The organism is Myxococcus sp. SDU36, from assembly GCF_030168875.1.
GTDB lineage: Bacteria > Myxococcota > Myxococcia > Myxococcales > Myxococcaceae > Myxococcus > Myxococcus vastator.
In genome coordinates this window covers 8,855,699-8,910,949 of the sequence record NZ_CP077414.1, presented here as the reverse complement: position 1 = coordinate 8,910,949, position 55,251 = coordinate 8,855,699, and the positions used below count along the sequence as shown (strand labels likewise).

At 70.2% G+C, this 55,251-nt stretch carries 51 protein-coding genes (1 of these 51 running past the window's edge); 19 read left to right on the top strand and 32 right to left on the bottom strand.

Annotated features, from left to right (window positions below; all coding sequences use genetic code 11):
* Positions 1-630, bottom strand: the 5' portion of a protein-coding gene (locus tag KGD87_RS36320) for a zinc ribbon domain-containing protein (RefSeq protein WP_284665468.1). It extends 315 nt beyond the left edge of the window; 630 of the gene's 945 nt are visible here — the first part of the coding sequence; the start codon lies at positions 628-630; its stop codon lies off the left edge, out of view.
* 527 nt (positions 631-1,157) lie between these two features.
* On the opposite strand from KGD87_RS36320, the gene KGD87_RS36315 reads away from it, so the two are divergent.
* Positions 1,158-1,400, top strand: a complete 243-nt coding sequence (locus KGD87_RS36315; RefSeq protein ID WP_240358844.1) for a hypothetical protein — start codon at positions 1,158-1,160, stop codon at positions 1,398-1,400.
* Positions 1,401-1,462: 62 nt separating this feature from the next.
* On the opposite strand, the gene KGD87_RS36310 is transcribed toward KGD87_RS36315, so the two are convergent.
* Together KGD87_RS36310 and KGD87_RS36305 are read right to left on the bottom strand one after the other, a co-directional pair.
* Positions 1,463-1,663, bottom strand: coding sequence for a hypothetical protein (locus KGD87_RS36310; RefSeq protein ID WP_284665467.1), 201 nt, complete (start codon positions 1,661-1,663; stop codon positions 1,463-1,465).
* A 172-nt stretch (positions 1,664-1,835) separates the two neighbouring features.
* The gene (locus tag KGD87_RS36305) at positions 1,836-3,323 is read right to left on the bottom strand and encodes a TolB family protein (protein ID WP_284665466.1); all 1,488 of its coding nucleotides are present in this window, start codon (positions 3,321-3,323) and stop codon (positions 1,836-1,838) included.
* Between the two features lie 120 nt (positions 3,324-3,443).
* Between KGD87_RS36305 and KGD87_RS36300 the strand changes: the two genes are divergently transcribed.
* Both KGD87_RS36300 and KGD87_RS36295 read left to right on the top strand, forming a co-directional pair.
* The gene (locus KGD87_RS36300) at positions 3,444-4,241 is read left to right on the top strand and encodes a TatD family hydrolase (protein ID WP_284665465.1); all 798 of its coding nucleotides are present in this window, start codon (positions 3,444-3,446) and stop codon (positions 4,239-4,241) included.
* Between the two features lie 28 nt (positions 4,242-4,269).
* A complete protein-coding gene (locus KGD87_RS36295; protein ID WP_284665464.1) occupies positions 4,270-5,130 on the top strand; it encodes a tRNA threonylcarbamoyladenosine dehydratase in 861 nt (286 codons plus the stop codon).
* Here the strand turns inward: KGD87_RS36295 and KGD87_RS36290 are convergent.
* On the bottom strand, positions 5,127-6,110 hold the full coding sequence (locus tag KGD87_RS36290) for a RecB family exonuclease (RefSeq protein WP_502887987.1): 984 nt from the start codon (positions 6,108-6,110) through the stop codon (positions 5,127-5,129). The two genes, KGD87_RS36295 and KGD87_RS36290, sit on opposite strands and share 4 nt — an antisense overlap.
* Before the next feature lie 96 nt (positions 6,111-6,206).
* On the opposite strand from KGD87_RS36290, the gene KGD87_RS36285 reads away from it, so the two are divergent.
* The 3 genes from KGD87_RS36285 to KGD87_RS36275 all read left to right on the top strand — a co-directional run bounded on the left by KGD87_RS36285 (position 6,207) and on the right by KGD87_RS36275 (position 8,534).
* On the top strand, positions 6,207-7,034 hold the full coding sequence (locus tag KGD87_RS36285; RefSeq protein WP_350101022.1) for an SDR family oxidoreductase: 828 nt from the start codon (positions 6,207-6,209) through the stop codon (positions 7,032-7,034).
* Positions 7,031-8,155 carry an A/G-specific adenine glycosylase gene (mutY, locus tag KGD87_RS36280; RefSeq protein ID WP_284665461.1) on the top strand — a complete coding sequence of 375 codons (1,125 nt, stop codon included), beginning with the start codon at positions 7,031-7,033 and terminating at the stop codon, positions 8,153-8,155. The genes KGD87_RS36285 and mutY overlap by 4 nt, the downstream gene beginning before the upstream one ends.
* Positions 8,156-8,309: 154 nt before the next feature.
* Positions 8,310-8,534, top strand: coding sequence for a DUF2934 domain-containing protein (locus KGD87_RS36275; protein WP_284665460.1), 225 nt, complete (start codon positions 8,310-8,312; stop codon positions 8,532-8,534).
* Between the two features lie 63 nt (positions 8,535-8,597).
* On the opposite strand, the gene KGD87_RS36270 is transcribed toward KGD87_RS36275, so the two are convergent.
* On the bottom strand, positions 8,598-9,437 hold the full coding sequence (locus KGD87_RS36270; protein ID WP_284665459.1) for an FRG domain-containing protein: 840 nt from the start codon (positions 9,435-9,437) through the stop codon (positions 8,598-8,600).
* Between the two features lie 76 nt (positions 9,438-9,513).
* Entirely contained in the window at positions 9,514-10,605 is a 1,092-nt protein-coding gene (locus KGD87_RS36265; protein ID WP_284665458.1) for a uroporphyrinogen decarboxylase/cobalamine-independent methonine synthase family protein, read from the bottom strand.
* Positions 10,606-10,744: 139 nt separating this feature from the next.
* On the opposite strand from KGD87_RS36265, the gene KGD87_RS36260 reads away from it, so the two are divergent.
* The gene (locus tag KGD87_RS36260) at positions 10,745-11,341 is read left to right on the top strand and encodes a hypothetical protein (protein ID WP_284665457.1); all 597 of its coding nucleotides are present in this window, start codon (positions 10,745-10,747) and stop codon (positions 11,339-11,341) included.
* Between the two features lie 68 nt (positions 11,342-11,409).
* Here KGD87_RS36260 and KGD87_RS36255 read toward each other — a convergent pair whose 3' ends face one another.
* A complete protein-coding gene (locus KGD87_RS36255; protein ID WP_284665456.1) occupies positions 11,410-13,176 on the bottom strand; it encodes a HEAT repeat domain-containing protein in 1,767 nt (588 codons plus the stop codon).
* A 412-nt stretch (positions 13,177-13,588) separates the two neighbouring features.
* On the opposite strand from KGD87_RS36255, the gene KGD87_RS36250 reads away from it, so the two are divergent.
* Positions 13,589-14,770, top strand: coding sequence for a hypothetical protein (locus tag KGD87_RS36250; protein WP_284665455.1), 1,182 nt, complete (start codon positions 13,589-13,591; stop codon positions 14,768-14,770).
* Between the two features lie 70 nt (positions 14,771-14,840).
* On the opposite strand, the gene KGD87_RS36245 is transcribed toward KGD87_RS36250, so the two are convergent.
* The 10 genes from KGD87_RS36245 to KGD87_RS36200 all read right to left on the bottom strand — a co-directional run bounded on the left by KGD87_RS36245 (position 14,841) and on the right by KGD87_RS36200 (position 29,119).
* Positions 14,841-15,911: a Hint domain-containing protein gene (locus KGD87_RS36245; protein WP_284665454.1), complete on the bottom strand. Its 1,071-nt coding sequence runs from the start codon at positions 15,909-15,911 to the stop codon at positions 14,841-14,843.
* A 146-nt stretch (positions 15,912-16,057) separates the two neighbouring features.
* Complete coding sequence (locus KGD87_RS36240; protein ID WP_284665453.1) at positions 16,058-17,002, bottom strand: Hint domain-containing protein; 945 nt, start codon at positions 17,000-17,002, stop codon at positions 16,058-16,060.
* Between the two features lie 36 nt (positions 17,003-17,038).
* Positions 17,039-18,376, bottom strand: coding sequence for an SBBP repeat-containing protein (locus KGD87_RS36235; RefSeq protein ID WP_284665452.1), 1,338 nt, complete (start codon positions 18,374-18,376; stop codon positions 17,039-17,041).
* 12 nt (positions 18,377-18,388) lie between these two features.
* Positions 18,389-19,180, bottom strand: coding sequence for a hypothetical protein (locus KGD87_RS36230; protein ID WP_284665451.1), 792 nt, complete (start codon positions 19,178-19,180; stop codon positions 18,389-18,391).
* Between the two features lie 125 nt (positions 19,181-19,305).
* Entirely contained in the window at positions 19,306-20,886 is a 1,581-nt protein-coding gene (locus KGD87_RS36225) for a S8 family peptidase (RefSeq protein ID WP_284665450.1), read from the bottom strand.
* A gap of 19 nt (positions 20,887-20,905) precedes the next feature.
* A complete protein-coding gene (locus KGD87_RS36220) occupies positions 20,906-22,237 on the bottom strand; it encodes an SBBP repeat-containing protein (RefSeq protein WP_284665449.1) in 1,332 nt (443 codons plus the stop codon).
* 29 nt (positions 22,238-22,266) lie between these two features.
* A complete protein-coding gene (locus KGD87_RS36215; RefSeq protein WP_284665448.1) occupies positions 22,267-23,037 on the bottom strand; it encodes a hypothetical protein in 771 nt (256 codons plus the stop codon).
* A 118-nt stretch (positions 23,038-23,155) separates the two neighbouring features.
* The gene (locus KGD87_RS36210; protein ID WP_284665447.1) at positions 23,156-24,088 is read right to left on the bottom strand and encodes a Hint domain-containing protein; all 933 of its coding nucleotides are present in this window, start codon (positions 24,086-24,088) and stop codon (positions 23,156-23,158) included.
* 622 nt (positions 24,089-24,710) lie between these two features.
* Positions 24,711-28,226 (bottom strand): methionine synthase, encoded by a 3,516-nt coding sequence (gene metH / locus KGD87_RS36205; RefSeq protein WP_284665446.1) that lies wholly within the window; start codon positions 28,224-28,226, stop codon positions 24,711-24,713.
* Positions 28,223-29,119, bottom strand: coding sequence for an ArsR/SmtB family transcription factor (locus tag KGD87_RS36200; protein ID WP_284665445.1), 897 nt, complete (start codon positions 29,117-29,119; stop codon positions 28,223-28,225). Before KGD87_RS36200 ends, metH begins: the two co-directional genes overlap by 4 nt.
* Before the next feature lie 97 nt (positions 29,120-29,216).
* Between KGD87_RS36200 and KGD87_RS36195 the strand changes: the two genes are divergently transcribed.
* On the top strand, positions 29,217-30,107 hold the full coding sequence (locus tag KGD87_RS36195; RefSeq protein WP_284665444.1) for a patatin-like phospholipase family protein: 891 nt from the start codon (positions 29,217-29,219) through the stop codon (positions 30,105-30,107).
* Positions 30,108-30,110: 3 nt separating this feature from the next.
* Here the strand turns inward: KGD87_RS36195 and KGD87_RS36190 are convergent, their stop codons facing one another.
* Positions 30,111-30,821, bottom strand: coding sequence for a hypothetical protein (locus KGD87_RS36190; RefSeq protein WP_284665443.1), 711 nt, complete (start codon positions 30,819-30,821; stop codon positions 30,111-30,113).
* 296 nt (positions 30,822-31,117) lie between these two features.
* Between KGD87_RS36190 and KGD87_RS36185 the strand changes: the two genes are divergently transcribed.
* Complete coding sequence (locus tag KGD87_RS36185) at positions 31,118-32,731, top strand: S8 family peptidase (RefSeq protein WP_284665442.1); 1,614 nt, start codon at positions 31,118-31,120, stop codon at positions 32,729-32,731.
* A gap of 73 nt (positions 32,732-32,804) precedes the next feature.
* On the opposite strand, the gene KGD87_RS36180 is transcribed toward KGD87_RS36185, so the two are convergent.
* From KGD87_RS36180 to KGD87_RS36170, 3 genes are all read right to left on the bottom strand, one after another.
* Complete coding sequence (locus tag KGD87_RS36180; protein ID WP_284665441.1) at positions 32,805-33,248, bottom strand: CoA-binding protein; 444 nt, start codon at positions 33,246-33,248, stop codon at positions 32,805-32,807.
* Positions 33,245-34,150 carry a hypothetical protein gene (locus KGD87_RS36175; protein WP_284665440.1) on the bottom strand — a complete coding sequence of 302 codons (906 nt, stop codon included), beginning with the start codon at positions 34,148-34,150 and terminating at the stop codon, positions 33,245-33,247. Before KGD87_RS36175 ends, KGD87_RS36180 begins: the two co-directional genes overlap by 4 nt.
* A gap of 79 nt (positions 34,151-34,229) precedes the next feature.
* Positions 34,230-34,550, bottom strand: coding sequence for a DUF2795 domain-containing protein (locus KGD87_RS36170; RefSeq protein WP_284665439.1), 321 nt, complete (start codon positions 34,548-34,550; stop codon positions 34,230-34,232).
* A gap of 204 nt (positions 34,551-34,754) precedes the next feature.
* On the opposite strand from KGD87_RS36170, the gene KGD87_RS36165 reads away from it, so the two are divergent.
* The 4 genes from KGD87_RS36165 to KGD87_RS36150 all read left to right on the top strand — a co-directional run bounded on the left by KGD87_RS36165 (position 34,755) and on the right by KGD87_RS36150 (position 38,092).
* Positions 34,755-36,329 carry a YiiX/YebB-like N1pC/P60 family cysteine hydrolase gene (locus KGD87_RS36165; RefSeq protein ID WP_284665438.1) on the top strand — a complete coding sequence of 525 codons (1,575 nt, stop codon included), beginning with the start codon at positions 34,755-34,757 and terminating at the stop codon, positions 36,327-36,329.
* 7 nt (positions 36,330-36,336) lie between these two features.
* A complete protein-coding gene (locus KGD87_RS36160; RefSeq protein ID WP_090491927.1) occupies positions 36,337-36,612 on the top strand; it encodes a hypothetical protein in 276 nt (91 codons plus the stop codon).
* A gap of 84 nt (positions 36,613-36,696) precedes the next feature.
* On the top strand, positions 36,697-37,521 hold the full coding sequence (locus tag KGD87_RS36155; protein WP_163786145.1) for a SirB1 family protein: 825 nt from the start codon (positions 36,697-36,699) through the stop codon (positions 37,519-37,521).
* A 16-nt stretch (positions 37,522-37,537) separates the two neighbouring features.
* A complete protein-coding gene (locus KGD87_RS36150) occupies positions 37,538-38,092 on the top strand; it encodes an NUDIX hydrolase (protein ID WP_284665437.1) in 555 nt (184 codons plus the stop codon).
* Between the two features lie 9 nt (positions 38,093-38,101).
* On the opposite strand, the gene KGD87_RS36145 is transcribed toward KGD87_RS36150, so the two are convergent.
* The 4 genes from KGD87_RS36145 to trxB all read right to left on the bottom strand — a co-directional run bounded on the left by KGD87_RS36145 (position 38,102) and on the right by trxB (position 41,307).
* Positions 38,102-38,353 (bottom strand): hypothetical protein, encoded by a 252-nt coding sequence (locus KGD87_RS36145; protein ID WP_284665436.1) that lies wholly within the window; start codon positions 38,351-38,353, stop codon positions 38,102-38,104.
* Positions 38,354-38,571: 218 nt separating this feature from the next.
* Positions 38,572-39,066 carry a cyclic pyranopterin monophosphate synthase MoaC gene (moaC, locus tag KGD87_RS36140; protein WP_284665435.1) on the bottom strand — a complete coding sequence of 165 codons (495 nt, stop codon included), beginning with the start codon at positions 39,064-39,066 and terminating at the stop codon, positions 38,572-38,574.
* Positions 39,063-40,247, bottom strand: a complete 1,185-nt coding sequence (locus KGD87_RS36135) for a trans-sulfuration enzyme family protein (RefSeq protein WP_284665434.1) — start codon at positions 40,245-40,247, stop codon at positions 39,063-39,065. Before KGD87_RS36135 ends, moaC begins: the two co-directional genes overlap by 4 nt.
* Before the next feature lie 97 nt (positions 40,248-40,344).
* The gene (gene trxB, locus KGD87_RS36130) at positions 40,345-41,307 is read right to left on the bottom strand and encodes a thioredoxin-disulfide reductase (protein ID WP_011552047.1); all 963 of its coding nucleotides are present in this window, start codon (positions 41,305-41,307) and stop codon (positions 40,345-40,347) included.
* 72 nt (positions 41,308-41,379) lie between these two features.
* On the opposite strand from trxB, the gene KGD87_RS36125 reads away from it, so the two are divergent.
* The 4 genes from KGD87_RS36125 to KGD87_RS36110 all read left to right on the top strand — a co-directional run bounded on the left by KGD87_RS36125 (position 41,380) and on the right by KGD87_RS36110 (position 45,148).
* A complete protein-coding gene (locus KGD87_RS36125) occupies positions 41,380-41,838 on the top strand; it encodes a Crp/Fnr family transcriptional regulator (protein WP_163786144.1) in 459 nt (152 codons plus the stop codon).
* Between the two features lie 157 nt (positions 41,839-41,995).
* A complete protein-coding gene (gene radC / locus KGD87_RS36120; protein WP_284665433.1) occupies positions 41,996-42,763 on the top strand; it encodes a RadC family protein in 768 nt (255 codons plus the stop codon).
* Positions 42,763-43,014 carry a DUF3006 domain-containing protein gene (locus tag KGD87_RS36115; protein ID WP_284668738.1) on the top strand — a complete coding sequence of 84 codons (252 nt, stop codon included), beginning with the start codon at positions 42,763-42,765 and terminating at the stop codon, positions 43,012-43,014. The genes radC and KGD87_RS36115 overlap by 1 nt, the downstream gene beginning before the upstream one ends.
* A gap of 46 nt (positions 43,015-43,060) precedes the next feature.
* Positions 43,061-45,148 carry a RecQ family ATP-dependent DNA helicase gene (locus tag KGD87_RS36110; protein ID WP_284665432.1) on the top strand — a complete coding sequence of 696 codons (2,088 nt, stop codon included), beginning with the start codon at positions 43,061-43,063 and terminating at the stop codon, positions 45,146-45,148.
* A gap of 13 nt (positions 45,149-45,161) precedes the next feature.
* On the opposite strand, the gene KGD87_RS36105 is transcribed toward KGD87_RS36110, so the two are convergent.
* Both KGD87_RS36105 and KGD87_RS36100 read right to left on the bottom strand, forming a co-directional pair.
* Positions 45,162-45,545, bottom strand: a complete 384-nt coding sequence (locus KGD87_RS36105; protein WP_284665431.1) for a hypothetical protein — start codon at positions 45,543-45,545, stop codon at positions 45,162-45,164.
* Between the two features lies 1 nt (position 45,546).
* Positions 45,547-49,260, bottom strand: coding sequence for a tetratricopeptide repeat protein (locus KGD87_RS36100; RefSeq protein ID WP_284665430.1), 3,714 nt, complete (start codon positions 49,258-49,260; stop codon positions 45,547-45,549).
* A 90-nt stretch (positions 49,261-49,350) separates the two neighbouring features.
* Between KGD87_RS36100 and KGD87_RS36095 the strand changes: the two genes are divergently transcribed.
* Positions 49,351-49,803 carry a hypothetical protein gene (locus KGD87_RS36095; protein WP_284665429.1) on the top strand — a complete coding sequence of 151 codons (453 nt, stop codon included), beginning with the start codon at positions 49,351-49,353 and terminating at the stop codon, positions 49,801-49,803.
* A 397-nt stretch (positions 49,804-50,200) separates the two neighbouring features.
* On the opposite strand, the gene KGD87_RS36090 is transcribed toward KGD87_RS36095, so the two are convergent.
* The 5 genes from KGD87_RS36090 to KGD87_RS36070 all read right to left on the bottom strand — a co-directional run bounded on the left by KGD87_RS36090 (position 50,201) and on the right by KGD87_RS36070 (position 55,140).
* Entirely contained in the window at positions 50,201-51,124 is a 924-nt protein-coding gene (locus KGD87_RS36090) for an SDR family oxidoreductase (RefSeq protein ID WP_284665428.1), read from the bottom strand.
* A 35-nt stretch (positions 51,125-51,159) separates the two neighbouring features.
* On the bottom strand, positions 51,160-52,014 hold the full coding sequence (locus KGD87_RS36085) for a lysophospholipid acyltransferase family protein (RefSeq protein ID WP_163786293.1): 855 nt from the start codon (positions 52,012-52,014) through the stop codon (positions 51,160-51,162).
* 57 nt (positions 52,015-52,071) lie between these two features.
* Positions 52,072-53,025, bottom strand: coding sequence for a polysaccharide deacetylase family protein (locus KGD87_RS36080; protein WP_284665427.1), 954 nt, complete (start codon positions 53,023-53,025; stop codon positions 52,072-52,074).
* A 17-nt stretch (positions 53,026-53,042) separates the two neighbouring features.
* Positions 53,043-53,753, bottom strand: a complete 711-nt coding sequence (locus KGD87_RS36075; RefSeq protein ID WP_284665426.1) for a glycosyltransferase family 2 protein — start codon at positions 53,751-53,753, stop codon at positions 53,043-53,045.
* A 73-nt stretch (positions 53,754-53,826) separates the two neighbouring features.
* A complete protein-coding gene (locus KGD87_RS36070; protein ID WP_284665425.1) occupies positions 53,827-55,140 on the bottom strand; it encodes a protoporphyrinogen/coproporphyrinogen oxidase in 1,314 nt (437 codons plus the stop codon).
* Positions 55,141-55,251: the final 111 nt, after the last annotated feature.

Below are 55,251 nucleotides of genomic sequence, written 5' to 3'. Positions count from 1 at the left end.
GTCGCCGAAGCCCACGCCGCCGCCCTGCAGGGTGGACGCGGGCAGCACCAGGTGCGGCGCGAGCTGCTCGCGCGTCAGCTGCCCCCACCCCGCCGGCAGCTCCAGCCGATACCCCAGCTCGCTGCCCACCAGGGACTGCCGCACGCCCGCGTCCGACAGCCCCGAAATGGGAAGCGCCAGCAACCCCGCGGAGGCGACCGCCGCCCCCAGTCCCAACCCCAGGCCCAGGTAGCGCCGCATGGGCCCCGGCTCGCCCACCACCATCACCAGCGCGAGCACCCCGAGGATGAAGTAGGCCACGTGGACCGGAGCCAGGGGTGCCTCGCGCGCCAGCCAGCCCGTGGCCAGCAGTTGCAGCACCAGGCCCACCTGCGCCACCCCCTTCGCGGGGCCCCGGTTGAGCACCAGCACCAGCGCGAGCACCGCGTCCAGGCACACCAGGCCGTACGTCCACGCTGGGTCCTCCAGCGAGCCCAACAGGCCCGCGGCGCGGACGAACCAGGCCGCGGCGCTCGCCAGCAACACCCCCGCCGCCGGACCCGGATGGGCGGACACCGCGCTGGTGACGAGGTCCCCGCCGAACACCGTGGCGTCGTCGTCCGCCTCCACCAGGGGCCGGTCCAACCGCATCCGGCCGACCTTCTTGTGGGACTGGAGATGGTCGAACGGCTCCCCGCACGAGGGGCACGCACTGGCACCGCGCGGAATGGGGCTGTGGCCACAATTCGGGCAGAGAGTCTGAGGCATGGCCCCCGGCGTATACCGCACTGCCCGCGCCGCCCACGAGGCCGCGACATTCATGTCAGGAGATTCGGGCTTTCCGCCCGGAAAGACAGACTTCTGAGGGAAGGCTCGACTCTGACATTGAGGTCAGATTGGACCTGGGTGCCAAGAATTGTAAGCCACGTGACGAAACGGGGCCGTTGAACGAAACGTCGAGATTGCGCTCGGAGTGAACGAAAACGCTCGATGAAACGATTCATACCCGGGCAGCGCCGTGAACCCAGCGAGCTGACTGTCTGCTTAACCCCGCTTTCTGCCTGGGAAATGAGGGGCATTGTCCCACCGGACAGGTAGTCAGGCGGCTGGCACCTCAACTGCATGTGTCAGACCCACGGTGTACTCACCCGCGTAGCACGGTGCGGTGGGAGGAACCCATGGGCAAGCGGACGACTCGTAGAAGTGGCGCGGTTCCCAGGCAGGGCCGGCGGGTGATGCCCGCGCTCCGGCGAACGGCCCAGCGGGCCCGGGCGGCGGCGGACAAGGTCCACCTGACGGTGGGCGAGGTCATCGCGGCGGCCTTCGAGACCTCCGGTGGGGAGCTGGTGGATGTGCTGGCCCAGCTCACCTCGCCACAGATGACCCGGGCGCTGGGGCGCCGCATCGTCGTAGAGGGCTGAGCCCCTCCGCCCCTGCCCCTGTCGACGTGCCGCGTGCCGCTGCCCGCGCGCCGGCGTGGACGTCAGTCTCCCGCCAGCAGGATGCCGGCGGTGTAGCGCTGCCGCGCGGGCTCTCCCGCGAGCAGCTTCTCGAAGTCTTCCGCGTTGTTCGGGTGCACCAGGAAGCTGCCGGAGCGTGTCTCCAGGCGCACAGGTGCGGCCAGCGTCCGTGGCTCCTCGGCCACGGTGCCACCACTGCCCACGTCCAGGGGGTGAGCCGGCACGGTGGCGCAGGCGGTGAAGAGCAGGAAGCCAGGAACAAGAAAGCGCCTCGTGCGGATCCTCCGGTGGACGGGCCCAGGGAAAGGCGCCGCGCGCCAGGCCGGAAACGACGAAGGCCCGCGTCCCCATTGAAGAGACGCGGGCCTGGGACTTCACGCCGTCAGCGGCCCGGGGCTACCGGGGCTGCCAGCGCGGGCGGTGGTCATCGCCGCGCGACGTCTGGAGGGTGTAGTCCCCCACCGGGTGGATGATGGGGTCACCCACCTTGGCGCCCGCCGCCGGGTCAATCTGCTGGACGTAGAGCTGCCCGCCCTGGACGTAGGCCACGTAGTGGGCATCCGGAGAGAACGACGGGAGCGTGGCGCCCTCGGCGAAGCTGACCTCATCCCCCTCCGGGGTGCCGTCCGCCGGGTTGATGCGGCGCAGGAAGACGATGTTGCCCGGGTCGCCGGCGCAGGGCGAGGTGCCGGCGCCGCAGAGCACCGGCTCACCCGTGGTGGGGTTGAAGAAGTAGGCGCGCACGTACGCCACCCAGCTGCCATCCGGCGCCCAGGCGGGGTTGGCGATGTAGGAATCCACCGAGCCCCCCTCGACGGCCGTCGTGCTGAACTCGGCAATCGTCTGCACGGCGGCGCCGCCCACGGGGACGATGTAGAGCGCGGCGTTCAGCCCCACCGGCCGCGTGTCATCCGGACGGAGGAACAGGAGCTGGTCATTGACGCGGTTGTAGTGCGGCTGCTCCGCCGTGGCGCCCGCGATGGCCAGCGGCGTGGGCGCGCCGCCCACGGTGGCCGTGGAGAGGCCGACGGTGGAGGTGCTGAACGCGAACGTGTCGCCGTTGCGCCAGTCCGGGAAGGTGCCCGCGGCCGTGGCCTCCTCCACCGTGCCGCCCTCGGCCGGGACGCGGGAGATGCCGGAGATGCTGTCGCCCGCGCGGCGCACGTACAGGAGCGAGTCACCCGGCTCCCACTCCAGGTAGAGGAAGCCCTCGGTGCTGCCCGTGGTGCCGTTGGCGAGCACCGTCGGCTCAACCTCCACGAAAGGCACGTCGCGCGCCACCAGCTCACCGGCCAGGTTCCCCGTCGAGGTGCCCGTCTCGGTGGCGCCCTGGACGAAGGCAATCCGGTTGCCGGCAGGGTTCCAGCGCGGGTAGCGGCTGTCCACCGCGGCGTCCGACAGACGGGTGGGCTCCGGCTCGTCGAAGCGCGTCACCACCGCCGCCATGGCGTCGGTGTCGTCCATGGCCGTGAAGGCCACGTGCAGCGACTGACACGTCATGGCCTCGGCCGCGCCCTCACAGCGCAGGCCCGCGGCGCAGTCGGCGGACGAGGTGCACGCCTCACCCTTGGCCCCGGTGCCGATGACGACCACGCCGCCGCCCGTGCCCGCGTCCGTGCCGGCGTCCTCCTCGGTGCCCGCGTCCTCTTCGGTGCCCGCGTCTTCCTCGGTGCCCGCGTCCTCTTCGGTCCCCGCGTCCTCCTCGGGTGGCGGCTGGACATCGCGCAGCTCGCAGTTGCCAGAGCGGCACGTCCACTCCTGCCCCTCCGGGGGTGGCCCGTTGTCGCTCCGGCAGTCGAAAGCATCGACACACTCGTCACCGCACCCCGTCGACAGCACCAGCAGCGCGCCACACAGCGCGCTGAAAACGACACGCATGGTCATGGAAACCCTCCGAAGAACAGAGGGCGCGTATACCGTCAGGCCTTCCAGGCGTGCGTACCCTGAGGTGCAGGAGCGCGCAGCGTGTTCCTGAATGAACGGCCACAAGGAGTGCCCTGCTCAATGATAGACACCCACTGCCACCTGGATGCGGCGCGCTTTGATGAGGATAGGAATGAAGTCCTCGCACGCGCATGGGCCGCGGGGCTTCACGGCATCGTCATTCCTGGCGTGGGTCCGCATGACTGGGAGCCCCTGCGGGAGCTGTCCCGTCAGGATGCCCGCCTCCAGGTGGGCCTGGGCATCCACCCGCAGCTCCTCCCCGACATGCCGCCCGAAGAGGACGACGCCGTGCTCGAGCACCTGGACGCGTTGCTCGCGAAGGGCGGCGCGGCGGCCGTGGGCGAGTGCGGGTTGGACGGCCCCAGCCTGCCGGGCGCGCCGCTGGAGCGGCAGGTGATGGTGCTGAAGCGGCACCTCGCGCTGGCGCGCAAGCACGGCCTGCCCGTGCTGATGCACTGCCACCGGCTGCACCCGGCCCTCATCGAGCTGCTCAAGGAAGAGCCGCTCCCGGAAGCGGGCCTGCTCATGCACAGCTACAGCGGCGGCGTGGAGCTGGCGCGCTTCTACTTGCAGAAGGGCTGCCACTTCTCCTTCGCGGGCCCCGTCACCTGGGCGGAGGCCCGCAAGCCGCTGGACGCGCTCCGGGCCATCCCCCTGGAGCGGCTGATGGCGGAGACGGACGCCCCGGACCAGGCCCCCACGCCCCACCGGGGGACGCGCTCCGAGCCCGGCTACCTTCCCCACATCCTGGAGGGCATGGCCCGCGTCCGGGGGGAGCCCGTCGAGGAGGTCGCCCGGCAGACGACCGAGAATGCCCGCCGCTTCTTCCGGGAAGCTTTCCCTGCGCCTTCGCGGTAGGCGAGCGGTCGCGTTATAGAGGACCGCCATGAACCCGCAGCCGCTCCCCGCCCCCGAGACTCCGCCCACCCCCACGGACTCGCTCGCCCGTCCCTTCAAGCTCTCCCGGCGCTTCGACCGGACCGGCCGCCTGCTGGGCGACTCCGCGATGGAGCGGCTGGCCAACGCGCGCGTGGTGGTGTTCGGCCTGGGCGGCGTGGGCAGCTTCGCCGCGGAGGGCCTGGTGCGCAGCGGCGTTGGCCACCTGACGCTGGTGGACCACGACGACGTGTGCGTCACCAACACCAACCGCCAGCTCCACGCGACGGTGAAGGCCGTGGGCAAGCCCAAGGCGGAGCTGATGGCGCAGCGCTGCCAGGAAATCAACCCGGCGGCGAAGGTGGAGGCGGTGCGCGAGTTCTACCGCGCGGACGTGGCCGAGCAGATGCTCCAGCCGGGCCAGTACGACTTCGTGGTGGACGCCATCGACAACGTGAAGGCGAAGCTGCACCTCTTGCACCGCTGCGTGACGCTGGGCGTGCCGGTGGTCAGCTCCATGGGCGCGGCGGGCCGGTTGGACCCCACCGCCATCCGCGTGGAGGACCTGTCCGAGACGCACATGGACCCCTTCGCCAAGGACATCCGCAAGCTGCTCAAGCGCAAGTACGCGGTGGAGACGGACAAGCACACGGGCATCACCGCCGTGTACTCAATCGAAGCGCGGCGGCTGCCGGTGACGCTCCAGTACGACGACGCCACCGACGGCTTCCTGTGCGTGTGCCCGCAGGACAACGAGTTCCACACCTGCGACCACCGCACGCAGATTGACGGCAGCGTGGCCTTCGTCACGTCCTGCTTCGGGATGAACGCGGCGGGCGTGGTGGTGCGGCGGCTCGCGTCGGCGCGTTAGGCCCTCACGCCACCTGCTGCGGCCTGGGCGACGGCGCCCTCGCGCCCGCAGGGACGGCGGAAGACACACCGCGCGCACGCCGTCAGCGACTCCGTGGGCGGAAACGCGGACGCGTCCAGCGGCGTGTTGGTGGCCGGGTCCTTCAGCAGCGCGCGCATCTTCGCCACGCTCTGCTCGAAGTGCCGGTGGAAGGAGGCCATGGCGTCCGGGTCCACCGTGACGTCCTGCTCCTTGCCCTCGTTGAGGTACACGAGCGAGGCGCGCACCTTCTCCACCGGGAAGCGGTAGCGCTGCGCCACGTAGAGCGCGTAGCCGAGCACCTGCTCGTCATACCCTTCGCGCGACTTGCCCGTCTTCCAGTCCACCACCACCGGCGTGCCGTCCGCGTCCACGAAGGCGAAGTCGGGAATCGCGAAGACCTTGAGGCCGTCCAGCGTGAAGTGGGCGAAGTCGAAGCCCGCGTCCACCTCCAGCCACTGCTCGGGCTTGAGGCTGTGCGCCAGGTCCTTCCAGCGCGAGGAGAAGAACCACGACAGCGCGGAGCGCACCGTCTCCCAGTTCTGCTTCCACGCTTCGTCCGGCACGGCTTCGGCGTACTCGTGCTCCACCAGGCCGGTGAACTGCTTGCGGTACTTCTGCGACCAGTAGTTCTTCGAGCGCGAGTGCCGGAAGTCGTCCTGCATCAGCTTGCGCGTGCGCGCCTCCACCGCCGCCGGGTCCACCTGGCGGCCCGCGCGCCAGTCCAGCAGCACGTCCTTGATGCTCTCGTGCACCACGCTGCCGGCCCACGTGTAGCGGTTGCCCAGCTTCTTCAGCACGTAGAGCTCGCGCACGTCCTTGGGCGCGCTCGCCTCCCAGCCGCCCCAGGAGCGGTAGTAGTAGAGGTAGTACGCGCGAAGGCACTCGGAGAACTTCTCGTGGCGGCTCTTGGACCAGGAGAAGTCGTTGCTGAGAGGGGGGCGCGGCATGAGGGCGCGCATCCTAGGCGTTCGCCCGCTCCACCAGAAGGGGAACAGGCGAGGAAACAGGCCCCCGCTGGTCGCTGAAAGACAGTCCCCCCAGGCAACCGGGAAGGTATGGTGCGCGCCAGCATGAAGACCCAACCCTTCAAGGGCCGGGTGGTCCTCGTCACGGGGGCTTCCGGAGGTATTGGCAGGGCGGCGGCGAAGGCCTACGCGGCGGCGGGCGCGGATGTCGTCCTGGCCGCGCGCAGGCTGCCCGCGCTCGAAGACGCGGCCCGCGAAGTGGCGTCACTGGGCGTGAGGGCACTGCCGGTGCGGTGCGACGTCACGGTGGGCGACGACGTGACGCGGCTGATGCGCGAGACGGACGCCGCCTTCGGCGGGCTGGATGTGCTCGTCAACAACGCGGGCCAGGGGCTCTACGGACCGCTGGAGGGCGTGGGTGAGGCGCAGCTCCGGCAGGTCTTCGAGCTGAACGTCTTCGGGCTGTGGCGGATGACACGCGAGGCCCTGCCGCTGCTGCGCAAGCGGCGTGGCGCGCAGGTGGTCAACGTCAGCTCCGTGCTGGGCCACCGGGGACTGCCCCTGCTGGGCGGCTACTGCGCGTCCAAGGCCGCCGTGAATGTGATGACGGAGTCGCTGCGCGCGGAGCTGGCCGCCGAGGGCATCCGGGTGCTGCTCGTGTCGCCCGGCTTCACCGAGAGCGACTTCCGGGAGAACCGCCTCCATGCGGAGGGCTGGCGACAGGACGCCATCCCCCTGAAGGCCATGTCCGCGGAAGAGGTCGCCGATGCCATGGTCCGTGCGAGCCGGAGTGGACGGCGCGATACCGTGCTCACGCTGCCCGGCCGGGTGATGGTGGTGGCCAACCGGTGGGTGCCTTCCCTGTTCGACCGGGTCGCCCGCCGCATGGCGGTGGCGCCGAAGAAGAAGGACGCATGACCTCCCGCCGTCCGCTCGCGGCCACTGTCTCCCCTGCCCCCGCGCACCTGGCCAGCGTGCGTGGGCCACTGCTGGACTGGTATGACAGGAACAAGCGGGACCTGCCCTGGCGCCGCACCCGGGACCCGTATGCCATCTGGCTGAGCGAGGTCATGCTCCAGCAGACCCAGGTGTCGACGGTGATTCCCTACTGGGAGCGGTTCCTCGCGCGCTTCCCCACCGCGCGCGCGCTGGCCTCGGCGCCGCTGGATGACGTGCTCGCGGGCTGGAAGGGCCTGGGCTACTACAGCCGCGCCCGCAACCTGCACCGCGCCGCGCAGGAAGTCGTCGCGCGCTTCGGCGGCACCCTGCCGTCCACCGCCGCGGAGCTGCTCGAGCTGCCCGGCTTCGGCCGCTACACCGCCGGCGCGGTGGCCTCCATCGCCTTTGGTGAAGAAGCGCCCCTGGTGGACGGCAACGTCGCGCGCGTCTTCGCGCGCCTCTTCGAGGTCGAAGGCCTTCCGGGAGACCGGCAGCGCGAAGCCACCCTGTGGGCGCTCGCCACCGCGCTGGTGAAGGGCGAGCGGCCCGGTGACTTCAACCAGGCCCTCATGGAGCACGGCGCCACCACGTGCCGGCCAGAGAACCCGCTGTGCCTGCTGTGCCCCGTGCGCGCGGCCTGCGTCGCCTTCCGCAAGGGTCGCGTGGACGAGCTGCCCCCCGCCAAGGTGCGCGCCACGCCCAAGAAGCTGACGCTGGCCGTCGCCGTGTGGCCCCATGCCGGCACCCTCCTCTTCGCCCGCCGCGCGGACGCCGGCCTCTTCGGCGGCCTGTGGGAGCTGCCGGCCGCCGAAATCGCCGACGACGCACCCGACAGCGAAGCCCGCGCCCGGCTCGCCGCCGCGCTGGGCGTCGACGTGACACTGCAAGGCGCACTGGGCACCGTGAAGCGGCAGCTCACCCACCGGGACCTCTCGCTGCGGCTGCTGCGCGTCTCCGGTCCTCGCCGGCCCACGCGCACGCCCGCCTTCCAGGAGCTTCGCTGGTGTTCCCCGACCGACGCGGGGGACCTCGGCATGAGCACCGCGATGCAGCGAGCGCTCGACGTCGCGCTCGGCGTGGGCGTGCTGTCAGGCGACTGAGGGCCTCCACGCCGGCCTCGCACGTTCCGCCTGTGCGCCGTCCGACACAGAGGCAGTCCTCCTGTCGCACTGGCAACCCCGGCCCTGGCATGCCGGTTTCGTTTGGACTCGACGCGCCTCAAGCTCCGCGGACTCTTTCCGGAGGAATCCGAGCATGGCACGCCACACCGCCAACAAGCCGACGGAGCCGTCTTCGAGCAAGCCGCCAGCCACGTCCGCCCGGTCCAAGCCTCGGGCTCCGGAACCGCGTCCCGGCCCCACCAACGAGCAGATTGCCCGTCGGGCCTACGAAATCTTCCTGGCCCGTGGCGGCACGCACGGCAGCTCCGAGCAGGACTGGTTCCAGGCCGAGCGCGAGCTCCGGCTCGGCCGTCAGTGACAGTCCGCCGTCGCAGCGCCGGGTGCCATCGCCAGGGGGGAGCTGGCGTGCCGCCTGGCCCACTCACTTCGCCACGCGCCGCCGCTTGCGCACCGCCGGAGCGCCCGTGGCGCACGCGGAGGCACGGGGGCTGTAGTAACGCCGGAGCCAGCGGCTGAGCCCGTCGAAGCCTGGGAAGAGCACGCGCTCGGTGATGTTGCTCTGGTCCAGCTTGTCGCGCACCTCCCACTTGAGCGCGGCGGGAATGATGAGCTTGCGCACGCCCTCCGCCTGGGCTTCGAGGAAGGTGTCCAGGCAGAGCTCGGGCCCGTTCATCACCGAGAAGAGCGCGAACTGATTCACGATGCGGGCATCCAACGACGGTGGCTCCAGGAAGAGCACGAACGGGTGCCTCGCGAGCTGGTCGAGCGTCGAGAGGTCCGATGCCACCGTGGCCAGCATCTCCCCCGTGAAGACGTCCGCGCCTTCTCGCTGGAGCAGCGTCTTCAGCCTCCTGGGAAGGTGGCGGTTCGTCTGGCGGTAGTCCACGCACCACACCACGCCGTCCTCCCCATACCGCTCAGCGTTCTCGGTGAGGAAGTGGAGCGCCACATAGGGGCTGAAGGTCCAATCCAGCAGCCGCGTGGGCAGCCCATGATGCTGGGCCAGGGCGAGCCAGTCCCAGAGTGACTCCACGGGCTGCGGGCTGTAGCCCCGCGCGTACTTACGGAAGGCCCTCAGCAGGTCCTTCTCCTTGCGCACGAACAGCCCCTTGCGGTTGAGCGCCGTGGACAAGTCATTGGCCACCTGGGGCATGCCACGGAAGACGAAGGTGGAGCGGTGACGCCCCAACACCTCGCTCCACGACCCGGCGAAGAGCGCGTCCTGCAGCTCCAACCATGTCCCGATACGCTGTTCCAACATGGGTGCATGAACCCCCGCGGCAAAATAAGCATCGCGGCGGGGCGGGCCCGCGCGGGGGGCCGGGCCTTACGGCCGCTCAGTGGGGGTTCACGGTGTCAACGGAGGGGCGCTCGGCGGAGAGCGCGCCCCGGAGCCGCCGCTGCGCCGCCTTGAGCTCCTCCAGGATGCGCTCCGCGTCGATGACCGAGCGCATCGCCAGCCCGCACGCGGGCGTCAGCACCACCGTGGACACCACCTGCGCGAAGGTGAAGCCGCCGGGCAGCGCCGCCTTCAGCGTGGCCTCCACCGAGTCCACCAGCTCCCCCACCTCATAGGTGGACGCCAGGTCCGTGGGGATGATGCCCAGGCTCAGCGTCGCGCCCGCGCCAAGGAAGCGTTCCAGCGCGGCGTCCGCCTCCACCATGGCGTCCAATGACAGCCGCACATCCAGGGAGAGCAGGTCCGGCTGGACGTCCAGCAACGCGGCCCAGTCCGTGTTGCCGCAGCAGTGCAGTCCCACCAGCGCGCCTTCACGCTGCAAGGCCACCACCAGCAGCTTCAGCTCCTGCATGGCAATCAGGTGCCGGGGATTTGTCCGCTGGAGCGCATAGAGCCCGGGCTCGTCCAGGTAGAACAGCGGCGTGGTGCCCGCGCGGCGAAGCGCCTTCACCATGGCCAGTGCGCGCGCCAACGTCAGCCGGTACATCGCTTCATCCAGGCCCGGCACCTCCAGCGCGGGCTGTCCGTCGGTGGTGCGCGCCACCGAGCGCACCGTGAAGGGGCCCGCGAGCTGCGCCTTCGCGAAGGCCAGCTTCCGCGTCTCCACCTCCCACAGGAAGGGTCGCCACGCCCGGCACGCCTCGGGGGAGGGCTCGAAGGACTCGAACTGGCCGGACTGGAACGCCGCCTCCAGCCGCGCCTCGAAGGCCGCGCGCCCCGCCTGCCAGGCCGCGAGGTCCACGGTGCACAGGCCCTCCTCATCAAAGGACAGGCCCGGCAGCCCCTCCAGCGCCGCGGGAATCATCAACTCCGAGGGCTTGCCCACCGGAAGCTGCGGCAGGAACGGGATGTCCAGAGCCAACGCGGCCTGGAGCCCCAGCTCCACTTGCGTGTGCGGCAGGCTCCCGATTCCGGTGGTGGCGCAGGCAGGCAGCAACTGGACGGCTCGGCGGATGTTCGGCGCGCTCATGGCGCGGACTGTATCCCCTCCCCGGCCTTCCGGTGTGGCTGCCCATCCCCGATGCGCCGGGTTCCCGACCTCCCTGTCCGGCAACAACGTTCCACCCGAGAACCGGGAAGCACCCCGGCGGACAAGGGAGGGGGCACTCATGAACAGGCGAGGTGGATGGGGGACGGGCACCCTGGCGGCGGCATTGCTCGCCAGTCCCGCCGTCGCTGAGACGCCCCGCGTCAAAACGCAGCCCGCCCCGGGCTTCGGGGCCTCCGGCCTGACGGTGCGCAGCGGCGTGACGACCTGGTCGGGCAACGTGGGCAGGCAGACGGGCGTGGGCGCGCTCCTGGCCCTGCTGGGAGAAGTCCCCGTCGTCTCCGGAGTGGGCCTGGAGTTGGGCTACGAGGGCTCCGCCAACGGCTACGCGGAGCCTCGGCGCGGCACCCTGTGGCGGCACAACGGCGGCCTGCTGGCCAAGGTGGGCCCCACGCTCTTCTCGCAGTGGAAGCCCTTCGTCGGCGCGGGCGCCGGCCTCAGCTACTTCCACCCCACGCCCATGGACGTGGGCACCGCCTTCGAGAAGGGCTGGGGCGTGGAGGTGCCACTCGCCGCCGGGCTCGAGTACCGGTACAGCGGCGTCACCGCCGGCCTGCGCGCCACCTACCGCGTGCTCGTGGCGCGAGACTTCGCCCCGGACGGCGCCGACGCCGGCAACCTCTTCAGCGCCGACCTGGGCCTGGGCATGCGCTTCTGAGCCGCCCTTCACCGGGTTGTATGGGGCGCGCGGGTACGGCGACTCGCCGCCGGAAGGTGGCGGGGAGCTCAGGGGACGGTGTTGGCGGACACCGCGTTGAGGAACCCCAGCGCCGCCTGCCGGATGCTGGCATTGGCGTCGTTCTGACTGGCCCAGGCCAGCAGCGGGCGCACTTCGGGAGTCGTGGTGACCCTGGAGCCCAGGAACTGGACGAGCTCCGCTCGCAACCCATCCGAAGGGTCCCCCCGCAGCGCCTGGTCGAGCACGGACAGGAGCGGGCCCAGCGGACGGAAGCTGACGGCGAAGAGCACGGCCTTCCGGACCTCCGGCGAGGGGTCCCCCAGCAGCCGCTGCGCGAGGAGTGGATCCACCGCCGGGTCGGAAAGCAGCCGCAGCGCCTCCACCGCGGCCTGCCGCACCTGGGGGGCCGCCTCACGGAGCCCCTCTTCGATATAGGCGAGCGCGCGGGGGTCCCGTGTGTTCCCCAGCGCGCGCATCATCAGGGCCTTCTCCTCCACCGAGTTCGACGAACGAAAACGCGCGCCCAGTTCCTCGACGAGCGTCTGCGCGCCCCGTGCGTCCTGGGACCCGGCCCCCATCCGCATGGCCGCGTTGCCCAGCGCCAGGGTCGCGGTGTCCCGCAGCTCCGGCTGCGTGTCGCGCGCGCGCGCCCGGAGCGCCTCCACGCCCTCCGGAGTGGGAGCCTCCGCCATGCCCAGGGCCGCGACCGCGTCCGTCCGGACCGGGATGGACACGTCGCCATCCTCGAGGATGCGGGAGAGGGCCTGAATCGACTCCGTCGTACTGGCCGCTGACAGCGCGCCCAACATCGGGCTGGCGGCGAGCGGCTCCAACCCCTCGTGCAGCACCCCTGGCACCTTCAGGGCCTCCGCGGGCTCCAGCACGAACAGCGCGCGCAGGCGCTCCATCGCCAGGGTCCTCGCGTCGTCCCGAGCCTGCGCGTCCTTGGGCAGCGCGCGCAGGTCCTCGAGCATGTCCTCGAAGCGGCGCCCCCCCAGAATCTGGCGGTGGTGGGCCTGCGGGTCCTGCGCGTGGCCCTGGATGCTGGCCAGCGGGATGGTGGTCAACCCGTCTCGCAGCGCGGCCAGCGCGCCGGGCAACGAGGTGTCCCGGCTCCGCTCCAACAACAGCAGCCGCAGCCGCAGCTCGTGACTGGCCCGGGGCATGCCATCTCCCGCGTCCACTTCGAACTGCTCGCTGGCCACCAGCGACTCCGGCCACAGGTCCGCGCCCAACTGGAACTGGGAATCGGTGCGCACATCAATACGGAGCTTGTCCTTCGCGAGCGGCTGGAGGCCCTGCGCCGTCGCCACGTGGGTATAGGCCAGCTTCGACTTGGAGAAGCGCAGCGGCTCCTCGGCGCGCCGGTACGCGGCGTTGTACTGGCCCGTGGCATCGTGCTCCTCGCTCTGCCAGCCCGCGCCAGGGACGCCCTGCACCACGAACTGCGTCGCCGCCACCACCGAGCGGAGCAGGCCCTGCGCCAGCACGTCCGTGCCCGTCTCCATGTGGACGAGCCGCGCGGCCCCCGTGCGCTCCAGCGTCACGAAGAAGGGGAGGGAGAGGCTCCCCATCAGCAGCTGCCGCTGCTCCGGGGACAGGGCATCATGGCCCTCGATGTCGACGGAGACGCTCTCTGGCAACAGGCTCACCCGCGCATCGACCCGCGCATCGTTCGCGCTGACGATGCCCACACGCCACTCGCCCTGGAGGTGAAAGCGCATCGATGGCGGCGCATCCCCTTGCGGCTGCGGCTGCTTGAACGCCACCTGCTGCGTCACGTCCAGCGAATACCGGTACTCCGAGCCTGGCACCCAGGCCCGCCTTCCATCCACGCTGGCGCGCACGGGCTCAGGCCCGGAGCGCGGCGGGGGAGGATGGAGCGCCGCCGTCGTGCGCGAAGGCTCCGGCGCCGGTGTGGGGATGGCCGCTTCCGTCCGGCTCCACCACCACGCAGCGGAGAGACCCACGGCGAGAAGGACTGCCAACGACAAGGCTTGATGACGCTTCGGTGCGGAGCGCATGGCGCCAATCGCTAGCATGCATCAGGGGGGCGCGCCTAGTGCCAGCCACCTCAAAACATACAGCAGCGGCACCCCTCCAGCGCCTGGCCACCACAAAAAACTATCCTCTGGCAGTATGCCACGATTGACACTCGCAGTGACATGCCTGTACGAGCTTCCTTGATTTCGGGCTCTGTTTGACTGCCCCGAAAGGACACCGCACATGCAAAAGCCGAGAGCAGCATTGGGTTTCGCAGCGCTGTTGTTCGCAGTGGTGGCTCCGCAGGCCGCGCGGGCACAGGTGCCTGCGTATGTCGACCCGGTCATCTACACGGTCAACCCGGCGAGCTTCCCTGCCACGACCTATCCACCGGGCTATCAGCTCAACAACAACTACCCCTGGGAGTCGACGTATCCGTTCTCGCCTTCGTATTCGGCGACCGAGCGGCAAATCATCATCAATGACGAGCTCGCGCGCACGGGCGGCGTGCTGGGGACAGACCCGGTCGACGGCAGCCCGAACATCACCATCAACCAGGGCATCATTCCCGAGGCACACGTCGAGAATGTGCAGCCCGCAGTCGTGGTGGCGACGGAAGTCACGCCTCCGTCCAATGGCACCACCCCTTTCAGCCGCAGCTACTACCGGAAGAATGACTTCGGCAACAGCCTCTTCGGTGCGGGCTACATCATCGATGCGGCGATGACGGCGTCTCCGTCAACGGGCGTCGCGGAGAAGAAGGTGGAGGCCTATGCCGACGGCAAGGTCTTCGCCGTGGCGTTTGGCACGGAGCGGGAGATTGTCCGGGGCCGCGCGGAGCTCACCGGCCAGCAGGGCGGAAACAACAGCGGCACCGCCCGCCTTTACGCCATGGGTCAGCAAATCTGGTCCGGAAACCTGTACACCAGCTTTGAAATCACGCCCATCAACTGGAGCCGCACGTTCTTCTCCGTCTCCAAGCGGTTCATGGTGGGACCGGTTCCCGTCTCAGTCGCGGCGTCCATCGGTGGCGGCGTGAAGCTGACGGTCTCCGGGCAGATCGGGCCGACCATCGCCAAGCTGACTGCCGCCGCGGGCGGCTGGGCCAACGCCACCGCGTCCGCGGGGGTCGACATCATCATCGCGGGGGTCGGCGTCGAGGGCAGTCTGGTCCTCGTCAATGTCAGCCTGCCCGCCTTCGCCGAGCTGTTCTGGCCGTTCTACTCGCTCGACTACACGCTCCGATCCAACGTGAACCTGAACGCGCTCTCCGGAAACATCAAGCTCTGGGTCCGGGTAGGCTTCTGGTTCCTCAAGAAGACGTGGCGAGTGACCATCGCCAGTTGGTCCGGCACCACCCAGAACTGGACCCTCTTCACCCAGAACGGCTCCCTCATCCTGGGCATGGAGCCCATGGGCATGTAGGGCGTTGTTGACGCGCCGGGCGCGGAGCCGCCAGCAAGGCGCTCCGGGCCCGGCCTGGCATCCGCCGCCGCTACTCGCCCGCGGGGACGAGGACTTCCGGCACGTTGCCGCGCAGAATCATCCGGTTCATCTCGTCGACGTACTCGCTCTGGAAGCGCTGCGAGCCATTGAGGTAGCCCTGAGCGATGAGGATGTTGGACGTGAGGTCCTTCGTCGCCGGCCGCACGTTGTAGGCGCGGGTGTACTCCCACTTCTTGTCCAGGGAGACGATTTCGTCCGCCTTGCCGTGGCGGTCCACCAGGCTGTCACCCACCCCGATTTCACGGGCCCGCTTGAGCGTGCCGTCCGGCATGACGAGCGGGTGCTCGGTGGTGACGCGCAGTTCCCCGCCGGAGCGGGTGCGGAAGGTGAGGATTTCCTGCTCCGTGGCGTCGCGGTCCACCGTGTAGCGCTCGACCCGGTTCTTCATGAAGGAGAGCGTGCCGAATGAGGCCCCGGGCGAGAGCGTCACCAGGTCCGTCCGCCCGGACTCCAGCGCCTCGCGGATACCCATGGCGCCATCAGACAGGAGGATTTCCTGGTCCGGCGCGTAGCAGCCGGGCTCGCACAAGCCATCCATCTGGATGTGCGCGGGCTTGAAGGAATAGGGAACGCTGTTCTGGATTTGCGCGCCCGTGTACGACGCCGTCGCGGTCCCAGACGCCCCCGGCCCCTTCCAGGGTGCGTACATGTTGTTGGGGTCCACATAGATGGGGTACAGCCAGAAGCCCGCCGCCGCCGCGTCGAAGGCCTCCGTGGAGTAGGCGGAGTTCCAGAAGCGCATGTCCAGGCCGCCCCACACCGTGGTGCCGTAGGGGTTCTGCTGCTGCCAGCGCTTCGCCCACTTCTGGCGGCCCTCCGCCTGGTTCGCGTTGACCAGGTCATTCGTGCACCGGTAGCTCACTGGATACCAGCCGCCACCACCGCCACCGCCGCCACCGCCGCCGTCATCGGGGAACTCATCGACCATGACGAGCTTCTCCTCCAGCCCCCCAGGCCCGCCGGCGGGCGCCGCGCTCGCGGCTCCGAGCGAGCCGCAGCAGGCGGTGAGGACGGCCAGGCCCATGATGCGTCTGTCTTTCTTCAGTGATGGCACTGTCATGATTTGCTCTCGTTGGAATCCGTCTGCGGACACGACAAAATCCGGTGCCCACCAGAAACAGACGGGACCGGATGGATGGGGACAGGCTTTGTGAACAGCGGGGCCACCGGAGCGACAGGAAATGCGCTCCGGCGGCCGGGGTGCGGCTACTCGCCCGCGGGGACGAGGACTTCCGGCACGTTGTCGCGCAGAATCATCCGGTTCATCTCCTCGACGTACTCGCTCTGGAAGCGCTGCGAGCCATTGAGGTAGCCCTGGGCGACGATGATGTTGGACGTGAGGTCCTTCGTCACCGGGCGCACGTTGTAGGCGCGGGTGTACTCCCACTTCTTGTCCAGGGAGACGATTTCATCCGCCTTGCCGTGGCGGTCCACCAGGCTGTCGCCCACCCCGATTTCGCGGGCCCGCTTGAGCGTGCCGTCCGGCGTGACGAGCGGGTGCTCGGTGGTGACGCGCAGCTCCCCGCCGGAGCGGGTGCGGAACGTGAGGATTTCCTGCTCCGTGGCGTCGCGGTCCAGCGTGTAGCGTTCGACCTTGTTGTCCAGGTACTCGACAGAGGCGAACGACGCCTCGGGCGAGAGCGTCACCAGGTCCGTCCGCCCGGACTCCAGCGCCTCCCGGATGCCCATGGCGCCATCAGACAGGAGGATTTTCTGGTCCGGCGTGTAGCAACCGGGCTCGCACACGCCATCCATCTGGATGTGCGCGGGCTTGAAGTTGTAGGGAACGGAGGTCTGGATTTGCGTGCCCGTGTACGACGCCGTCGCGGTCCCATACGCCCCCGGTCCCTTCCAGGGCGTGTACATGTTGTTGGGGTCCACATAGACGGGGTACAGCCAATAGCCCATGGACACTGCCTGGTTGGCCTCGAGCGTGTAGCTCGAGTGCCAGTAGTTGTGGTCCAGCCCCCCCCACATCGTGATGCCATAGGGATTCTGCTGCTGCCAGCGCTTCGCCCAGCGTTGACGACCCTCGGCCTGATTCGCGGTGAGCTGATCGAACGTACACCGATATTCGTTGGGCGCCCACGCGGCGAAGGCCGATGACGACATCGCCAGTGAACCAATGACCGCGAAGATGGTCTTCTTCATGTCTTACCCCCTGCTGGTTGGTTGAAGAACGGCCTGCTACGGGCTCGTCGCGAACTGGACGACGAACACGTCCTGTCCACCCTGGTTGGGGGCCCCCAGGCTTCCGCGGGTCGTTCCCCATCCCAGAGCCATTCCTGAGCTGGTCATCACCACATCGCGCAGCTCGTCATCCGCGCCAGTCCCCCACTGCCAGGCGCGTGTCTGGTTGCCCCACCTGTCGAACCGGGCGACGAACGCATCGTGCCCGCCCTGGTTGGGGGTGTCCGTCATCGCCGCGGTCGTCCAGCCCGCCACATAGGCATTGCCCGCGCTGTCGACGGCGAGCCCCGTGGCAAGGCTGAGCTGGTTGGCCGGCCCGATGCGGCGCGTCCACTTGAGTTCTCCCGAAGTCGAGTAGCGCATCAGGAAGGCGTTGGGGATGCCGTCGTTTTCGACGAAGTTGGGGCGGCTCAGGTCGCTGTAGGAGAGCGCGAGCACGTAGATGCGGTCATTCCCGTCCTGGGCGACCGCGAGCGCCGCGTCGATGTCTGGCGTGCCCACCTGCGCGGTCCACTGCAGATTCTGTGAGCCGTCGAACTGGCGGATGAAGAGGTCCGTGGAGCCCATGGGCTGGGCGCCCAGGCGGCCTTGCGTCGACCCGACGACCCAGGTCCTCCCGCCCGGAGACACGGCGATTCCCTCGCCGCGGTCATGGGCCTGGTTCATGGAGCCGAAGACATCCTTGCGGACCTGTTGGCCCTGGTCGTCAAACTGGAGCAGCGTGACGTCGAAGCCATTGGCCGGAGTCTCCAGCGTGGCCCCGGCGATGCCGATTCTTCCTTGCGGACGGAGCGCGGCGGAGAGGCCGTAGTCCTCCTCCTGTGTGCCGTGCTGGACGAGCCAGGAGCGCCGCCCCTCGTTGTCATACCGGGCCACGAAGACGTCCGCGCCCCCCGAAGAGAACTGCCCCGGGAGCGAGTCTTGCGTGATGCCGACGACGTGCGCATGGCCCTCGCCGGTGACGACCACGTCCCGCGCGGCGTCCTCGCCCGGCGAGCCGAACTGGTGAACCCAGTTGAACTGCAGGAGCGAGGAGAGCTTCACCAGGAAGACATCCTGCCCGCCGCCCTGCTCTCCCGGCTCTCCGAAGGCGCCGCCCGTGTTGCCCGAAAGGTACACGTTGCCTTCGGCGTCACGCCCGAGCGCCACCGCCTGGTCGTCGGCGTCCGTCCCGAACTGCAAGAGCATCTCCGTAGTGAGGGAGTTTCCGCAGCCTTCCGTCTGGATTTGATTGAGGATGGGCTCGGCCGTGCCCAGCTCGGAGGATGGCGCGTGACAGCCACAGCCGAGCGAGGAGATACCAACGAGGATGCACCAACGCGAAAAGCTGGACATGATGAAGAGACCTCAGGGATTCGATGTCTGCTGTTGACGCGCGAGCGCCCAGAGCGCGTCGAACCTGACGCGGGCGTACTCGAGCAGGGGTTCGTAGGGGGTGCCTCGGGACTGCGCCAACAACTGCTCAGCCCGGGCCCGGTCGTTATGGAGGAGGATCATCATCATCTCCACCTTGTCTCCTGACAGCGAGCGCCGCACCTCCGGGTCCTGGGTGGCGCGGATGTTGCGTGCCATGACGAGCGACTCGACGGTGTCGAGCAGGTGCGCCCGCTCGGGATTGTCCTTCCATTCGAGCGCCATCCCCAGATACTCGACCCGGTACATCCGGCGGAATTGATTGTCGTCGCTGTAGGTCTGTTCGCTTTCAGCCAGCAGATCCCGCCGCGCCACTTCAATCTGTTCGCGGTCCTTGTAGATGCCACGCAGCAGCTCCCGCTCCTCTGGTTTGAGCAGCACCTTGCGCTGCAACGTCCGGAACTGGGCCAGGTCGGGGTTGCCGGCCATCATCTCGTCGCGCAAGTCGTCCACCCGGAGCCTCGGGCGGCGCTGCCCGGACTCGCCCGGTGCGGCCGGCTCGGAGATGACCACCGGCGTGGCCTCCTCCGTGGGCATCTCCACCAGGGGCCGCACGGCGGGTGACGCGGAGGGGGCAGACACCGTGACGGGGGGCGGCGGAGGCGGCGCTTCTGGCGACGGGGCGGGAGTCCGGGCGGCACCGTTCCAGAGCGCGAAGAGCAGCGCGGCGGCCACGCAGGCGGCGCCCAGGCCAATCCCGGCGGTGCTTCTTGGAGAACGTGGCATCTGAGGTCCTGGCTCGTTGAGGGGGTCTACGCCCAAGAGGTGAGAACGGCCTGGGGCCGGCCCCCTTCGGCGGGGGCCGGCGCCCTGGAGCGGCGCGCCAGGGCGGGGTTCACGCGCGCCGGGGGCTAGAAGATGCCCAGGCGGTTGAGGGCGGCGCGCAGGTTGGGACGGGGGCCGATGCGGCGGGCATCCGGGGCCTGGGCGCTGCCAGTGCTGGAGAGCACATCGCGCAGGGCCAGCGGGCTCAGCGGGAAGCGGCCGCGGGCCTGGAGCGCCCCCTGAAGGGAGGCGGCGGCACCCGTGACGATGGGCGAAGCGCTGGAGGTCCCGCTGAAGGTGGCGGTGTAATAGGTGTTCTCCGACCCGCCGTTGAACCGGTCGCCATAGCCCAGGGTGACCACGTTCTCACCCCACCCGTGGACGTCGGGGCGGCTGCCGTGGTTGGTCCAGCACATCGGCGCGCGGCCCTGCGAGGAGCCGGCCGCGACGACGATGGCGCCCGAGTCGCGCACGTCGCGGTTGAAGGCGTTGTTGTAGGCGGCGTCATCCAGGTTGGAGCTGCCATTGCCCGCGGCCTCGACGACCACGACGCCATTCAGGGTGGCCTGGACGATGGCGTCGAACTCCGCCTGCCAGTACTCCATGGCGATGTAGTCGCACTGACCGAAGTTGCAGGTGCAGGGGGTGTTGTTGGGCGGCCCCAGGCGGTGCAGCTCGATGAGGACGACCCCGCCGGAGCCCGCGGCGACAGCGGCATTGGCGATGGCGCTGGCCGCGCTCTGGGAGCCAATGGACTCGTAGCCCGCCCGGGCGGCGTGGGCGATGCCCGTCACGCCGAAGCCATTGGACACGCCCACGATTTCCCCCAGCACGGCGGTGCCATGGTTGCGCCAGCCCAGGTCGTTGAACTGGGCGCCCCCCTGGTGGAAGAGGCCAGGCATGTCCTCGTGCGTGGTGCGCCAGCCGCCCTCCACGTCCACGACCTTGACGTTCGCGCCGCTGCCACCCGCCACCGTCCACGCGTAGTGCGCGTCGATGCCGGTGGGCGCGGCGCCCAGGTAACCCTGCTCCCCCTGGAGGTTCGGGCCCGCCTTCAGCAGCATCGGCGTGAGGAAGTTGGGCCAGTTGACCGCGGCGGGCTCCGCGGCGGGCTCCGCGTAGGCCGTCTCCACGCTGGGCAGCGCGTCGAGCTTCTCCACCAGGTCCCTGACTTGCTGGAAGGTGGTGCCGGGGCGGATGGGAACCTCGATGTAGAGGTTCAGGTCGGCGACCTCCTGGCCGCTGAGCGTCTCCGTCGCGAACTTGCGCGTGTCGAGCTGCTTCTCGTCGGCGGTGAACATCCGGCCCAGCCCGCGCGCATGGGGGCTGGCGGCGACGAGCGAGGCCACGGTCGCCATGTCCGCCTCGACGGAGGGGCCCGTCAGGCCCCGCTGGCTCAACTGGCCCAGCTCACGCGCGCCGCGCGACTCGGGCAGCGCGATGAGCTGCTCCCCGCGCAGGCGAACGCGGGTCCCTTCGTGGAACTTCACGACGACGCGCGGAATCTCCACGTTGCGCCGCAGCTCCACCACGCCCTTGCGTGCCAGTTGCCGGGGCTTGAGCTCGAGCCCATCCGCCGCGCTCGCGGGAAGCGCCATCGTCAAGGCGAGCACCGCGACGAACAGCTGAGAAACCGAGCTCTTCCGCCTTCCAGTTCTTCCGTGCATGAAACGGCTCCTTGGTTGATTACTGCTGCCCGCGGCTGTTGAAGCGGGCGACGAAGACGTCCTGCCCTCCGGCATGGGCGCTACCCAGTTGGCCCGTGGTGTAGCCGGCGATGACGACGTCCCCCGCGCGGGTGAGCGCGACGGCATGGGCCTCGTCCATGCCCGGGGTGCCCAATTGCCGCGCCCACAGGCGGGCGCCGTGGGCGTCGTACTTCACGACGAAGGCGTCCCGGCCTCCCTGGTTGGGGCCGTCCATGGCGCCGTGCGTCCCGCCAGCGACGTAGATGGCGCCGTGTCCGTCCACGGCGAGCCCGCTCGCGCGGTGGAGCTCATGGGGGGAGCCGACGCGCTGAGCCCAGAGCAGGCGCCCCATCGGGTCGTACTTGAGGAGGAAGGCAGAGGAGAGGCCGTCATTCTCCCCGCGGCCCGTGGCCAGGTCGCTGAAGGAGAGCGCCAGCATGAGGATGGAGCCATCCGGCGCGATGACGACCTTCAGCCCGGCGTCGATGTCAGGGGTGGCCGGCTGCCGCGCCCAGGTGAGGCCCAGCGTGGGGTCGAGGTGGGCGAGGAAGGCGTCGAACGAGCCCGCGTTCGCCGAGGCGAACCCACCCAGCGTGGCGCCCACCAGCACGACGGAGCCCTCGGCGCTGACGGCGACGGCCTCCGCCCGGTCATGCCCGGCGGTCCCATGGCGACGCGCCTCCAGCACCGTCCCATCCCCCGCCTCCAGCACCTCGATGCTCATGTCGAAGCTCACGTCGGGCTTCTCCATCGTCCCGCCGGCGAGGAAGACGTGGCGGCCGTCTCGTGAAAGGGCGACGCCCAGCCCGGTGTCTTCCTCGGCCGAGCCGCGCTGGACGACCCAGTCCAGCGCGCCTCCCGGACCGTGCTTGATGACGAAGGCATCCCCCTGCCCGAGGTTGACGGCGCCCGGCATCGCCAAGGGCGTGCTGCCCACCACGTAGGTGTCCCCCTCGGGGGAGACGGCGAGCCCCTTCACGGTGTCGTCCCACGCCGAGCCGTACTGGCGCAGCCACCGCGGCTGGGCGCTGGCATCCAGGCTGGCCACGAAGGCGTCCTGGAACTGGCCTCGCGTGACGCTCCCCTCCTCCAGCACCCCCAGGGTGGTGCCCGCCACGAAGAGGTCGCAGTCAGCGTCCAGCCCAACGTCCACCGCCACGTCATCACCCGCGCTGCCGAACTGGATGATTCGCCAGGAGGGGGACAGACATCCACCGCCGCCGACGAGGACGGGATGTTCAGCAGGCGTGAGCGGCCCGTCGAAGGACGCGGGGGGCTGGCACGCCGCGAGCGCTGGCAGCAGCCAGAGGAGGATGGGGCGGCGGGGCATGCGGAGACCTCGGGTGGGGGTGCCGGGCGTCATGGCTGTTTCGCGGCGAGCGCCCAGAGCGCGTCGTAGCGGGTCCGGGCGTGCTCGAGCAGCGCGCCCAGGCGGGAGCCGTGCAGGCCCTGCAGCATGGACTCGGCGCGCGCCCGGTCGTTGTGCAGGAGAATCATGAACAGCTCGACCTTGTCGCCCGACAGGGAGCGGCGCAGCTCGAGCTCCATGTCAGGGTCCAGGTTGTCGGCGCGCAGCAACTCCTCGAGGTCGTTGAGCAGCGCGGGGCGCTCCGGGTTGTCCTTCCACTCGAGCGCGGAGCCCAGGAACTCCACCTGGTAGAGCCGCCGGAACTGCGCGTCCTCGGAGAAGGTCCGCTCCCCCGTGGCCAGCAGGTCCTGCTTCGCGGCATTGATGACTTCGCGGTCCTTGAAGAGGGATTGAAGCGACGCCTGTTCGTCCCCCTTGCGCAACACCTTGCGCTGCAGATGACGGAACTGCGCCAGGTCTGGGTTCGCGGCCATGACGCGCTGGCGAACCGCATCCAGCGGAGAGCCGGGCCGCGCGAGCGTGGGTGGCACCGGGCCTGAGGCCGGCGCGAGCGGCGTGTTGACCAGGAGGGTGGCCCCCTGGGTCGGCACCGGGCGCGGCGTGGGCACGGCGACGGCTGCCGGGATGGGCAGCGACTCGGGCACCGCCGCCACGAGCGGAGCGGGCGGAGGCGCGTCAGACGGCGCTGGGAGCAGCAGCCAGAAGACACACGCCGCCGCCAGCGCCAGGGCGCCGATGAGGGGCAGGACTGTCCTTGGCATGAGAGGGGAACGAGCCATCCGCGGTGGACCTCGCGTCTGTGATTCGGAGAGGACGGAGCCCCCGTGTCTGCCGGGGGCCCGGTCCGGAGCTGCGTGGGATTGAGGAGCGAGTCACCCCTTACGGGATGAGCTCATCCGGGACGTTGACGCGGAGGATGAGGCGGTTGAGCTCCTCCACGTACTCGCTCTGGAATCGCCCGGAGCCGTTGAGGTAGCCCTCCGCCACGAGGATGTTGGAGGTCAGGTCGTGGGTGACGGGGCGCAGGTTGTAGACCTTGCCGAACCAGGCCTGCTGCTGGATGCCGGTGATTTCGTCCGTCGTGCCGTCCTGGCGGACCAGGTGCTCTCCGGCGACGAAGTCCTTGGCCTTCTTCATCGAGCCCTCAGCGGTGACGAGCGGGTGCTCGAGCGTCACGGAGAGGCTGCCGCCCGAGCGCGTGCGGAAGACGAGGATGTCCTGCTGCGCGGCGTCACGGTCCAGGGTGTAGCGCTCCACCGTGTTCGGCATCACTTGCAGGTTGCCGAACGATGACTCCGGGGAGAGCGTGACGAGCTCGGCGGTGCCGGCCTCCTGCGCCTTCTGGATGGGGACGTAGCCGTCCTGGAAGAGCACCTTCTGGTCCGGGGTGTAGCAGCCCGGCTCGCAGACGCCGTCCATGACGACATGCACGGGCTTCGAGAGGTGGTTCAGCGCGTCAATCTGGTTGCCGGTGAGGGCGGCGGTGGCGGTGCCGGCCGCGCCGGGGCCACGCCAGGGCTCATAGCCCGTGTTCGGGTCCACATACACCGGATACACATGGGTGTTGAACTGGTTGAGGGCGTCCTGCGCGTCCTGGTTGTAGACGGTGGCCCAGAAGCGCTGGTCCTTCCCGGTCGAGATGTTGTACGGGTCCGCGTCCGCCCACCGCTTCGCCCAGGACTGACGGCCGCGCGCCTGGTCCGAGGTGAGCTGGTCGAACGCGCAACGATAGTGACTGGGCACCCACGCCGCCGTGGCCTGCGTGGCGATTCCGAATGCAACTGCGAGCGTCGGCAGAAATGTCTTCTTCATGCATCCTCCTGATTGGAAAGACTCACGTCCCCTGTCGTTGAGAACGTGATGACGACAGGGACTGGCGCCCACCGCCCCCACTTCAGGTGCGGTTTTTCCGCGCTGGGAATCTCGCGAGCGAGGGAGAACGACAGACGCCTCGCGAACCGCCGACGGGCGATGCCTGGAAACGTGCGTGTGAATGCCTGGGATTCGCCAGGAGAAGCGGGCGTCTAGGCGGCGCCGAGCGGTCGGGAGCCCCACGGCCTCGCGGCCCAGCCAGGCGCCCTGGCGGGCGCGCCCCTGTCGGTACGACGCAGATGACAGCGAATCGCCTGGAGTCTCACGGCGGTGTCTCCCCCCTCGTGGGCGGCTGAGCCGCCTCAACCACCTGAACTGCGGGAACGACACGCATCATACCGACAGTGAACTCTTAGGCAATGGCCTTTACTCTTTTTCTGCCATGTCGAGATGATATGGATTTGTGGCTTCCAGGGGCTTTGAAAATATACAACCCGGCACGAGGCATCTAGAGGAAACCCCTTACGCCGACCCTGGGTATATTTGCTTGTCGTTGCCTTCCCGCCGCGGGCGAGCGCTGCCCGGGCGGCGGGACGAATTGCCAGGAATCACTTCCGCACCGTCACGTCACGGAGAAGTACGACGCCTGCGGGTGGTGGAAGACGATGGCGGACACCGAGGCCTCCGGCTCCATCATGGAGCCGTCCGTGAGCTGCACGCCGATGTCCTCCGGCCGCAGCGCGGCGAAGAGCTTCGACTGGTCCTCCAGCCGGGGGCAGGCCGGGTAGCCGAAGGAGTAGCGCTTGCCCACGTACTCCGCGCGGAAGCGCTCCAGCATCGTCATGTCCTGCCGGTCCGGCGTGCCCCACATGCTGCGAAGCTGCGTGTGCAGCAGCTCCGCGTAGCCCTCCGCCGTCTCCAGCGCCAAGGCCTGCACCGCGTGCATCTTCAGGAACTCGCCCTTCGCCTTCAGCTCCTCGGACAGCTCGCGGATGCCGGAGCCCGCGGTGACGACGAACATGGCCACGTTGTCCGTCGGCGCGCCGCCCTCCAGCGGGCGCAGGTAGTCCGCCAGGCACAGGCCGCCCTCGCGGTCCTGGCGTGGGAAGTCGAAGGACGCGGTCTCCTTGCCGGACGCGCCGTCGAAGAGCACCACCCGGTTGCCGTCGCTGCCCGCCTTGTAGAACTGGAACACGGCGCGCGCCTGCATGAGGCCGCCGCGCAGGAAGCCCTTCAGCTCCTCCACGGCCTCCTTGAGGGCCAGCGCCTTGCGGCCCTCCTCCGTCTTCGCCAGCTCCGCCTCGGCCGGCGTGCCCAGCACGCGCGACGAGGAGCGCAGCCCCAGGTGCCGTCCGTACAGCATCACCGGGTTGATGAACTTCCAGATGTGGTCCAGCGGCGTGTTGGACAGCACGTGCCGCTCCCAGTCCGGCGCGGTCGGCACGGCGTCCAGCACCTTCACCTCGGCGCTGCGCCCGCGCGTCACCACCGCCGCCGGGGCTGGCCGCTCCTTCACCTCGCGCGCCAGCTTGTCGCGCCGCACGGCCAGCTCACCGCGCAGCTTCTCGTGCGAGGACGGGTCCACAATCTGCTTGGCCAGCTCCAGCCCGTTCATCGCGTCCTGCGCGTAGGCCACCGTGCCGGCGCCGTAAGCCGGGGCGATATTGCGGTCCACGAAGTTGCGGCTGAGCGCGGCGCCGCCCACCAGAATCGGCACGTCCACGCCCGCGCGCTTCAGGTCCTCCGCGGTGGCCACCATCTGGTGCGCGCTCTTCACCAGCAGGCCCGACAGGCCCAGGATGTCCGGCTGGTGCTCGCGCACGGCCAGCACCAGTTGTTCAGGGGGCACCTTGATGCCCAGATTCACCACGTGGAAGCCGTTGTTGGCCAGGATGATTTCCACCAGGTTCTTCCCGATGTCGTGCACGTCGCCCTTCACCGTGGCGAGCACCACCTTGCCGCGCATGGCCGCCTGGGCCTGGCTCATGTGCGGCTCCAGGAAGTTCACCGCCGCCTTCATGGACTCGGCGCTCTGGAGCACCTCGGCGACAATCAGCTCGTTGGCGCCGAAGAGGCGGCCCACCTCATCCATGCCCTTCATCAGCGGACCGTTGATGATTTCCAGCGGCGGGTACTTCTGCATGGCCACTTCCAGGTCCGCGAAGAGGCCGTCACGCGTGCCTTCAATGATGTAGCGCTGGAGCCGCTCCTCCAGGGGCAGCGTGCTCACCTGGACGCGCGCGGCCTTGCGCTCACGGAACGCCGCGGCGAAGGGCGTCACCGGGTCCGCGCCGCGGTTGTAGAGCAGGTCCTCCGACAGCTTGCGCTCTTCCTCGGGGAGCGACGGGTAGCGCTCCAGCTTCTCCGAGTTGACCAGCGCCATGTCCAGGCCCGCCTGGACGTTGTGGTACAGGAAGACGGAGTTGAGCACCTCGCGGCCCGCGGTGGGCAGGCCGAAGGACACGTTGGAGATGCCCAGCACCGTCTTGCAGCGCGGGAAGCGCTGCTTGATGAGGCGCACGCCTTCAATCGTCTCCACGCCGCTGCCGGTGTACTGCGCGTCACCGGAGGCGCAGGGGAACACGAGCGGGTCGAAGTACAGGTCCTCCGGCTTCATGCCGTACTTCTTCGTCAGCAGCTCGTACGAGCGCTCCGCCACCTCCAGCTTGCGCTGGCGCGTGACGGCCATGCCCACCTCGTCGATGCAGCCCACCACCAGGGCCGCGCCGAAGCGGCGCGCCAGCGGCACCACCTTCTCGAAGCGCTCCTCGCCGTCCTCCAGGTTGACCGAGTTGATGATGGCCTTGCCCTGGCAGTAGGTGAGCGCCATCTCGATGACGCGCTCGTCGGTGGAGTCAATCATCAAGGGCACGCGCACCTTCTTGATGACCACCTCCAGGAAGCTGCGCATGTCCTCCATCTCGTCCCGGTCCGGGTTGGCCAGGCAGATGTCGATGACCTGCGCGCCCCGCTTCACCTGCGCGCGCGCAATCTCCGACGCGTCGTCGAACTGGCCGGCGACGATGAGCTCCTTGAACTTCTTGCTGCCGATGACGTTGGTGCGCTCACCCACGATGAGGGGCCGCAGCTCGTCCGTCACCTCCAGGTAGTCCACGCCGGACAGCGAGGCCCGGGGACGCGGCGAGCCCGCGCGCGGCTTCAGCCCCTGCACCGCCTTGGCCATCGTCTCGATGTGCCCCGCGTGCGTGCCACAACACCCCCCCACCACGTTGAGCCAGCCCTGCTCACAGAAGCGCCGCACGGAGCGCGCCAGCATCTCCGGCGTCTCCAGGTAGTTGCCATTCTCATCCGGCAGGCCCGCGTTGGGCACACACGACACGGGGAACGCGCTCATCGACGCCAGCGAGCGCAGGTGGTCCGTCATGAAGTCCGGGCCCGTGGCGCAGTTGAGGCCCAGGTACAGCAACTCCGTGTGCTCCAGCGACGCGGCCAGGCTCTCCACGCTCTGCCCGGCCAGCATGGTGCCCATGGGCTCAATCGTGCCGGACACCGCCACCGGCAGCGCGTAGCCCAGCTTCTGGAACGCGCGCTCGGCGCCCAGCAGCGCCGCCTTCACGTTGCGGGTGTCCTGCGCCGTCTCAATCAGCAGGTAGTCCGAGCCGCCCCGCGCGAGCCCCTCGGCCTGCACCGCGAAGTTGTCCACCAGCTCCTCGAAGGTGATGCCGCCGGTGACGCTGATGGCCTTGGTGGTGGGGCCCATGGAGCCCGCCACCCAGCGCATGCGGCCGTCCTTCGCCTCGGCCGCGGCGGCGGCGTTGCGCGCCAGCCGGGCGGAGACCTCGTTGATTTCGAGCGCCTTGTGCCCCAGGCCGAACTCCGCCAGCACCAGCGGCGTGCCGCCGAAGCTGTCCGTCTCCGTCACGTCCGCGCCGGCCGCGAGGTAGCGCGCGTGGATGCTCTCCACCAGCGCGGGCCGCGTGAGGACGAGGTGCTCGTTGCACCCCTCGTACTCCGGGCCGCCGAAGTCCGCCGCCTTGAGGTCCTCGTTCTGGAGCAGCGTGCCCATGGCGCCGTCCAGCACCAGCACGCGCTCACGCATCGCGGCGCGCAGGGCCTCCACGCGACGGCCGTTCTCACCTGGAGGCAGCGGGAGGGCAGTGGGGACAGGGCTCGTCATGACGGTTTGACTCCAGTCAGCAGGAAGACACGAAAGGGGCTGGTCCCGTCCCGGGCGTGCGTCTCCCGGGTCAGGGACGTGAAGCCGGCCTCGCGCAGCGCGGCTTCGAGGGATTCAGGCGCGAAGCCCAGGTGCCGGTGGCCCAGCCGCTCCAGCACCCAGCGCTCCTCGTGCGGCATCAACTCCAACAGCACCAGCCGGCCGCCCGGCTTGAGCAGGCGGGCGGACTCGGCCAGCACCGCCTGCGGCGCCTCCACGTGGTGGAGGCTCTGCGAAATCACCACCAGGTCCAGGCTGGCGGACGCGAGCGACAGCCGGTGCAGGTCCTCGCGGAGGAAGCGGATGTTCTCCAGCCCCTCGCGGCCCGCCCGCTCCCGCGCCTGGTCCAGCGCGTCCGCGTTCTGGTCAATGGCCCACACGCGCCGCGCCCAGCGGGCAATGGCCACGCTCAACACGCCGGTGCCGCAGCCGAAGTCGGCCACCTCCAGCGGCGGCAGCAGCGACGCCAGCGCGCCCGCCCACAGGAACCACGACTGGCCCGGCTCCAGCAGCCGCTCGTTGAGGGCCTGCCGGTCCTCGCGCGCTCGCAGCAGGTCCTTCAGCCGCGCCGAGTCCCCCGCCGCGTCCTCCGCCTGCCGCGCCATCTGGATGAGCGGCCAGCGGCCATCCGCCTGCTCCAGGGCCAGCGAGTAGTAGCTGTAGCCCGCGTGGCGCTCCTCACGCAGCAGGCCCAGTCCCTTCAGCTTGCCCAGGTGGTGGGACACGGAGGACTGCGCCACACCCACCAGGGACACCAGCTCCGTCACGTTCAACGGGGCCTCTGCCACCAACCGGAGGATGCGCAGCCGCGTCGGGTCTCCGAGCACCCGGAATGACTGGGAAAGCTCTTCCATATCGCCGCATCAACATATGTCGATACCAAGCTCGTGGCCAGCATTCTCTAGACGCGACGCGTTGCCTGTCCCCCGACAGTGGCGTACAGGGCGAAGCATGGCGACTCCCACCCACACCTCGACTCTTCACGAGCTGCTCGCCGGCAAGCGGTTCGGACTCGTCCTCTCCGCTGGATATTTCGGCTTCTACGGTCACGCAGGCTTCCTCAAGGGGCTGGCAGCCGCGGGGCTCAATCCTCATGCGTACGCGGGCACGTCCGCGGGCGGCATGGTGGCGGCCTACGCGGCGGCGGGCACGCCAGTGCGTGACATCGAGGAGCTGGTGCTGCGCCAGACGCGCGCCAACTTCTGGGACCCGGACCCCATTGGCGCGGTGCTCAACGCGGACGCGGCCGGGTACGGCCTGACGGGCCTGCTCAAGGGCGAGCGCTTCCGCAAGCTGCTGGACGCCACGCTGCCGGTGCGCACCTTCGAGGAGCTGCCGCACCCGCTGCTGCTGGTGGGCGCCAACCTCACGCTGGGCAGCCACGACGTGTTCACCTCGGGTGAGCTGGCCCCGCGCGTCCACGCGACGTGCGCCTACCCCGGCCTGTTCCGCGCGGTGCCCCTGGAAGGGAGCCTGTACTGGGACGGCGGACTGGTGGACAAGGCGCCCGCGCTGTCGCTGCATGAGAGCGCCGTGGGCGCGGAGCTGGACGCCATCCTCGTGCACTACCTGCCCAGCAAGACGCGCAAGGTGGTGGGCGGCCCCATGGCGTACGCGCAGGGCCTGGCCGCGGGCTCGGCGGCGCTGCGGCAGGACCACTTCCGCCTCCAGCTCACGGTGCTGGAGCAGAAGCAGGTGCCCGTCTACGTCGTCGTCTCCAACCTGCCGCCCGTGTCCCCCACCACCATGGAGCGCGGCTTCGACGCGCTGGACCAGGCGAAGCGGGCCGCGGAGCGCGCCCTGGCGCGGCCTCCGGTGCCCTTCGCGCAGGCGGAGTGGTGAGCCTCAGCGCAGCCAGACGCTGAGCAGCGCGGGCGTGGCGGCCACGAGCACGCCCACCCCGAAGGCCAGCAGCACCTGGAGGAAGAAGAGGTCCTCCAGCGTCTCCACCAGCGTCAGCTCCACCCGCTCGATGCCCAGCGTCTCCAGGTTCCGAACCGCGGTGGCGGTGTCCGGCGCGGAGACGACGGCGCGCAGGGCCAGCACGCCCAGGACGCGGCGGGACTGCTCCATGAGGAAGCGCTCCACCTCCGCCATGCGCGAGGACGGCGCTTCGCTCCGGGCCTGCTCGGCCTGACGCAGGTGCTCGCTCACGGATTCACTCACGACGCGCGCCAGTTCCTCACGCGACAGCGAGCCCGTGCCCTGGAGCCGCCGCGCCACCTGCACCGTGACGGGCTTGAGCACGGCGTACACGCGGCCCACCACGCCGCGCTCCCGGGCCTCCTCCGCCAGCCGCCCTGACACCGCCCACAGCATGAACGCGTAGCCACCCGCCACCGACAAGGCCAGCGGCGGCAACACCGCGCCCAGGATGACCCGCCACGTGGGCGCGGGAGGAACCCCCAGCCACCGGGGCACCGCGTACGTGGCCGCGCCCACGCCGAGCCCCACCAGGCCGAAGAGCGCTCCGCCCTTCAGCGCGCCCCAAAGCCCCACGCCCATCAACCGGAAGGCCACCAGCAGCCCCTGCCCCAACGCGCCCGCGACCCGCATCGACCGAAGCTCCCAGGACGGAAGGACCGCCCTTGTCCCCGCCGCGGCGAAAAGCCCGGTTCCAGGGTGGGGCCACGATTCCACGAGGGCTGTCCCCGCGCCAGTGACGCACCCCGTCGGCGCGGGCACATGCTTCCTGCCAGGGGGCAGGTGTCTGTCGACTTTCAGACACATGCCGCCGCCAACTTGTGATTTCATGACAGACCGGAAATGCAAGATGTCCGCGTGATTCGGACTCCTCGGTGCACACGCAGGGTCCGCCTCACGGCCGTCCCCTTTTCGATGTGGAGGCAGTCATGACGACGTCCTCGTTCCTGTCGATGCGACCCCTGCGGTACGCGATGTTGTCCCTGTCGGTGCTGGCCTTCGCCCCCTCGGCGGCGGCGGCTCCGCCCTCGAAGTCCCTGAAGCCGCGCGCGCTCGTCGCCAAGCCCACCGGGCGCGAGCTGGCCGCGGACACCTACGTGGAGCGCATCGTGGTGAAGTTCCACGAAGGCAGCCGGGTGCGCCTGAGAGACCAGCAACTGGTGGCCCTGACGTCGGACCGGGACGCCGCGGAGCGCTCGCTGCTGGCCGGGCGCGGCCTGGGGGATGCGCGCCTGGAGGCCGACCTGGGCCACGTGACGTCGCTGCTGGAGCGCGCCCCGCGCACGGGCGCCATTGCCCGCCTGTTCGACGAGGCCGAGTCCACGCTGGAGGCGCGCAAGGCCACGGGTGAGCGGCAGAGCGGCGAGCAGCTGGCGGACCTGAACCTGTACTTCGAAGTCCCCCTGATGCCGGGCACCACCTCCGAGCGCGTGACGGACCTGGTCGCCGCGCTCAACGCGCTGGACGGCGTCGAGGTGGCCTACGCCGAGCCGCCCCCCGAGCCGGCCATGGTGAACTTCGGCATGGACGCGGCGGTGCGCGGCCTGCTCGCGGCGGCGGACATCCCGCCCACCACGCCCTCCTACGAGAACAACCAGGGCTACCTCAACGCCGCGCCGGGCGGCGTCAACGCGCGGTACGCGTGGACGGTTCCGGGCGGCCAGGGGCAGAACGTGAAGGTGGTGGACATCGAGGGCGGCTGGCGCACCACGCACGAGGACATGCCCGACCTCTTCCACATGGGCGGCACGCAGTACGCGGACCGGGGCTGGAGAGACCACGGCACGGCGGTGCTGGGTGAAATCGTGGGCGCGCGCAATACCTATGGTGTGACGGGCATCGCGCACCAGGCTCGGGCGGGCTACGAGTCCATCGGGGCCCAGAGCACCGCGAGCGCCATCACCAAGGCTGCCACGGCCGCGGGCCTGGGAGGCATCGTCCTCATCGAGCTGCACGCCCGCGGCCCGGCGGACGGCACTGCGTGCACGTGCAACACCAGCCAGTGCAACTACATCGCCATGGAGTACTGGCAGGCCAACTACGACGCCATCAAGACGGCCACCGCCAACGGCGTCATCGTCGTGGAGGCGGCGGGCAACGGCAGCGCCGACCTGGATGCGTCCGCGTACGGGAGCGTGTTCAACCGCAACACCCGGGACTCGGGGGCCATCTTCGTGGGCGGCAGCACGGCCACCACGCGCTCGCCCATGTGCTGGACGAACTTCGGCAGCCGCGTGGACGTGCATGGCTGGGGTGAGCGCGTCTACAGCATGGGCTACGGCAACGTGTTCGGCTCCAGCTACGGCGAGGACCAGTTCTACACGTCCAGCTTCAGCGGCACCTCCAGCGCGTCCCCCATCGTGGTGGGCGCCGCCGCCAGCGCGCAGGGCGTGGCCCTGGCCAACGGCCGCCGCCTGACGAGCGTGCAGATGCGCTCGCTGCTGCGCGACAACGGCACTCCGCAGGCCGCCAACGCGCGCCAGATTGGTCCGCTGCCGGACCTGGCCAAGGCCCTGCCCAAGGTCATCTCGGGCAACTACTGAGCCGGATTCCCGGCACGCGCCCCCACCCTCCTCATGCGGGACGGGTGGGGGTGCGCCCCTGACGGGGAAGTGACTACCGCCCGCCGTAGCGGCGGTGGTCCACCATCAGGCAGCGGTCCTGCACCACCTGGATGCCCGCCTTCGCCAGCTTCTCCGCGGCGGCGTCGTTGCGGATGCCGGACTGGAACCACACCGCCTTCGGCTTCTTGGCGATGAGCTCGTCCACGTGCCCGTCGATGTCCTGTGGCCGGCGGAACACGTCCACCAGGTCCAGCTCGCCGGGCACATCCGTCAGCCGCCGGAACACCGGCTTGCCCAGGATGTGCGTCACGTCCGGGTAGTAGACGGGCACGGGCACCACCTCCACGCCCGCGCGCGCCAGGTAGTCCGGCACGTAGTAGGCCGGCTGCCCCGACTGCTGCTCCGTCTTGATGCCCAGCACCGCCACCCGCCGGGCACGCTTCACCACGCGCTCCACGCCTGCTTCGTCCTCGATGAGGTTCTGCTCCCAGCTCATCGCGCCTCCTCCTGGAGCCCCTCTGCCCGGGACTCCGTCGTGACAGTCCACGCTTCGCCCGCCACCGTCGCCCGCACCGTGAGCTGGCGGCTCACGGGCATGAAGCGCCCCCGGCCCACCAGCTGTTCTCCCTGGCAGGACACACCCGGCGTCAGCGCTGGCCGGCCCGCCATCACCCACGCCTCCGACAGCGCGTCCGGCGCGTCCTCCGGCACCGCGTCCAGGCAGCGCAGGCCCAGCACCACCGCGTCTCCCAGCGGCGTGTCCCGCGTGCCCTGGACCGTGCGCTCCAGCACGTAGGCCACCTGGCTGTCGCCCACGGGCACCAGGTCCACCACCCAGCTCCGCTGGCCCTCCACGAGGTTGCTATGGAAGAGGCCGGAGAACTTCACCTCCCACTCACGCCGCGCCCGCGTCTCCAGGGCCTCGGGTTCGAAGAAGCGCTCCAGCACGTCCGCCTCCGCGCCCGCGGGCGCCACCTGGCGAAGCGCCTCCCGCGCGGCTTCGGGGGCCACCAGCTTCACGAAGGTGCCATCCGCCGCCAGCCACGCCTGCAGCGTGAAGCGCGCCAGCACGTCCGCCACGCCGGTGGGGACCTCCTGGCCATTGCGCGTCAGCCGTGAGCGAGGCACGTCCTGCGCCAACAGCCAGCCTCCTTCGGAGGGCGTGAAGCGCGTCTGCGTGGTCAGCGCCACCTCCTCCCGAAGGGTGCCACCCCGCCGCTCCACCGAACGCACGCTGCGCTGCGTCTCCGTGAGCACGCGGTCCACGGGCGGCTGGAAATCGAGCCGCACCGACGCCGGCCGCGGCTCCGCAGGCGACACGGAGAGCGGCGCCTTGTGACTGCAGGCGATGGCGGTCAGTGACAGGAGGAGACTGGACGTCAGGGGGCCGGGGCGCATGCGCGGTCGCACGCTGGCAGAAAGCGCCAGCGCCCGCGAGCGCTTCCACCAGGCCTCCCCGCCCCCAACGCCCACCGGTTCACGGATGACGCGTCTGGCCGTCCGGGGCATCCTCCACCGCGTCCCGCCCGAGGTTGCTGCGGTCCCGGTTCACCCCGTCATCGTCGTCCTTCGAGCCCCCCAGGGCGGAGCGCCGGGACGCCTCGGAGAGGTCCCGCTGCACGGCCTCGCGGGTGGCGTACTCGCGGCGCGGCAGGCACTTGAAGAGGTTGATGACGTCGGGGGGAGCGCCTGCGTCAGCGGCAGCAGCCACCAACTGCTCCCGTTCGACGGGGTACTCCACCGCGTCGAGATGCGGGGTGATGGAGAGCGCAGGATCCTCCGCGAATCCATAAGCCATCGTCTGTCTGCCTTTCCGCCAGGGCGCCCTGGCCCCGGCCCCGGTGCGTTCGTGTGCAATGACAAGGTGGGGATGGCCGGGGCGCGGGACCACCCGGGGCGCCCCCGTCCCAGCCCCTGTCCGGCCAGGGGGGCAGCCGCCCCGGCCCCTTCCCGGGCTAAGGTGCCGTCCCGCGACGCCTTCCTCGCAGGAGCTCCACACCCCATGTCCGCCGCCCCCCTGCTGCTTGCCTGGCTCACGCTCGCCAGCACGCCCGCCGCCACCCCGCCGCCCGTGCATGACGTCTTCGCCCTGGACGAAGCGGCCTTCGTCACCCAGGCGCAGCGTGACCTCGCCCTGCTGGAGCGCCACGTCCGGGGCCTGCGCGGGCTGCAGGAGGCCGTCAAGCAGTCGCGCGACGTGTACCTGCAGAAGCAGAACGTGCCGTACACGCCGGACCAGAAGCAGTTGCTGCTCAGCACCTGGGCTGCCTTCTTCGACTACTTCGTGTCCGTGGAGGTCATCCGCCAGCGCTACTGGGACTTCGTGAAGGTGCCCGCCCGCGAGCATCCGAAGAAGCACGCCTGGGGCTTCCTCCTCACCCACGGCGCGCTCACCACGGAGCTGGCCCACGGCCTCACCTACGCGGAGTTCACCCTGGGCAAGAAGCAGCTGGAGGTGCTGCTGGATGAGCCCGCGCCCGAGTACGGCCTGCCCGCGCGCGCCTTCGCCCGTTTCAAGGACAAGGCCATCCACGTCTCCACCAGCACGCAGCTGCTCACGGGGGATGGCTACAAGGAGCAGCTCCGCCCGCTGCTGGTGAAGGCCGGCGCGCTGGACGCTCCGCGTGTGCCCTGGCTGCTGCAGGAGATGAAGCACAACAGCAAGGTGGCGAAGGGACTGCTCACCCGGCGCGGCGCCACGCTCTTCGCCAAGGCCACGGTGGACCTGACGGCGGACACCGCGCAGCGCGCCTTCTTCCCCGTGCAGCGCGCGGTGGCCGAATGGATGGGCGACACCCGCGTGCGCCGCGTGGGCCAGCCGCTCATCTCCCGCGAGCAGGCCCTGTCCCTGCTGGAGAAGATGGAGCCCGGCGACATCGTGGTGGCGCGGCAGAACTGGTACCTCTCCAACATCGGCCTGCCGGGCTTCTGGCCGCACGCGGAGCTCTTCATCGGCACGCCCGCCCAGCTCGGCGCGTACTTCGACGAAGACGCTGAAGTGAAGGCCTGGGTGGCCACCCTCCCTGGCGCGCCGGGCTCGCTCACCCAGCACCTGGCGCGCGCCTTCCCCGCCAAGTGGGCCCATTACACCGGAAACGACGCGCACGGCGACCCCCTGCGCATCATCGAATCCATCAGCGAAGGCGTGTCCTTCACCGGCCTGGAGCACGGCATGCGGGTGGACTACCTGGGCGTCATGCGCCCGCGCCTGTCCCGCCTGGAGAAGGCCCGCGCCATCGTCCGCGCCTTCACCTTCCAGGGCCGCCCGTATGACTTCGACTTCGACTTCTTCTCGGACAGGACGCTCGTGTGCACGGAGCTGGTGTGGAAGTCCTACGCCCCCGCGAGCGACATGACGGGCCTGCGCATCCCCCTGGTCAGCGTGGCCGGCCGCCGCACCCTGCCCGCCAACGAGCTGGTCCGCCTCTTCGACGCGGAATACGGCCGCGAGGACCGGCAGCTGGACTTCGTGGCCTTCCTGGACGGCCGGGAAGCGGAGGGCGACGCCAGGGAGGCGGACGCCGCCGCTTTCCGTTACAGCTACCGACGGGCCAAGTGGGACATCGCCCAGGAGTAGGCACACGATGACGGAGCAGATGGCCGAAGAGATGCTGCAGCTGTCCACCCAGCTCTTCGAGAAGATGATTTCCCAGCAGCAGGCCAAGGTGCTGCGCCTGGCCCGCGAGGCCGTGCCCAACATCTCCCCGGAGGAGGTGCGCAACTCCCACGACTTCCCGGAACTCAAGGAACACCCTACATTCGAGTTCGAGGATGGAATCCTGTCCGGGCTGATTGCGGCCCAGATTGCCCTGCGGGCGGAAATCAAGGGACGGCTGCCGCTTGAACCTCCAGCATTCTGACGCTCGGCCGCCTGCCTTTGCCGTCCGGGCCCTCGTGGGTTACTGGTTCTCGCCGTGAGCATTCCCTCTGGATTCAGCCCACCGTTGGCGCGGGAGCGGCTGGTGTCGGCCCTGGCAGCGGAGCCCCCGCGGCTGGACCTGGCGGCGCTGGCCATCGCCACGCTGGACAAGCCCCTGCTGGACGCCCCGGGGTGCCTGCACATGCTGGACGTGCTCGCGTGCCGGGTGCAGGTGGAGGCGGAGCGGCTGAGCGAGAAGGGCGAAGTCCTGGCGCCGCTGCGGGCCTTGCGCCACGTGCTGGCGGACATCGAGGGCTTTCGCGGCAACGAAGACGACTACCACTCCCCGGAGAACAGCTTCCTGGACCAGGTGCTGGAGCGGAAGCAGGGGCTGCCGATTACGTTGTCCGTCGTCTACCTGGAGGTGGCGCGGCGCGCGGGCATCGCCCTGTATGGCGTCCCCTTCCCCGGCCACTTCCTGGTGGCGCACGACGCGGGGGACCACAAGCTGCTCATGGACCCGTTCCACGACGGGGACATCCTCACCGAGCATGGCTGCGAGGAGCTGCTCAAGCGCGTGGCGCCGCAGCTCAAGTTCGACCGCAACATGCTGGCGCCCGCGCCGGTGGAGCTGATTGCGTACCGGATGCTGTCCAACCTGCGGCGCGTGTACCTGGGCCGCGAGGACTGTGAGCGGGGGCTGGCGGTGGTGGACCTGCTGCTGCTCCTGGCGCCGGACCACCCGGGCGAGCTGCGCACGCGCGCCGCGCTGCTCAGCGGCCTGGGGGCCTACCGCGCGGCGCTGAAGGACGTGGAGCGCTGCCTGGAGCTCTCACCCGAGGCCCCCGACCGCGACCGGCTGGAGCTGACGGCCCGCGAGCTGCGGGAGCGCGCCGCGCTGCTCAATTGACGGGAAGGACACGCACGTGGCTCACGAGGTGAAGCCCTGGCGCCGGCTGCGGCGCGGGCTGGAGCATGACTTCAGCGTCGCCCGGGTACGCGAGGACTGGTGGGCGGACCCGCGCACGGGCCACGAGCACCCCCGCGTGCGCGTCGACTGCGCGGACTGGGTGAACGTCATCGCGGTGACGCCGGACGCGCGGCTCGTGCTGGTGCGGCAGTTCCGCTTCGGCGTCGAGTCCTCCACGCTGGAGCTCCCCGGAGGAATCGTGGAGCCGGGCGAAGCGCCGGAGCGGGCCGCGGCGCGCGAGCTGGAAGAGGAGACGGGCTACGTGCCGGGACGCCTGGTGCCCGTGGGCCAGGTACATCCCAACCCCGCGTTCCAGGGCAACGTGTGCTTCAACTTCCTCGCGCTCGACTGCGTGAAGCGGCACGAGGGGCGGCAGGACGCCAGCGAGGACATCGCCGTGGAGCTGCACCCGCGCGAAGACGTGCCGCGGCTCATCCTGGAGGGCCACATCTCCCACTCCCTGGTGGTGGCGGCCTTCTTCCAGGAACGCCTGCTCAGCGAGTCGAAGTAGGCCCGTGCCTCAGGGACGCGAGCAGCCGCAGCCACACGCGTCGAAGAAGGGCGACTCGCCCCGGGCACAGACGAAGAAGACGACCTGGCACGCCTTCCTGTCCTCGGACACATAGCGGCGCTGGGCCACCTGTGCGTCGCAGGCGGCCCGGTCCGCCACGGGCTGCGACACCTGGGCCGCGTCGCCCTCTTCCGTGGGCGCACCGCAGCCCGCGGCCCCCAGGGCCGTCAGCAGCGTCAGTACGCTCCTCAAGTCGAACACCCGTCACCTCTCGAACCGGCGCAAGTCCTTCGCGCCCGCATGGCCTGGAGTGCAACCTGGGGGCCCTCTCCGCGCACCGGGAGCCCCCACTGCGACAAGCGTGCCCTGGGCGTGGACGGCGTCACATTCGCGACGTGTGGAGACGGACAGAAGGCGGGGGCCGAACCCGCCTGTGTCCGTCAACGCACGGGCCCCTCGGCTTCCGGGGAGGCCTCCCTTCAGCGGGCCTTCTTCGCGCGCGGCCGACGTCGCGGCGCGACCGCGTGCGCTGGCGTGGCCGCTTCCCGCCGCCACGTGCCGGAGCGCCCGCCCGACTTGTGCTCCAGTTGCACCGCGTCCAGCACCATGCCGCGGTCCACGCTCTTGCACATGTCATAGACAGTCAGGGCCGCCGCGCAGGCCGCGGTGAGCGCCTCCATCTCCACGCCGGTGCGGTCCACCGTCTTCACCTGCACGCGGACCCGGAGCCCCGCGTCCTCTGGCGCCAGCGTCACCTCCACGCCCGAGAGCGCGATGGGGTGACAGAGCGGAACGAAGTCCGGCGTGCGCTTGGCGGCCATGATGCCGGCGAGCCTCGCCGCGGCCAGCACGTCCCCCTTCTCCACCGTCCCCGCCAGGATGCGCTCACGCGTCGCGGGCAACATCCGCAGCAGCGCGGTGGCCACGGCCACGCGGCCCGTCTTCGGCTTCGCGCCCACGTCCACCATCTTCATCGGCGCACCCCCTGCGCCACCGCGGCGAGCAGGTCCTCCACGATGTCGTCCGGGTCCTCCAGCCCCACGGAGACGCGGATGAGGTTCTCCCGGATGCCCGCGGCCTCCCGCTCCTCCGGAGTGAGTCGGCGCGCGCTGGCGCTGGCCGCGTGCATCACCAGCGTGCACACGTCCCCCAGTGAAGGACCGGGCCGCCCCACCTTCAGCGCCTCCAGGAAGCGCATGCTCTCCGGCCGCCCCGCGCCCTTGATTTCAAAGGCCACCATGGGGCCGCCGCCTGGCAACAGCTCCCGCGCGGTCGCGTGGTCCGGGTGCGACGAAAGCCCCGGGTAGATGACCCGCTCCAACAGGGGCGACTCCGCGAGCCGCCGCGCCACGTGCGCCGCGTGCTCGACATGCGCCTTCATGCGCACCGGCAGCGTGCGCAGGCCGCGCAGGGTGAGCCACGCCTCGAAGGGCCCCAGCACGTCGCCCGCCAGCACCCGCGCGGCGCGCAGCGGCGCCATCCGCGCTTGTGAGGCACTCACCGTGCCGCCCAGCGCGTCGCTGTGCCCGTTGAGCCACTTGCTGGTGGACTGCACCACGTAGTCCGCGCCCAGCGTCAGCGCGCGCTGCCCCACGGGCGACGGGAAGGTGCCATCCACCACGAACGTCGCGCCCACGTCCTGGCAGGCCCGCGCCAGCACGCGCAAGTCCGGCACGCGCAGCAGCGGGTTGGAGATGCTCTCCGCCAGCACCATGCGCGGCTTCAGCTCGCGGATGCGCCCGGGCACCTCGGGGTCCGTCATCAGGAGCGCGTGCAGCTCCACGCCCAGCGTGGCGCACAGATTCTTGTACAGCGCGCGCGTGACGCCGTAGCCATCCGCCGGCATCACCAACGTGTCTCCCGCCCGGAAGCCCTGGGCCTCGAAGACGGAGCGCAGCGCGGCCATGCCGCTGGCGTAGGCCACGCAGGCCTCGGCGCCCTCCAGCGCGGCCACCGCCTCCTCCAGCAGCGTCGTGTTGGGCGCGCTGATGCGGGCGTAGGCGTAGTCCTTCCCGTCCAGGGCGCTGTCCAGGTCGTCGCTGCTGTCGAACCAGTTCACCGCCGCCGGGTAGATGGGCGGCGACACCGGCACCGCCTTGCTTCCAGCCAGCCGCGTCCCGGCGTGCACCGCCACCGTCTTCTGCTTCGAGCTCATGGGGATTGCTGCGTCCTTCGCGGGAATGGAAAAGCCGGCCCCCGGAAGAGGCCGGCCTGGGGATGCGCGGCGGAGCCGCGCGGGCCAGCGCGCCAGACTACTCGCCGTGCTCGATGAGCCAGCGCTCCGCGTCGATGGCGGCCATGCAGCCCGTGCCCGCCGCGGTGATGGCCTGGCGGTAGTAGTGGTCCTGCACGTCGCCGCAGGCGAACACGCCCTCGATGTTGGTGCGCGTGGAGCCCGGCACCGTCTTGAGGTAGCCGCCCTGGTGCGTCTCCAGCACGCCCTGGAACAGCTCCGTGTTGGGCGTGTGGCCAATGGCCACGAACAGGCCCGTCGCCTTCACCTGCTGGCTGTCACCCGTCTTCAGGTTGCGCACCACCGCGCCATTCATCCCCTTCGCGTCGCCGAGGACCTCCTCCACCGCGGAGTCCCACATGAAGGAGATTTTCGGATTCTGGCGGGCGCGCTCCTGCATCACCTTGGAGGCGCGCAGCGTGTCGCGGCGGTGGATGAGGGTGACGTGGTTGACGATTTTCGCCAGGTACGTCGCCTCTTCCATGGCCGTGTCACCGCCGCCCACCACCAGCACGTCCTGCTTCTTGAAGAAGGCACCGTCGCAGGTGGCGCACGCGGAGACGCCGCGGTTCTTGTAGGTGTCCTCGCCCTTGACGCCCAGCCACTTGGCGGTGGCGCCGGTGGAGATGATGACCGTCTCCGAGCGGCAGCTGACGCTCTCCCCCTGGATGAGGAAGGGGCGCTGGGAGAAGTCCACCTTCACCACGTTCTCCATGTGGATGGTGGTGCCGAAACGCTCCGCCTGCTTCTGGAAGCGGTCCATCAGCTCCGGGCCGGTGATGGCCTCCGGAAAGCCCGGGTAGTTCTCCACGTCGGTGGTCACCATGAGCTGGCCGCCCGGAACCCGCTGCGGGTGCTCCAGGGTAGGGCCCCCGGCGAACACCACCGGCTGCAGGTTGGCGCGCGCGGCATAGATGGCCGCGGTGTAGCCCGCGGGCCCCGAGCCGATGATGGTCACCTTGTTAATCTTCTCCTCCGCCACGACTCCTCCCAACTCTCGTTGATGGCCCCAAGGTACCAGAGCGCCTCGGGCGCGTGATACGAAGCTGGCCTCATGGATGCCGACGTCCTCAAGAAGGTTGCGCTGTTCGAGGGTTTGACCCAGGGGCAGCTCGCCAGGCTCGCGCAGATTGGCCACTCCCGGACCTACCCGGCGGGCGCCTTTCTGTTCCGTGAGGGGGAAACCAGCCAGGAGATGTTCGTAATCGCCGAGGGCAAGGTCCGCATCTCCAAGTCGATGCCCGGCATCGGCGAGGAGGCGCTCGCCATCCTGGAGCCCGGCGAGTATTTCGGTGAGATGGCGGTCATCGAGGACTCGCCGCGCTCGGCGGACGCCATCGCCCACGTGAGCTGCTCCGTCTGGGTCATCGAGCGCTCCCGGCTGGACCAGCTCATGTTCACCGACAAGGACCTGGCGTACGTGCTGCTCTGGACGTTCGTCCGCACGTTGAGCGAACGGCTCCGTGAGACGAACGAGAAGCTCAAGGGCTTCTTCGCCCTGTCCCGCTTCTGACGGTCCGTCTCAGCCCCCGAGAAACCCGCTGGTGCAGGGATGTCCGTCCGGCATCCGAGCCCCTTCCCACGTGTCGGGACGGGTAGGCGCTTCACTCCCCAGGCAGCACAAGTAGGCACACGGGTTGCTTTGTCCCCGCCACGTGGAGGGCGGCGGGATGGAGCAGGCGGCGGGGGCGGCGTGGGCGGGCGAAGGGTCGGTGAGGGCGCGTGGAGTGGGGGGCGCGGAGGAGTCGCGAGAGCGCCTCTTCCGGTTGGGGGCGGCGGCACTCACCGACCCGGAGCTGTTGTGCGTGGTGTGGAGCTCCGGGCCTCGCGCGCCTGGAGCGTGGGCAGTGGCGGGGGCCCTGCTGTCGGAGGGGGGTGGGCTGAAGGGACTGGTGCAGCAGGAGCCCCTGGCGCTGAGTCTGCGGCCTGGCGTGGGGCCTGTCCGGGCGGCGCAGGCCCTGGCCGCGCTGGAGCTGGGCCGCCGCTCGCAGCGTGCCGGGGAGCGCAGGCCCAGGCTGCGCACGCCGAAGGAGATTGCCGCGTACCTGGCGCCGGTGCTGGGGGCGCTGCGGCGCGAGGTGTTCCACGTCCTGTGCTTCAACGCGCGCAACGTGCTGCTGCATGACGCGCGCGTGGCGGAGGGCACCATGAACACCTGCCCGGTGGACCCGCGTGAGGTGTTCGCCGCGGCGCTCACCTCGCGCGCCACGGCCATCGTCCTGGCGCACAACCACCCTTCGGGGGACCCGGAGCCCAGCGTCCAGGACCTGGGCCTGACGCGGCACCTGGTCGCGGGGGCGCAGTTGCTCAACATCAAGGTGCTGGACCACGTGGTGATGGGAGACGGCGGCTACGTGTCGATGCTGGAGCGCGGGCTGATGCCGGACGAAGCACAGGAGAAGCGGCGGACGTGGAGCGCGAATGGAGGCGGCGGATGATGGTGAGCATGGTGGGGTTGTGGGGGGCGGTGCAGGTGGAGCTGCTGGAGGACGTCCGGGCGCAAGTGGTGCGGCTGGACACCGGACAGGCCTGCACGGTGGAGCGCGCGTCGCTGCCCAAGGGCGTGCGCGAGGGTGACGTCGTCGTGGATGGCCGGCTGGAGCCAGGGCAGGCGGAGGCGCGGCGGCAGGACGTCGCGCGGATCCGGGCGCGGCTGGCTGTTCCGGTTCCACCCAAGTTCGACCTGTGAGTGGAGGCCGCGCGCCGGCCTCGTTTCCGTTGACGGCTGGACCAGGATGATGAACATGCGCGCGATGCCGGTGGACCTGCCCTACCTCGAGGAAGCACAGCAGGGGCTGGTCCGCCACTTCGGCCTGTCCCGGTTCCGGCCGGGGCAGGACCAGGTCATCTCCTCCGTCTTGAGCGGCCGCAACACGGTGGTGGTGATGCCCACCGGCGCGGGCAAGAGCCTGTGCTACCAGCTCCCCGCCACGCTGCTGCCGGGGCTGACGCTGGTGGTGTCGCCGCTGATTGCCCTGATGAAGGACCAGGTGGAGCAGCTCACCGCGCGGGGCATTCCGGCGGCCTTCATCAACTCATCGCTGTCCGACCTGGAGCGCGCGGAGCGGATGCGCAAGCTGCGCGCGCGTGAGTACAAGCTGCTCTACGTGGCGCCCGAGCGCTTCCGCAGCCAGAGCTTCCTGGAGACGGTGTCCGCCCTGGGCGTGGACCTGCTCGCCGTGGACGAGGCGCACTGCATCTCCCAGTGGGGGCACGACTTCCGGCCGGACTACGCGCTGCTCGGACAGGTGCGCAAGCGGCTGCGTCCGCCGCGCACGGTGGCGCTCACCGCCACGGCCACGCCGGAGGTCCGCGCGGACATCGTGCGCGTCCTGTTGATGAAGGACCCGCAGGAGTTCGCCATGGGCTTCGACCGCCCCAACCTCTTCCTGGGCAAGCAGGAGGTGGGCGGCGACGCGGACCGGCACGAGGCCTGCGCGCGGCTGGCGTCCACGGGCGGGAGCGGCATCGTGTACTGCTCCACGCGGCGCGCGGCCGAGGGCATCTTCTCCGAGCTGCACGGGCGCGGGGTGAAGGCGGTGCTGTACCACGCGGGCATGGATGACGACGCCCGGCGCCGCGCCCAGGACACCTTCATGGCCGCGAAGGAAGCGGTGGCGGTGGCCACCAACGCCTTCGGCATGGGCATCGACAAGCCGGACATCCGCTTCGTCGGCCACGCCAACATCCCCCGGGCGGTGGAGGCGTACTACCAGGAGATTGGCCGCGCGGGCCGCGACGGACAGGCCGCGCGCGCGGTGCTGCTCTTCAACCATTCGGACGTCTTCACCCAGGAGCGACTCATCCAGAGCAGCCACCCGGCCGAGGCCATCTTCGGGGACGTGTGGAACGTGCTCCAGTCGGTGGAGGAGTTCGAGCGGGGCGTGCACGCGCTCGCGGGCACGGTGAACGCCAGCGAGTTCGAAGTCAGCGCGGCGCTGCGCATCCTCGAACGCGAGGGCAAGGTGGAGCGCGGTGGCCGCGGCGAGGGAGAGCACGGCATCACCCTGCTGGAGAAGGCCACCTCCGCGCAGCCACACTCGCCGGACGCGCAGCGGCTGCTCAAGTCCCTGCTGGAGACGTTCCCCGTGGGCCGGCAGGTCACCACGGAGCTGCCCATCCTCGCGCGGCGAATCGGGCTGTCGGTGGACGAGGTCCGCCACGCGCTGGGCCTGTTGGAGAAGGCCCAGGTGGCCAAGGTCCGGCGCCCCTTCGCCGGGCGCTCCATCCGCGCGTTGGAGCGGGTGCCCTTCCGCGAGCTGGGGCTCGACCTGAGCCACGTGCGGGAGCAGGAGCGGCAGAACCTGTCGCTGCTGCGGCGGATGACCGAGTACGCCTATACGGACCGGGACAAGAAGTGCCGACGCTCGGCCATCCTCCACTACTTCGGCCAGCGCGACGCCCAGACGTCGTGTGGCAACTGTGACGTGTGCGCGCCGGAGAAGATGCCCACGCTGCTGGCCCGCGGGCCGGCCGCGTCGCGCTCGCGTGGCACGGGCTCCGCGGCGGCGCCGGTGGTGACGAACTACAGTGAGCTGGCCTCCACGGAGCTGCGGCGCTGGCGCAAGGAGCTGTCGAAGGATTTGGGCGTCGCCCCCTTCATCATCTTCAACGACGCCACGCTGCTGGGCCTGTCCGCGGCGCTGCCGGTGGACCGGGAGGGCTTCCTCGCGGTGAAGGGCACCGGGGAGAGCCGCTGGGAGCGCTTTGGTCCCAAGGTGGTGGAAATCTGCCTGATGGCGCGCGCCGCGGGCCATGCGCCCCAGGCCATGCCGGACGCCGCGGTGCGCGCGCGCAAGCCCGCGATTCGGCGCCGGAGCTGAAGTCGCGGCGTCCTCAGGGGTGCCGGCGTCCGCCCTCGCGCAGGGCCCGGCGCGCCAGCAGCGTCCGGACGCCGCCCATCACCGTGCCCACCACCATCGCGAGCAGGAAAATCACGACCATGGTGGTGAGACCGAAGACGACGCGCACGCCCACCTCGGAGATGCGGCCGGAGAAGTAGGCCGCTCGCAAGGGCTCCATGGCCCCCGTCAACTCCAGGGCCCGCGCCGGCAGCGAGTCCAGCGACAGCGACAGCCGCTGGAGGAAGCGCGAGGGGAAGTAGCGCAGGGCAATCTCCACCCCGAGCCCCAGCAGCAGGTAGACGAGCGACAGCAGGAACGCATTGCCCCACATGATGTGCAGCAGTGGGGAATCCGTTCGGGAGGAGAAATACCTCACGCTACCTCGCCGCCTTCTTCTTGAGGCTGGGCAGGGCCTTCTTCACCCGCGCGGCCTCATGCGCGCCACCGGCCAGCTTCAGGAACGCCTCGTAGGACTCCACGGCCCGAGGCAGGGCGCCGGGCTCGCGCACCAACGCATCCGCGAGCGCCAGGCGCGCCAGGCCGTCCGCCGGCTCCAGCTCCACGGCCTTCTCCAGCGCGGCCCGGGCCACGTCCTCCTGCCTCTGCTTGAGCGCCACCATCCCCAGTGCAAGCTGGGCGCGCCCATCGAAAGGCGCCAGGCGCACGGCCTCATCCGCCGCGGTGCGGGCATCCTTCACGGCCCCCGCTCCCAGCAGCGCGCGCGCCATGGTGGCCCGCGCGAAGGCCTTGTCCCAGACAGTCGGCGCCCTGGCCGCCAGGTCCTCCAGCGTCCGCGCGGCACCACGCCCACCACCCGGCAGCTGCGCGTACAGCTCGCCCACCCGGCCGCAGGTGGCGTCGGGCCCTTCCCGCCGGGCCGCGGCGAAGGCCGCCTCCGCGTTGCCGCTGTTGCCCTGGCGCATGAAGGCGAGGGCAATCTCACAGAACGTTTCCGCGTCCTTCGGGTCCAGCTTGTTGGCGCGCTCCAGCGCCGAGAAGCCGGCCCGCGCGTCTCCCGCGCCGAAGAGGATGGCCGCGCGCAGCTTGTGCGCCTCGGCGTCATTCGACACCAGCTTCACCGAGCGCTGCACCGCGCCCTCCGCGTCCTTGCGGCGGCCCGCGTGGAACAGCGCCAGCGCGAAGCCCTTGTGCGCGGCCGCGCTTCCCGGGTTCTCCAACTGCCACGCCTCGAACTGCTTGAGCGCCTCCTGCGTCCGCCCGAGGGCCAGCAGCGTGCGCCCCAGCGCGTCCCGGGCCTCGCCGTGCGCCCCGTTGCGCTCCACCGCCTCCGTCAGCGGCTTGAGGGCCATGTCGGGCAGCCCACGCGACAGCATCAACCGCCCCAGCGAGCATGCGGCCTCGTAGTCACGCGGGTCCTTCTGGGCCTCCTCGAACAGGGCCTGCGCCTTGTCGTAGGCCCGCTCGCGCCAATAGAGCTGCCCCAGCGCCAGCCGCATGTCGTTGCGAGGCCGCTTCGCCGCGTGCAGGGCCTTCTCCAGCAGCTCCCGCGCCTGGGCGCCATGGCCCTCGGCGGCATCCGCCAGGGCCAGCCAGGAGACGGCCTCCGGGGGATACCGGTCATTCACACGCGTGCGCGCCAGCTCCGCGCGGGCCTTCTTCCAGTCTCCCAGGCGCGCATACGCGGCGCCCCGCACCAGGGACACCTTGCGGCCCCCCTCGGCGTCCAGCCGGGTGAGGACCTCACGCTCCCGGTCGCGGTCCAGCAACGCGCGGCCCAGCCCTTCGCGGGCCTCTTCGCTCTTGGGCCGCAGCTTGAGCGCGGCCTCGTAGGCGGCCTGCGCCGCGTCCAGCGTCCCGGCCGCGCGACTGGCCGCGCCGAGCGCGAGCTGGAACTCGAAGGCCAGGGGCCCCTGGGCGCCCTTGGAGAGCAGCGCGCGGGCCTCGGCATGCTTGCCCTGAGCGGACAGCAGCTCGCCGTGCACCAGCTGCTGGCGCGCCTTCAGGGGCGAAGGAAGCTTCGGGTCCTCCGCGAGCTTCGCCACGTCCGCCAGCGCGGCCTCCAGGTCCTGGTACAGCGCGAGCCGGGCCTCCGCCTGGCCGATGCGGGCCGAGGGGTGCTCGGGGGATTTCTTGCGCGCGCGCTCATACATCTCGATGGCCTGCGGAAAGTCCTCGGAGGCCTTGTAGTAATCCCCCAGGGCCACCAGCGCGCGGACGTTGGCGGCGGAGGCACGGAGCGCGCGGTCGAAGCGCTCGAGCGCCTGCTTCTCGTCCTTCGCCTCCAGCAGCAGGCTGCCGGCGAGCGCATGGACCTCGGTGCTGTCCTGCTGCGAGCCCAGCAGCGCGCTCCGCGCCAGGGCGCGTCCGCGCTCGTCCGCCACCAGCACGTTGGTGACCAGCACCTGCGCGGGGGCGGTGTCCTTCACGCCCGGCCGCTCCAGCGCCTCCAGCGCCTGACGCCGGTCTTCGGAAGCCTGTCCATGGTCCGCGTAGCGCAGCGCGTGCGCCCAGGCCGTCAGCGCCCAGGCCCGGCTGCTGCTCTCGTCCATGTCCCGCGCCTTCTGGAGCTGCGCCAGCGCGGCATCCAACGAGGCCCCCGTGTCCTGGATGATGAGGTCCTCGGCCCGGGCCAGCGTCTCGTTCAGCGTCTGTCCGCCCTGGTTCGCGCGGATTTTGATGAAGCTGAAGACGACGATGGCCAGCACCACCACGCCCACGACGGCCCCAGCGGCCTTCACGCCGTGCCGGGCGATGAACGACGTCTTCGCGGCCTCGCGCGCCAGCTTCGCCCGCAGCTCCTTCTCGTACTCGGCGGTGAGCGCCTCGGTGTCCGGCTTGCGCGCCTTGGCCTTCGCGGCGGAGGCCGCGGGTGCGGGCGCCGCGTCCGGGATGTCCTCCAGCAGGGAGCGCTTGCCCCCAGCGCCTCGCGGCGTCGCGGGCGTGCTCGCCGCGACGGGCCTCGACGCCGTCGGCTCGGGTGGAGGCAAATCGCCCAGGAGTCCCCCCGCGTCAAAGGCCCCGGCGTCCTCGGCCGGAGCGGTTTCGGCCTGCTGCCCATCCGCGTCACCGCCCGCCTCGGGCTCCGAGGCCGTGGCAGGCGCCTCCGCGACGGACACCTGCTGCGTCGGCTCGTCCGCGACGGCGCCGGAGTCCCGCGCGGCGTCAGCGCGCTGCTCGAGCGCGGAGTCCTCGGTGGGCGCATGGGACTCGGAGGCCGCCTCATCCGCGCCACGCGGAGGGGCGTCGTCGTCGTCACCCAGCCCCAGGTCCAGGCTCGGAAGCTCCGCGCCCAGCACGGACGACACCGGCACCGGGCGGTTCAACAAGCCCAGCGCGGCGCTCGCGTCACGGCCCTCGTCAGCACCTTCCCGAGGAGCCGCGGCTCCCGCGCCGCCCTGCTCCGCCGCGTGACTCGACGGCGCCGCCGCGTCAGCGTCCGAGCCGGCCTGCGTGTTCCCTTCCGCATCCGCGTCCTTCTCAGGGGCTCCGGACGCAACCTCCCCGCGAGCCGCCCCCGAGGCGTCTCCCGCTGGCGAGGCACCGGCATTCGCGGGCTTCCGCTTCGCCGCATCCCCCAGCGCGGCGGCGCGCAGCCGGGCGGCCGCCATGGGCGCCACCGTGGGGCTCGGAGCCTCGTCCTTCGACGCCTCCTCCGACGGCGCGTCCTCGTCCGACGAGGGCTTGTCCAGCCCCATCAGGTTCGCGAACACGGGGGCCGGCCCACCCGCGAACGCCTGCTCGGTCTGCTCCAGCCACTGCTTCACGCGGCCATCATTCGGCTGCAGCGCCAGGGCCTTGCGGAGGATGGGGAGCGCGGACCGGTACAGCCGGTGCTGGAGCAGCACCTCGCCAATCAGGTTGTAGGCGTAGGGGTTGTCCTTCTCAATGGAGATGGCCTGCTCGAACTGGTCCATCGCCTCCGCGGGCCGGCCCTGCTGGATGAGGGCCTTGCCCCACAGCACACGCCCGACGACGGACGCGGGGTGGTGGGAGATGCCTTGCCCGCAGACCTCGATGGCACGCACGGCGTCCCCCTTTTCAAGCAGGGCCTTGGCGAGTTCGACGAAAACGGAAGAGGTGGGGTCCTGCCGGAGGAGCTGCTCGTAACGCTCCACCATCGACTTGGCCATTGCGCTCGCGACTCCGGTGCTCGGGCGGGGAGAAGGACCATACCACCGCTCTCTCGTCCCAGGCTGCTGCCGGGTGGTACCCTCCCCACCGTGAATCGCCTGCCTGCCCTGCTCCTCGCGCTCGTCCTTGGAGCGTGCGCAACCACGTCCAAGAAATCCAACCTGGAAGCACTCAAGCCCACCGTGGAGCGCTTCCACCAGGCCCTCCGGTGGAAGGACTTCCGGAGCGCCACCCGCATCCTCGTCCCCGAGCGGCGCAAGGACTTCCAGAAGGCGCGCCTGGCGCTCAACGACGACAAGGACCTGTCCATCACCGACTACGAAATCGAGGACGTGAAGCTGTCCGACGACGGGCACCGGGCCACGGTGCAGAGCCGCATCCAGTGGATGCGGCTGCCCTCGGCCTCCGAGCGCACCGCCATCGTCACCTCGGAGTTCGTCTTCCGGGACGGGGCGTGGCTGCTGGAGAGCCAGGACGACGGCCCCTTCGAGGGCGAGCTGCCGAGCCCGAGCACCGGCCCCGAGCAGCCCCCATCCCCCTGAAAAGAAACCGCCCACCGTCTCGGGGCCGGCCGAGGCGGTGGGCGTCGGGCGCTCCCCTATGGAGCGCCCTACAAGAGTCCGCCCGCCGTCTCGGGGCCGGCCGAGACGGCGGGCGTCGGGAACTCCCCAATGGAGTGCCCTACAGTCTGACGGGGCGACACCGTTGCCGGGCCCATGTCGCCGCGCCGTGATGGGCAGCCACTAGAGCAATGGCAGTGCCAAGCACCGCACCTGGAGCGGGCGCTGGTGAATGGCTGGAGATTCAAGGGGTTGCAGCGCCCGGTGGCCTGACGCCGCCCAGCCCCTGAGGTGGGCCTCTGACATGCCTGTCAGGGCCCCCCGGGCCGGACGTCGCGCCGGGCCTGACAACGGTGTCAGGGCGCCTCGGACTTTCCAGCTAGTCGCCCTGGACGGAGCGGATGGTGTCGCGCATGGAGTGGCGCGGCTTCCAGGCCACGTCCTTCACCCAGCGACTGCCGTCCACCGCACACAGGAACTGGATGTGGTCCAGCTCCGGCGGCGGGAAGTTGGCCAGCCGGTACTTGAACAGCATGCCCAGCAGCGGCCGGGCCACGGGGTGCGGCACGGGGATGGGGCTATTGCCCAGCTCGCGCATCACCGCGGACAGGGGCACCTCGCCAGGGCCCACGACGTTGTAGACGCCCTTGGGTTCGGGGCGGAGCGCCTCCACCATGGCGCGCGCGACGTCCTCCACGTGGATGAGCTGCACCATGGGGTCGAAGCCCGCCATCATCCAGGGCCGGCGCATGCGCAGGTAGTTGGACGGCGCGTTCTTGATGGTGGGCCCGACGATGTGGACGGGCCGGAGGATGACCGTCTCGATGTGCGGGTGCTTCCAGAAGAAGCTGTGCGCCAGCATGTCCACTTCGATGAGGTCGCGCACGCCGGAGAAGCGGCTGGCGGCCATGAGCGGCGCGTCTTCCATGAGGAAGTTGGAGTTGTCCGGACTGGGCCCGTAGACGTTGGCCGAGGACAGGACGACGACCTTCTTCACGCCGTACTTCGCGCAGTACTCCAACAGGCGCGTGGTGCCCACGACGTTGAAGGAGTGGTGCTCCTCCTCGCTCATCCGGGGGTCATGCATGATGCCCATGTGGATGACGGCGCGGATTTCGTTCTTCCGGAAGACGTCCTCCGCCTTCTTCTTGCGGAGGTCGAGCTCGTACATCTCGACGTCCTTCGGCCGCCCCGCGAAGGGCCGCCGGTCGATGCCGATGATGCGCTCGTGCTTGTGCAGCAGCTTCGCGAGGGTGCGGCCGAGGTTGCCGCTGATGCCCGTGACGACGACGGCCGGTTTCATGGAACTCCCCTCTTTAGCACCGCCGCGCCGGGCGCTCACCAGAACACGCCCTGACGCTCCTTGAGGCCCTGGTGGAGCATGGACTGGATGGACGCCTTCACGGTGCGGACCTTCTTGTCCAGCTCGCTGTCCTCGTCGTCCGGGCGCCCGGAGAAGTGCAGCGGCTCCCCGAAGTAGATGCGGTACTTCGTGGGCAGGGGGATGGGCAGGCCCGTGGGGGTGATGGGGAAGGACGGGAAGCCAAAGAGCTTCGCCACCGGCTTCAGGTCCATCAGCGCCGGGGCCTGCTCCTCCGCGCCAATGACGGCCACGGGGACGATGGGCGTGTTCGTCTCCAGCGCCAGGCGCATGAAGCCCAGGCCGAACTCCTGGAGCTGGTAGCGCTGGGGCCACAGCTTGTTGATGCCGCGCGTGCCCTCGGGGAAGACGAGGATGGCCTCCTCCGACTCCAGCAGCCGCCGGCAGTTCTCCGGCGTGCCGACAATCTGCCCCACGCGGGCCATGAAGGTGGACACGTACGGGAGCGACGACACCCACTTCTCCACCATGCTGCGGATGACGCGGGGCGGGCTGGCATCCAGCATCATCGCCACGCCAATCATGGCGCCGTCCATGGGCAGCTGGCCGGAGTGGTTGGACACCAGCAGCACCCGGCCGGCGGGCACGTGCTCGATGCCGTACGTCTCCACGCGGAAGTAGTTCCGGTAGAGCCACAGGAGCGGGGCCACCGCGGACAGGCTGTAGTCCAAGTCGAAGCCGAACGGGTCCACCCCGTACTCGTTCCCCGGGCGCGTCAGGCCCTGGAGCCGCTGCTTCTGCTCGCCGTTGGCCAGCCGGTCCGTCCACTCGCGCAGGCCCTTCTTCACTCGGTCGGTGACGTTCTCCAGCATGGGGGCTCTTTACACCACCGGCCCCGCACCGGCGAAGCAAGCATGCCATACCGGCCCTCAGAGGCGGCCGGGACGTGCGCTGGCGGACAGGCGCCCGGCGACGTCGCGCAGCGTGAGGACCTCGCGCTCCGACTTCAGCCAGCCGAACACCTCGCGCAGGCGCGCCATCTTCCGGGTGGCGCTGACGCGCAAGTCCCGCTGCTGCCGCACCAGCTCCGGGGGGACCCCGTCCGACGCGTCCAGCACGTCCACGCCGTGCAGCTCGAAGTTGAAGAAGGTGTCCCGGCGGCAGGCGCGCCAGAGCCCGCGCAGGGACGCGCTGGGCAGCGTGGTGACGAAGGTGCCGATGAAGGGAAAGCGCAGCCCGGGCGTCACCGTCATGGGCAGCTCCAGCACGGAGCCCGAGCCCCGCCGGTAGGGCCGCGCCGGGTCGGGCCGGTACGGCACCCGCGGCGCCAGCAGCACGCGGGGCGTGTCCAGCACGGAGCGGGACGGACGCCCCAGCATCGCCAGGCCCCCCATCACCACCGCCTTCGCCAGGTAGTACGGCACGGCGGGGAAGGCCGAGGAGCCATACCGGTAGCCCAGCGCCGCCGTGGCCGCGTACAGGTCCGCGTTCAGCGTGTAGCCCGGCGCGCGGAACCCCTCCGGCCGCACACCCGTCGCCGCGAGGATGGCGGCATCCGCGCGCGCCAGGTCGGCCTGGATGGCCTGGGGGCCCCGGCGCGTCAGCGCGTAGTCATGGGCGTGGCTGTGGCTGGCCACCTCGATGCCCGCCTCGTGGGAGGCGCGCATGCTCGCCACGGCGACCGGGTCGGACTCCAGGTCCTCACCGATGACGAAGAAGGTCCCCGGAATGCCCAGCCCGTCCAGCAGCTCCCGGAAGCGCGGCACCGCCACCGCGTGCACCAGCGAGCGGGCGCGGGCGTCCAGCAGCGACTCCGGCAGGCCATGGATGCGGCAGTAGTGGGGGAGCGAGTCGAGGTCGACGGAGATGGACGCCAGCCGCACGGTGCGCCCTCCCCGGCTCAGGTCCCGCGGACGCGGATGACGTAGAACAGCTTGCCCACGTTCTTGAGCACGTTGGGCACGCGCTTGAACAGGTGGATGGAGGGCTGGCGCTTCTCGTGGAGCTGGATGGGAATCTCCATCACCCGCAGGCCCTCGCGCCACGCGCGGATGACGAACTCGCTGGCGAACACGTCCATGTCCACCACGCACTTCTGGATGACGGGCAGCAGCGCCTCGCGGCGGAACGCCTTCAGGCCGTGGGTGTCCGTGCCCTGGAAGCCCAGCGCCACCCTCAGCAGCTTGTTGTGCACCCGCGTGGCCGCCCGGCGAATCAGCGGGCGCTGGTCACTGGCGCCCTTGGCCGCCTTGGAGCCCACCACCATGTCCGCCTCGCCCCGCTCCAGCCGCGGCAGCGCCGCGTCGTAGAAGGTCAGGTCGCACAGGTCGATTTCATCGCAGACGACGTAGGTGCCCCCGGCCTTGAGGATGCCGGCCTTGAGCGCCACGCCGTAGTTGGGCGTCTCCGAGTGGAACCAGCGCAGGCGCGGGTTGTTCGCGCACAATTCCTCGAGGATGGCCGGCGTGGCGTCGCGCGAGCCGTTCTCCGCGAAGATGATTTCGTAGTCGAGCCCGCGCGCATCCAGCCCCTGGCGCAACTCCTCCGCCGCCGAGGCGATGATGGACTCCTCGTTGTAGACAGGGATGACGACGGTGAGGTGCGGGGCCATGAAATCGAACCGGGATGGCTAACACGACCCAGGCCACCCGTCGACACAATGCGACGGGTGGGCGAAGGGGATGTCAACCGTTGAGTGTCCTCGCGCACGCGCGCCCGGCGAGGATGGCGTCCTCCATGGAGGAGTACTCCCACTGCCCATAGCGGCCGGCAATCTGGACTCCGGCATGCTCCAGGAAGCGCAGAATCTCCGACTTCGCCGGGCCGTATGCGTCGTCGTAGAGCACGTAGGCGTGGGGAATCTCGCGCGCCTGGGCGAAGAGCACGTCGTCCGCGGCGTGAATCATCTGCGAGCGCACCAGGTCCTCCACCGCGTACTTCTCCGCCGCGGCCGGGGACAGCTCGCCGTGGTGGCTGTACTCCACGTAGAAGGTGGACGTGTCCGGCGGCGCCAGCGGCGCGTACACCGCGGAGGGCGAGCCGATGCGGTACGTGTGGAACTCCGGCTCCGGCAGGTAGATCCAATGCCAGGGCTGGCGGTTGGCCCCCTTGGCGCCCACGGCCACGTAGGTGACGGTGGTGGCGCGCAGCTGCTTCGCCGCGTCCTGCACCGTGTCCGGCACGCCGGCCTCGCCCTGGGCGAGCAGCTTCACCAACCCGGGCAGGGAGATGCTGGACACCAACCCCGCATAGGGCTGCACGCTTCCGTCCGACAGCGTCACCCTCCGGGCCTTCCAGTCGATGGCGGTGGGCTCGGTGTGCGTGCTGAGCTGGCCGCCCTTCAGGTGGCTCAGCATGGCGCGGGCGAGGCTCTCGATGCCGCCCTCGCGCGGGTACAGGAACGACGCGTTGTAGCCCACCGCGTCGCTGCCAGCGCCCAGCGCGCCGTCCACCACTTCCTTGAGGTTGGGGCGGGGAACGAAGCGGCCCACCCAGGCGGCGGACATCTCACGCGGGTGCACCGTCCACAGCTTCTGGTTGTAGGGCACCATGAAGTTCTTCGCGAAGCCCTCCCCCATGAAGCGGAGGATGAACTCCTCGAAGTTGCGCGGCTCGCGCTCGCGCAGCTCGCGGCCCTTCTCACCGTAGACCGCCTCCACGTAGCCGGTGAGGTTCTCCGCCACCACCTCCGGCGGCAGGCCGTGGGTGTTCACCTGGTACGGGAAGCGGGTGAACACCCCGCGCGTGAAGATGCCGGCCTTGCGCTGGATGCGGACCATCTGCTCCGGCAGCCACAGCGTGTTCACCAGGGCCTGGATTTCGGGGTCGCGCAGGTGGAGCCAGTGACCAGTGGGGTCAAAATAACACCCCTGGATGACCTCGGTCTTGATGAGGCCGCCGACACGGTCGGACTTCTCGATGAGGCGCCAGGGCTTGTTCAGGAAGTGGGCGGTGGAGAGGCCCGCGAGGCCCGCGCCCAGGATGACAATGGGTTCCATTGAGGGGCGGGTCTAGCATCTTCCACTCCGGGAGCGGCGAATCGAACGCGGCGTGCTGACCGGTGGAAGGCGGGAGCCCTCGCCTGCTTGCCCGGGAGGGTGCGCTTCAAC

What these genes read in the sequence shown, in the direction of transcription:
- KGD87_RS36315 (WP_240358844.1), top strand. Translation starts at nt 1,158, where the DNA reads ATGGGCAAGCGGACGACTCGTAGAAGTGGCGCGGTTCCCAGGCAGGGC.
- KGD87_RS36305 (WP_284665466.1), bottom strand. Translation starts at nt 3,323, where the DNA reads ATGACCATGCGTGTCGTTTTCAGCGCGCTGTGTGGCGCGCTGCTGGTG.
- KGD87_RS36300 (WP_284665465.1), top strand. Translation starts at nt 3,444, where the DNA reads ATGATAGACACCCACTGCCACCTGGATGCGGCGCGCTTTGATGAGGAT.
- KGD87_RS36295 (WP_284665464.1), top strand. Translation starts at nt 4,270, where the DNA reads ATGAACCCGCAGCCGCTCCCCGCCCCCGAGACTCCGCCCACCCCCACG.
- KGD87_RS36290 (WP_502887987.1), bottom strand. Translation starts at nt 6,110, where the DNA reads ATGCGCGCCCTCATGCCGCGCCCCCCTCTCAGCAACGACTTCTCCTGG.
- KGD87_RS36285 (WP_350101022.1), top strand. Translation starts at nt 6,207, where the DNA reads ATGGTGCGCGCCAGCATGAAGACCCAACCCTTCAAGGGCCGGGTGGTC.
- mutY (WP_284665461.1), top strand. Translation starts at nt 7,031, where the DNA reads ATGACCTCCCGCCGTCCGCTCGCGGCCACTGTCTCCCCTGCCCCCGCG.
- KGD87_RS36275 (WP_284665460.1), top strand. Translation starts at nt 8,310, where the DNA reads ATGGCACGCCACACCGCCAACAAGCCGACGGAGCCGTCTTCGAGCAAG.
- KGD87_RS36270 (WP_284665459.1), bottom strand. Translation starts at nt 9,437, where the DNA reads ATGTTGGAACAGCGTATCGGGACATGGTTGGAGCTGCAGGACGCGCTC.
- KGD87_RS36265 (WP_284665458.1), bottom strand. Translation starts at nt 10,605, where the DNA reads ATGAGCGCGCCGAACATCCGCCGAGCCGTCCAGTTGCTGCCTGCCTGC.
- KGD87_RS36260 (WP_284665457.1), top strand. Translation starts at nt 10,745, where the DNA reads ATGAACAGGCGAGGTGGATGGGGGACGGGCACCCTGGCGGCGGCATTG.
- KGD87_RS36250 (WP_284665455.1), top strand. Translation starts at nt 13,589, where the DNA reads ATGCAAAAGCCGAGAGCAGCATTGGGTTTCGCAGCGCTGTTGTTCGCA.
- KGD87_RS36245 (WP_284665454.1), bottom strand. Translation starts at nt 15,911, where the DNA reads ATGACAGTGCCATCACTGAAGAAAGACAGACGCATCATGGGCCTGGCC.
- KGD87_RS36240 (WP_284665453.1), bottom strand. Translation starts at nt 17,002, where the DNA reads ATGAAGAAGACCATCTTCGCGGTCATTGGTTCACTGGCGATGTCGTCA.
- KGD87_RS36235 (WP_284665452.1), bottom strand. Translation starts at nt 18,376, where the DNA reads ATGTCCAGCTTTTCGCGTTGGTGCATCCTCGTTGGTATCTCCTCGCTC.
- KGD87_RS36230 (WP_284665451.1), bottom strand. Translation starts at nt 19,180, where the DNA reads ATGCCACGTTCTCCAAGAAGCACCGCCGGGATTGGCCTGGGCGCCGCC.
- KGD87_RS36225 (WP_284665450.1), bottom strand. Translation starts at nt 20,886, where the DNA reads ATGCACGGAAGAACTGGAAGGCGGAAGAGCTCGGTTTCTCAGCTGTTC.
- KGD87_RS36220 (WP_284665449.1), bottom strand. Translation starts at nt 22,237, where the DNA reads ATGCCCCGCCGCCCCATCCTCCTCTGGCTGCTGCCAGCGCTCGCGGCG.
- KGD87_RS36215 (WP_284665448.1), bottom strand. Translation starts at nt 23,037, where the DNA reads ATGCCAAGGACAGTCCTGCCCCTCATCGGCGCCCTGGCGCTGGCGGCG.
- KGD87_RS36210 (WP_284665447.1), bottom strand. Translation starts at nt 24,088, where the DNA reads ATGAAGAAGACATTTCTGCCGACGCTCGCAGTTGCATTCGGAATCGCC.
- metH (WP_284665446.1), bottom strand. Translation starts at nt 28,226, where the DNA reads ATGACGAGCCCTGTCCCCACTGCCCTCCCGCTGCCTCCAGGTGAGAAC.
- KGD87_RS36200 (WP_284665445.1), bottom strand. Translation starts at nt 29,119, where the DNA reads ATGGAAGAGCTTTCCCAGTCATTCCGGGTGCTCGGAGACCCGACGCGG.
- KGD87_RS36195 (WP_284665444.1), top strand. Translation starts at nt 29,217, where the DNA reads ATGGCGACTCCCACCCACACCTCGACTCTTCACGAGCTGCTCGCCGGC.
- KGD87_RS36190 (WP_284665443.1), bottom strand. Translation starts at nt 30,821, where the DNA reads ATGCGGGTCGCGGGCGCGTTGGGGCAGGGGCTGCTGGTGGCCTTCCGG.
- KGD87_RS36185 (WP_284665442.1), top strand. Translation starts at nt 31,118, where the DNA reads ATGACGACGTCCTCGTTCCTGTCGATGCGACCCCTGCGGTACGCGATG.
- KGD87_RS36180 (WP_284665441.1), bottom strand. Translation starts at nt 33,248, where the DNA reads ATGAGCTGGGAGCAGAACCTCATCGAGGACGAAGCAGGCGTGGAGCGC.
- KGD87_RS36175 (WP_284665440.1), bottom strand. Translation starts at nt 34,150, where the DNA reads ATGCGCCCCGGCCCCCTGACGTCCAGTCTCCTCCTGTCACTGACCGCC.
- KGD87_RS36170 (WP_284665439.1), bottom strand. Translation starts at nt 34,550, where the DNA reads ATGGCTTATGGATTCGCGGAGGATCCTGCGCTCTCCATCACCCCGCAT.
- KGD87_RS36165 (WP_284665438.1), top strand. Translation starts at nt 34,755, where the DNA reads ATGTCCGCCGCCCCCCTGCTGCTTGCCTGGCTCACGCTCGCCAGCACG.
- KGD87_RS36160 (WP_090491927.1), top strand. Translation starts at nt 36,337, where the DNA reads ATGACGGAGCAGATGGCCGAAGAGATGCTGCAGCTGTCCACCCAGCTC.
- moaC (WP_284665435.1), bottom strand. Translation starts at nt 39,066, where the DNA reads ATGAAGATGGTGGACGTGGGCGCGAAGCCGAAGACGGGCCGCGTGGCC.
- KGD87_RS36135 (WP_284665434.1), bottom strand. Translation starts at nt 40,247, where the DNA reads ATGAGCTCGAAGCAGAAGACGGTGGCGGTGCACGCCGGGACGCGGCTG.
- KGD87_RS36125 (WP_163786144.1), top strand. Translation starts at nt 41,380, where the DNA reads ATGGATGCCGACGTCCTCAAGAAGGTTGCGCTGTTCGAGGGTTTGACC.
- radC (WP_284665433.1), top strand. Translation starts at nt 41,996, where the DNA reads ATGGAGCAGGCGGCGGGGGCGGCGTGGGCGGGCGAAGGGTCGGTGAGG.
- KGD87_RS36115 (WP_284668738.1), top strand. Translation starts at nt 42,763, where the DNA reads ATGGTGAGCATGGTGGGGTTGTGGGGGGCGGTGCAGGTGGAGCTGCTG.
- KGD87_RS36110 (WP_284665432.1), top strand. Translation starts at nt 43,061, where the DNA reads ATGATGAACATGCGCGCGATGCCGGTGGACCTGCCCTACCTCGAGGAA.
- KGD87_RS36100 (WP_284665430.1), bottom strand. Translation starts at nt 49,260, where the DNA reads ATGGCCAAGTCGATGGTGGAGCGTTACGAGCAGCTCCTCCGGCAGGAC.
- KGD87_RS36090 (WP_284665428.1), bottom strand. Translation starts at nt 51,124, where the DNA reads ATGAAACCGGCCGTCGTCGTCACGGGCATCAGCGGCAACCTCGGCCGC.
- KGD87_RS36085 (WP_163786293.1), bottom strand. Translation starts at nt 52,014, where the DNA reads ATGCTGGAGAACGTCACCGACCGAGTGAAGAAGGGCCTGCGCGAGTGG.
- KGD87_RS36075 (WP_284665426.1), bottom strand. Translation starts at nt 53,753, where the DNA reads ATGGCCCCGCACCTCACCGTCGTCATCCCTGTCTACAACGAGGAGTCC.
- KGD87_RS36070 (WP_284665425.1), bottom strand. Translation starts at nt 55,140, where the DNA reads ATGGAACCCATTGTCATCCTGGGCGCGGGCCTCGCGGGCCTCTCCACC.